This window comes from Lactonifactor sp. BIOML-A5, assembly GCF_009677585.1.
Lineage (GTDB): Bacteria > Bacillota > Clostridia > Lachnospirales > Lachnospiraceae > Lactonifactor.
The window spans coordinates 1-57671 of the sequence record NZ_WKYV01000026.1 but is presented as its reverse complement, the minus strand read 5'-3'; the positions used below and the strand labels follow the sequence as shown (position 1 = coordinate 57671).

Here is a 57671-nt window from a genome sequence, read left to right as displayed (position 1 = left end):
GGAGGGCAGGGGCAGTCCCGGGAGGTAAAGGATATGATAAAAATTGGTGTAGCCGGATGCGGGAAGATCGCTCAGGTGCGTCATCTTCCGGAATATGCAGACCGGAAAGAGGTAGTGATCGCAGGGGTTTATGACCTGAACTATGAAAGGGCCTGTGAAGTGGCATCCCGGTATGAAGCCACAGCGTACAAAGATTTTCAGGACTTGCTGAGGGATCCGTCTATTGATGCAGTAAGTATCTGCGTGGCAAATGCATTTCACTGCGATATGACGGTGGAGGCACTCAGGGCGGGAAAGCATGTGCTTTGTGAGAAGCCTATGGCAATTACCCTGGAGCAATGTGAAAAAATGGTACAGACGGCCAGGGAGACCGGCAAATTTCTCATGATTGGCCATAATCAGAGACTGGCCAGGGCTCATGCAAAAGCCAGGGAACTGGTACAGGCAGGGGAGATTGGAAGCATTATTACGTTCCAGACAAATTTTCAGCACAGCGGTCCGGAGACCTGGACCATTGACAGCAGCCAGATTTGGTTTTTTGATAAAAAGAAAGCGGCTTTCGGTGCAATGGCAGATTTGGGGATTCATAAGACGGATCTGATCCAGTTTCTTACGGGACAGAGGGTACATGAGGTGATGGCTTATGTGGGAACTCTAGACAAACGGGACAAGGAGGGCAATTTCATCGGTGTGGATGACAATGCCGTTTGTATCTATCAGATGGATGGAGGCTGTGTGGGGATTATGAAGGCCAGCTGGACCTGTTACGGACAGGAGGATAATCACACCGTGCTGTACGGGACTGAGGGAGTGATGCATATTTACGAGGATCCCCGGTATTCCATAGTCATAGAATATAAGGACGGGACTCGTACCCTGTACGAGGCAGATGAAATTCAGACCAATGATCATCAGACCAAATCAGGAATTATAGATCTCTGGGTAGATTGTCTAGTTAACAATCAGGAACCTGCCATATCCGGGGAGGAGGCACTTTCTGCTATGAAAGCAGTTTTTGCGGCAATGGAGTCAGCCCGGACAGGAAAAAAGGTTACCGTAGAATAGGAGGTAAATAGTATGAGTCGTCCAATTACGCTGGCTTCCGGGCAGTTTGGAGATATGTCATTAGAAGCCTTATGCAGTTTGGCAGAATCTATTGGCTATGAAGGGTTAGAATTAGCCACTCATGCGCATTTTAATGTACAGAGAGCCCTGGAAGAAAAGGGTTATGTAGAGTATGTACAGGCAACCCTAAAAGAGCATCATCTTTCTTGTTATGCAATCTCTGCTCATCTGACAGGGCAGTGTGTGGGAGATGTGTGGGATCCGCGGCTGGATAATTTTGCGCCCTCCAGTATCTCAGGACAGCCGGATAAGATCAGGGAATGGGCAGTAGAGGAAATGAAACGCACGGTAAAAGCTGCCCATCTTATGGGGGTTCAGGTAATTACCTGCTTTACAGGATCCCCTTTGTGGGCCTGGTGGTATTCATATCCTCAGACAACAAAAGAAATGATAGAGCAGGGGTATCAGAGGATTTATGATCTCTGGTCTCCTATATTTGACGTCTTTGATGAATACGGAATTAAGTTTGCACTTGAGGTACACCCCACAGAAATTGCCTTTGATTATTATACAACAGAAGCACTCCTTGATACATTCAGACGCAGACCGACCCTGGGGATTAACTATGATCCCAGCCATCTGGTGTGGCAGGGAGTGAACGAGCTGACTTATCTGCGGGATTTTTCCGACAGAATCTATCATGTGCACATCAAAGATGTAAAGCTGAACCAGAACGAGAGGGCCGGAATCCTGGGATCTCATCTGGAGTTTGGAGATACCAGAAGAAAGTGGAACTTTGTATCCGTAGGACACGGGGATGTGGACTTTGACGGAATTATCAGGGAACTGAATCAAATGGGGTATGAGGGACCGCTGTCTGTGGAATGGGAGGACTCCGGAATGGAACGGGAAACAGGAGCCAGGGAATCCTATGCATATATCCGGAAGATGAATTTTTCACCCTCCGGCATTGCCTTTGACGCGGCGCTGAAAACAGAATAAGGAGGATGCTATGTACCGGTATAGTATGACCCAGTGGATTGTGGGAAACGAAAAGATAGAATATAGTTTTGAGAGACTGAAAAAATACGGTTATGACGGCATAGAATTTGCCGCAGAGCCATATACCACGGATCAGGATAAGATGGTTGATTTACTGGAAGAGTATGGTTTAATTTGTACCTCCCTGTGCGGAATCTTTCCGGAAGACAGGGATTTAACCTCAGGGGAACCCGGGGAGGCAGAAAAGGCGGTCCAGTATATAAAAGATAATGTGGATTTTGCAAAAAAGGTGGGAGCCCCGTATATGATTGTGGTGCCCTCTCCGGTGGGAAGAACGGAACCACTCCCCGGACGCTCCTATGAGACGGCCTGGGCCAATGCTGTGTCTAATGTACGAAAAGCGGCAGATTATGCACAGACCCAGGGAATACGCCTGGCTGTCGAGGCCATTAACAGATATGAAACGTATCTGGTAAATACACTTTCCAAGGCGTTGGCATTTGTCCGTGAGGTGAATCATCCCGCAGTGGGGATTATGGCCGACATGTTTCATATGAGTCTGGAAGAAAATAATATAGGAGCCAGCCTTCGGATGATAGCTCCGTATCTTATGCATGTGCATATTGCGGATAATACCCGGGAGGCGGCAGGTCTGGGGAGCACGGACTTTAAGGAGATGTTTTATGTTCTGAAGGATATCGGTTACGAGGGGCCTATAACTATGGAGTTTATGCCCAGGCTGGCGAACCCTTATGCCTCCGGTGATATGGAAACGCAGTCGAAATTAATGGATCAGTATGCAAAGCAGGCAATCTGCTATATGAAAACATTGGAAACAAGCATAAGATAAAAAAATCGGGAGTCTGCAGAGTGTTTGCAGTTCTCCCGGTTTTTTCTTAATCTACAGGGGATCCTTAGCAATGGACTGCAGTACTTTCAGAGCCGCCCGATCATCGTCTGTGAATGCAAAATGTTCATTAATTGCTTTTTGGGCCAGTTCCAGATCCCTGGTTTTTATTGCCTCATACAATTCGTTGTGTTCCTGCTGCAGCAGATCCTTAGGATAGGCATCTTCTATTATCTTAGATACAAGAGATATATTCTGGTAGTAGAGTTTAGACAGAGCGTTTAAAAGAAATACAAACATGCTGTTTCCGGAAGCCTCTATAATTTTGGAATGAAACTGCCGATCCCAGCCAGTCCGTTCCTTTGATGTGGCACTGGAATTGTAATGCTCAATAATTTCTCCAAGCTCATGGATAATATCGTCATTGCCCTGTTCAATAATATTTCTGATGGATTCAGACTCTATGCACCTTCTTAACTGAATCAAATCTTCGATTTTTCCATTATTAAGTGTGTACAGGAGTGAAAGGTTATTGGTCGTCCGTTCCTGTACCTTATTTACAATAAAATTGCCTCCCCCCTGCCGGCTTTCACAGATGCCGATCACCTCCAGGGCTTTTAGCGCCTCCCGCACAGAGGTGCGGCTTACACCAAATTTTTCAGAGAGTTCTTTTTCTGTGGGCAGCCGTTCTCCCACGGTAAGCTCACCGTTTATAATCATATCCTTAATCTGTTCTACAATGTATTCATAATTCTTTTTATTTCCAATGTGATTAAACATGACATCCTCCAATTTGTGCATCTCTTACATGATACCGGGTAAAAAGTAAAAGATAGTGTGTCGTATTTTGTATAATTGTTATAATTTTACCATATTATACAGAATTAATAAAGCATTAGTGCTAAAGGAGTTAAAAAGTTAACGATGAAAAATGCACAATAAATATTGACATGCAAAAGTTTCTGTGGTAGTTTATAACCATAATAAATTTGTATGACAATATTACAATAACATAATATTAACAATAAAGAAAGGGAGAAAGTAATAAATATATACAAAAGCATCAATTGTAATTTGGCATGCAAATAAACGGTGGAACCAGGCGGTAAAAAGAAAGGAGTTATGGGATGAATAGCAGAGCAAAACGTTACATTGCAATTACTGCGTTGGGGTTGGTATATGGCACTATGTTTAACCTGCCTTATATCAAGTATGTATTCTATGATGCCATGATTGATGGAATGGGGGTAAGCAATACAAAGCTAGGACTTCTTTTAACTGTTTACACCATAGTCAGCACGGCAGGACTGCTTCCGGGAGGGTGGATTGCCGATCGGTTTAAGACAAAAGGGATTATTGTAGGAAGCGCATTTTTAAACGGAATTATCTGTATTTTCTTTATGTTTACCATGAAAAACTATGCATGTGCCATGATTACTTGGATCGTATCTGCCATAGCAGGGGTTACTGCTTTCTGGGCGGCTATATTAAAGGCGGTACGCCTGATATCACCAGAGGATGAACAGGGAAGAGCCTACGGTTTCTGGGAAGGGGTCTGCGGCCTGTCGGCAACAATCGGCAATTTTGTAGCCTTGTATGTATTTTCCAGATTTGACAATTCTACAGCAGCCCTGAAAGGGGCAGTGGCAAGTATGGGTGTGATGTGCATCATAGGGGGACTTCTGGTATGGTGGCTCTACGATGAGAATATGACATCTACAGATGAAAGAGGAGAGGAGAGAAAGACAGTAAGTATTAAAGAAACATTTGCTGTCTTTAAACTGCCGAAGCTTTATCTGAGCTGTATCATTGTCTTCTGCAGTTACGGATTCTTCAGCAGCCAGTCCTTTTTAACTCCTTACTTCACCAATGTTTTAGGTGCCGCAGTGACCTTCAGCGGCGTACTTGCAATCTTCAGAAGCTACGGGCTGAAGATACTGGGAGGTCCTGTAGGAGGTGTGATAGCGGATAAGCTGCACTCTCCGTCGAAGCTGGCAATCGGCTGCTACATTATTATGGCAGCAGTGGTAATCTACATAGCGAACGCGTCGGGGGGAAGTGAACTCATCACTATACTTACCGTATTATCCCTCATACTTGCAACTGTATGTTTTATGGCAAGGGGGACTATGTGGGCAACCATTGCAGAGGCAGAGATTCCTCCGGAGATATCAGGGACGGCCATTTCCGTTGCCTCTATCATCGGATTTAATATACCCGATACTTTCCTGCCTCCGCTGCTGGGCAGCTGGCTGGACAAATACGGGAACACGGGATATCAGTACATCTTTTACTTTTTGATTGGATTGTGTGTAATTGGGGTCATTGCCGCATTGTCACTGATATTTGCCAATAAAAGGACAGCTGCAAAAAGAATTTCAGCAAATTAATCTATAGAGTTTACCGGAAAGGGAGGATATTATGCAAAAACTGAAACTGAACATTGAACGCTGCAAAGGATGCGGGTACTGCGTAGATGCCTGCAAACAAAAAGCCTTGTCACAGCCGGGACAGCTGAACAAAAAGGGCTACAGTATTGTAGTGGCAGACGAGGAGAAATGTATTCAATGCGGAATGTGCTACCGTATGTGTCCGGACTGTGTGTTTGAGATTTTGGAATAAGGAGGGGAAAAAATGGCAGCAGAAAAAGTCATGATGAAAGGAAACGAAGCATTGGCAGAAGCCGCGCTTAGGGCGGGCTGCAGATTTTACAGCGGATATCCCATAACTCCCCAGACAGAGATCCTGGAATATCTGTCCTGGAGAATGGAAGAGGTCGGCGGTGAATTTGTGCAGACAGAATCAGAACTGGCAGGAATTAATATGCTCTACGGGGCAACGGCAGCCGGGGCCAGAGTACTTACCAGCTCAGCTGGTCCGGGATTTGCGCTGAAGCAGGAGGGGATCTCCTATCTGTGCGCTGCGGATTTGCCCGCTGTCCTGATCGATGTTATGAGAATAGGAAACGGGCTGGGTGATATTGCACAGGGGCAGGGAGATTACTGGCAGCTTACCAGGGGCGGAGGAAACGGAGACTACAGAACCATAGTCCTTGCGCCCAACAGCGTGCAGGAGAGTGCGGACCTGATTTATGAAGCCTTTGATCTGGCGGAAAAATATCTGCATCCGGTTATTATTGGATCCGATGCGGCCATTGGCCAGATGATGGAGGCAGTGACCTTTCCGGAGATGAAGGAACACAACATTGATAAGTTTGACTGGACTGTGAAAGGGTGCAAACCCGGGGATACCCAGAGAATTATATCTAATGTCTGCTTCTATGGACATCCGGACTATGAGGAATATCTGAGAGAAAAATACAGGAAAATTGAGGAGAATGAACAGCGCTGGGAGAGCATGCAGACGGAAGACGCGGAGATTATCCTGGTAGCCTACGGCATCTCCTCCAGAGTTGCCAAGGAAGCAGTCCGCAACGGAAGAAAACAGGGGTTAAAGCTGGGTCTTATCCGTCCCATTACTTTATGGCCCTATCCGGTTCAGGCATTCCAGAATTTATCGGATCACTTTAAAGGATTTATCAGTGTGGAGATGAATATTCTGGGCCAGATGGTGGATGACATTAAGCTGGCCACAGACGCAAAATATCCAATTGAATTCTATGGTACTTTCTTTGATGTACCTGAGAGTGAACGAATCATTGAAATCGCAAAGACAATGGCAGAAAGATAGGGGGTTATGTCAGTGAAATTAAAAGCACCGGAAACAGTTACTTTTAGACCAACCTCATTCTGTCCCGGATGCGGTCATGGGATCGCAGCCAGGCTGATAGGGGATATTATAGATGAGATGGGACTGCAGCAGGATTTTATTCCCACCGTGGATGTGGCGTGCGGAGCGCTGAATATGGATACCTGGCGTTTTGATACCGTTATGGCTGCACACGGCAGACCCGTTGTGGTGGCGATCGGAGTGAAAAAAGTCCGCAAGGATAAACTTTCAGTGGCTTATATCGGGGATGGGGCAGCCTATGCCATAGGTATGGCTGAGACGATGCACGCCGCATTGAGAAATGACAATGTCGTTGTAATTGTTATGAATAACGGAGTATTTGGAATGACAGGCGGTCAGATGGCGCCTACTACCTTGATTGGACAGAAGACAACATCTTCCCCGAAGGGAAGAGATCCCAAAAAGCAGGGGGAACCTTTTGATGTCGTAAAAGCCCTGGGAGAGTTTGATATTGCATATTTGGCGAGGGCGTCCCTGGACTGTCCGGCATCGGTCAATAAGGCCAAAAAATACATAAAGAAGGCATTTGAAAAACAGATGAATAACGAGGGATTCTGTCTGGTTGAAATTCTTGCCCCATGCCCCACAAACTGGGGGCTGTCACCGGTAGACAGCCTGAAGCATATCCGTGAAAAGACGCTTTCCTACTATAAGCTGGGAGAATTCGTAGATAAGAAAGGAGAAGAAAAATGACAGAAATTATTTGTGCGGGATTCGGCGGTCAGGGTGTGCTGATCACCGGGATGATTCTGGCCTACTGCGGTATGCAGGAGGGAAAATATTTTACCTGGTATCCTTCTTATGGCTCGGAGATGCGGGGAGGAACAGCCAACTGCAATGTGAAGATAAGTGAGGAAGAGATTGCCAGCCCATATGCAAAACATTTGGATATTCTTGTATCTATGAATGATGTGGCGATTAATAAGTTTGAACCTACTATGAAGCCGGGGGCGGTTTTGATGGCCAATAGTTCTCTTCTGGCAGAGGACAGAGTGTTCAGAGATGATATCAGGGTTGTAAAAGTCCCGGCTACGGAGATCGCTGCCAGGCTGGATAATCCAAAGGGAACCAATATTGTAATGCTTGGTGCACTTTGCAAGGCTACGGGGCTGTTTGAGGAAGAATTTATGAAACGTTCAATAGATGAATATTTTGCTAAAAAAGGCAAAGTTAATCCTAAGAATGCTCTGTGCTTTGATGAAGGATTCAAGGCAGTTTCATAGAAAGTAGGTGCTGAGATGGATTTGAATAAGCTGCTGAAAGCCAAATCACTTGCGGTGGTAGGCGCCAGTGAAAAGCCGGGGTTCGGGGGAGATACCTGCAGGAATATCCTGGAGTACAGGAAGGATTTGAGCAGAGTGTATTTTGTAAACCCTGGCAGAGAAATGGTGCTGGGAAGAAAATGCTACAAAAGTCTTTCGGAGATTGACGATGAGGTAGAACTGGTAATTATCTGCACCTCACAGGCCACAGTATGCGGCCTGCTGAGGGAGGCGAAAACCAAAGGCTGCGGGGGAGCGGTCGTCTTTGCCAGCGGCTACAGTGAAACCGGAGATGAAAAAGGAAAGGCTGCGGAAGAAGAGCTGAAGTCTCTGGCAAAGGAGCTGGACATTGCTGTTTTGGGTCCAAATTGTGGAGGATTTAACAATTATGTGGATGACGTAATTTCTTTTGCATTTCCTGTGGAAAAGAGAGACAGAAAAGGAAGCATCGGGTTCATATCCCAGAGCGGACAGTTTTGCATTAACCTTATGGACAGCAGTGAGATGAGATTTTCTTATGCAATTTCTATAGGAAATGGAAAGATTGTAACCTTGGAAGACTATCTGGACTTTTTGGTTGAGGATGAACATACTAAGGTCATCGCAGTCTATATGGAAGGCGTCCAGGATGCGGAACGTTTCGCTTCCTGTCTGCGTAAGGCGGCCCAAAAGAAAAAGCCCGTCATTATTCAAAAAGGCGGAAAAAGCGAAAAGGGCGGCAAGATTGCGGCATCTCATACAGGAGCTCTTGCAGGATCCGACAGGGCCTATGATGCGGTATTTGACAAGTTTGGCGTAATCAGGGCAGATGATATGCAGGAGATGATGTCAACGGCCCTGCTGTTATCCACCTTAAAAAATCTTCCGGAAAAGGCTGCATTTGCATCCATGAATATATCCGGGGGGGAGACCGCCATCTGTGCGGACATGGGCAGTACTTTTGGAATCAACTATCCGGATTTTGAGGAAAGTACCCTTACAAAGTTAAAATCCATGCTTCCCTCCTTCTGTACACCGGGAAATCCTCTGGATATGACGGCAGCCCTCTGTTATGACAGTGACTTATATGCAGAGGGGCTGAAGGTGGTCATGGACGATCCCAATATTGAGATGGTCCTCATAGGAATTACCATACAGTTAGTAGTGGCAGATCCAACCATATACAATATTTATCACGGGGTAAAGAAGGTTGTGGATCAGGGGTATAAAAAACCCATTGCTATACTGCCCTTTATTGAGGGAACGCGAAACCGGGATGTTGCGGAGAAATTCAGAGAGATTGGAGTCCCCATTCTTCCCAGCCCAAAGTATGCTTTTTCGGCTCTGAGTCATCTTTCTAACTATATAGGGTATGACAGCAGCAAACGGGAGCTTTCTCTGGCTGTGCCCAAAAAAGCAACTGCAGGGAAGAAACGGGCATTAAGTGAGGTAAAAAGTAAACAGATGCTTAAAGAAAATGGGATATCTCTGGATCTCGGAGTAATCGTTACAAGCAGAGAGGATGCCCTGGAAAAGGCAAAGCACTTCACCTATCCGGTGGTCATGAAGATAGAATCTGACGATATTCTCCACAAATCTGATGTTGGAGGCGTGATCCTGAATATTAAAAGTGAAGACGAGATAGGGAAGGCATATGATACGATTTTGGAAAATGTAAAGAGCAGGATGCCGGAAGCTAAGATTAACGGAATTCTGATGCAGAACATGATGCCTCAGGGGACTGAGCTGATTCTTGGGGTAAAAAGAGATGCACAATTCGGACCTATGCTGCTGGCCGGCCTGGGAGGCGTATTCGTGGAAGTGTTCGGTGACAGCTCTCTGTACCCCATACCTCTGAATAAAAACGAAGCATATGAGATGCTGAAGTCCCTGAAATCGTATAAAATGCTCACCGGATACAGAGGCACACCGCCCAGAGATATAGATGCCGTAGTGGAAATGATGGTTGCCATATCAGAATTTGCCCGGAAGAACAAAGACAGACTCTGCGAGCTGGATATAAATCCTCTGTTCGTGTACGGGGAAGGTGCCGGAGTTGGTGTGGCAGATGCATTAGTAGTGCTGGAAGAGTAAAGCTTCCTGCGGATGGAGGTGCTGGCCTTTGAAGGGGATTGATATCTGTTTTGTAGTAATTTATATGGCAATGATGCTGGGTATTGGGATTTATACGTCACGGAAGCAAAGCAGCATGGAGACATATTATGTGGCAGGCAGGAAGCTGGGCACGTTTTCCATCGCCTGTCTCTGGATCTCCTGCTGGATAGGGGGCGCCTCGGTAATAGGAACCTCTACAAAGGCTTATGATATGGGGATTACTGCCATATGGTATGTGGGAATACTGGCTGTGGGCTGCGGCTTGTTTTCTCTGGTATTTTCAAAAAAAGTAAAGCAAATAGGGGATCATCTTGAAAATCTGACCTATCCGGACTTTATTGAGAGCAGGTATGATCACAGGTGCAGATTCGTATCTACCATCTGTACCCTGATTGGGATGATTGGAGTAACAGCATCACAGCTTGTGGCCAGCGGAGTGATCCTGAACACAATTACAGGGTGGGGAAATGGGATTTCTTTTACAGTGGCAGCTATAGTTCTGATCTTATACACTGCATTGGGTGGATATCTTGCGGTAACCTATACGGACTGGGTTCAGGTAGGGCTCTTAATGCTGGGAGTTATCTTAGCAGTCCCCTTTGCTGCAAACGCAATTGGCGGAGCAGGTGAGATCCGGACCCTGCCGGAAAGCTATTTTGATGTTGGGGCCTGGGGATGGCCTACTATTATAGCCTTTGCCCTCTCCACCCTGCTTTCCTTTTTTACCACTATGGACAGCTATACCAGATGTATGGCTGCCAAGGATGCTAATACAGCAAGAAAAGGCGGCTTTATCGCTGCCTTGTGTATCCTCCCTATTGCACTCTGTGCTACGTATGAAGGTCTGGCAGCTAAAGTTTTAATTCCGGATCTTCCCGCAGGAAGTAACTCTCTGATTCAATTAATATTGATGACATTTCCCAGCGGAATCAAGGGGCTGGTGATTACGGGAATATTTGCTGCTATTATGTCCTCTGCGGATATTGCAATCTTAACAGCGTCGGCAAATGTGACCAGGGATATCTACCAAAGATACATCAACCCAAAGGCTTCCGATAAAAGAATTGTACGTCTCGGAACCATTAGTTCTCTCATTATAGGATGCATCAGTCTGTTATTTGCATGGCTGAATCCTGATATTATGGATATACTGCTGATTACGTTTACTTTTTTATCGGCGGGACTCTTTATTCCTACATTCTTTGGGTTTTTCTGGAAGCGCGGAAGTATCAGTGCAGCCTTTTACAGCATGACCTTCTCTCTGTTAACCGTAATCGTATGGTATATGGGACGGTCAATGGGATGGGGTTCTATTTTTAATATAGATGCTTTATGGCCGGGCCTGGGAGTATCAGCCGTTTTGTTTTTTGCCATATCTGTGCTGAGAGGCCAGAAAGCAGAGGAAAGGGAAAAGATTCAACATTTTTTATCTTAATAAATGACGGAAAGGAAGGAAGTCTATGAAAATCATAATTGCAGAATATCCGGAATCCGCGGACCGGGATCTCAGTATAGAGAAAGAGGTATTTCCTGAGGATGCAGTGCTGGAGCTGGCTGTGTATACTCCGGAGACAGAGGACGCCTTTATTGAACAGTGCAGGGATGCGGATGCCATCCTGGTTGGATATGTAGGAATTAACAGGAGAATTATTGACGGACTGGAAAAATGTAAGGTTATCTCTGTTCAGGCGACCGGATGGAACTATGTGGACTGGGAATACGCCAGGGAGAAGGGAATTGCAGTCTGCGCTATAGGGGAGTACTGTACACAGGAAGTTGCGGATCACGCCATTATGCTTATGCTGGCACTGCTGAAAGGCCTGAAAACGTATGAGAGAAGTGTTCAGACAGACAGACAATGGATTTATAACGCGAAGCCCGGAGTAAAACGCATCGAAGGGCTTAAGCTGGGAATTGCAGGATACGGGAAGATTGGAAGGGCTGTTGCAAAAAGGGCACAAAGTTTTGGAATGGAGATACTGGCTTACGATCCCTATATACCTGATGAGGCCATCCGGGAGATGGGAGCAGAGCCTGTGACAATGGATGAGCTGCTGGAACAAAGTGATGTAATCACTATTCATATGAATCTGACCGGAGAAAATCAGGGAATGTTTGACCTGGAAAAGTTCAAGAAGATGAAGCGCAGCCCAATCCTCCTGAATGTGGCCAGAGGAGGTGCGGTAAAAGAAGAGGATCTGGTGTATGCGCTGGATCACGGACTGGTGAGCGGTGCGGGGCTGGATGTACTCTCTTCTGAGACTCCGGATATGAATACGTGTCCCCTGGCGGGAAGGGAAAATGTCATTATCACCCCCCACAGTGCGTTTTATTCTACTACCACAGAATATCTGTTGTATAAGATTCCTGCGGAAAATGTACTTCGTTGTCTGGAGGGAAAATATAAAGAGGCGAACAGAGTAGTAAATGGGGTTGGATTAGAGTAAGGAACGTTGGAAGGGATGCCTGTTTTCCGGAGAGATCTCCGATGTGAGCGGGTATCCTTTTTATTGCCCCAAAATGAGGTTTACAGTAAATGCCCAGTTGAATAATATCTGACGGAAGGATATAATAATTCTAGCAAATAATTTAATATGATGAAGGGAATATTCTGTTATGGAAGCAGTACAAAAAGGGAAAAAGGAACAGTTTGCCTCAGACACTTCAGCAAGGACGGCAAAGGATTGGGCCAAGGCATTGCTGATTCTCCTCATTGGCCTTACAGTGGCCCATCTGGGGGTGACACTCTTTCTTCTGTCGGAGCTGGGAACGGACACATTCACTGTATTTATCCAGGGGCTTGCCAGGAATGTCCATCTGACGGTGGGAACGGTACATGTAATTGTTCTGTGCATTTTAATGATCTTCATGGCGGTGACAACCAAAGGGTACATAAAGCCCGGCACAATTCTGTGTGCCTTCTGCGGGGGGCCTATTATTGATTTGTTCATGTGGGTATTTCAGGATTTTATTAATGGGAATGCATCTATGGGAATCCGTGTGGTCAGTATGGTTGCAGGATGTATTATTCTATCCGCGGGAATGTCCATTGTCATCAACAGCAATGCGGGTACGGGACCAAATGATCTGGTGGCTATCATTTTATCGGATAAGATTGCGTCCGTACAGTTCCGTTGGGTTCGGGTTGGATGTGACTTGTTTTTTGTAACATTGGGGTATATTCTGGGGGGAACCGTGGGAGTCGGAACCATAGCGGCAGTTTTCCTGACAGGACCCCTTGTGCAGTTCTGGCTGCCCAGAACGAAAAAGCTTCTGCCTGTATGCTGATGAAAAGGAGGCGCTCCTATTAGAACCGGTGATTTACGTATATGGAAGAAACTTACACCTATCTTTATCTCAGAATTTGCATCTATCTTTTACTGTATCGTATTTACCCCTCTGGGGTATATTCTGAAGGATTTTCCGGGACAGGAAAAAACGGTATATTTAATGGTTACTCTCCCCGGGATTGCAGCTATGATTGGGGGATTTGCTTCTGCCGGCCTTATACAGAGAATGAGCAGCAAATCTTTAGTTGTGGGTTCTATTATTATGACAATTGTGGGAGGATTCCTCATACGATTTACCGGGATCCGCAGTTTGCCTGTCTGTATTGCAGGCTCTGCTCTGACAGGCTTTGCGTCAGGGGTAATCCCTTCCGCAAATTTAGCAGCTCTGGCGGAGATTGCCCCCGGGAATCTGAGAGATAAGGTGTGCGGCTGGACCTGCGTATGCAGTAATCTGGGATTTATTGTGTGCAATACCATAGCCGGTTACAGTGCAGCAGGTGGGAACTGGGCGAGGGCATTCAATGCTACTTTTGTGCTTCTTCCTGTATTGTTTGCCGCTATTATCTGGTATCCCTCAGGAAAAAGGAGTATCCCCAAAGCAGAGGCGGACAGAGACGCCAGGAAACGTACTGTCATCCAAAATGGGGAGAGGATGCCAAAATGTATTATCGGCCTGATTGTTGTTAAGTTTCTGTCTGCTATGTTTTACATGTCACTGGGACTGAATGCATCAAGCTACATTATCAATGAACTGGGTACAGGAACCTCTGCTCTTGTGGGCAATGTAACTACCGTGAATAAAGTGGTAGGACTCCTTGTCACTATGTTTTTGTTTTTGTGGCTGAAAGCTTTTAAAGGTGCAAGTACAGCGGCAGCAGGCATAGTGATGGGAGTCTGTACACTTACCGTTGCTCTGGTTCCCGGTACCGTTGGATTTGTAGCAGGTTATAGTTTGTTAAATTTGGGGGTAAATGCGTACCATGCAGCCCAGGGAACTGTAGTGGCTATGACACCTAAAGGTAAGTACGTGGGCATTGCCTCGGGAATGTTTATCGGCGCTACTTACTGCGGGGAGGCGTTGTGCGCCTATGTGGCGCCGTGGACGGGTAAACTTCTCTTTGGGTCAGATCTGCCCTCGGCGGCTATAAAAGCCGGAGGGATTTTCTGTATTCTGTTTGGTTTGATTAGCTATCCGTTTTTTAGGGAAGCATATAAAAAGGCTTTTCCCGGAAGGTAAAGTGAAAGGATGCCGCACCATATGAAAATGGGGGCATCCTTTCGTTAACTGAGGGATCCGATTATGTGAAAAATAAGGTTACAGTTTTGCAAGTGTCTCCATGGCATGCTCCGCAATGATGCAGTCGTGATGCTCTTCCATGTAAGCCTTCTGTGCCCGGGAGATTGCTTTCAGGGGGGCGAATTCTGTCCACACAATGCCGCAGGTATTCATCTGCTGTTCATTGTCTGTGTCAGGATCCGCCAAAATATAGTATTGGTTATCTACCTGATAAAGGGAATTGACTACCTGAACCCTTCCATTGAGTATCCTGGAAGCATGAATGACGTCGTCTAAGCTCTCAAATCGGTACAGCAGGAAGAGATCCTGCCCGGGTTCAATTATATTTTCCGGAAGCTGCTGATTCTCGGCAAGCTGTTTCTTCTTTGTTATCGCAAAGGAAACCTTTTCTTCTGACATCTCAGTCAGCTGACAATACAGGAGATAACCTTCAACCTGAAACTGAAAATCCTCTTCTGCCATCTCCAGAGCTCTTTGAAAAAGTGTCTGAACTTTTGTTGTTCCCAACAGGAAATCCTGGAGCTTCAGCTGATTCTCAACAAAATCGTTCTTGTCTAAAGACCACAGGAACTGGGAATCATTAATTTTTTCAACTTTCATGGTTATCCTCCTCTCTAATCTATGAAAACTAAGTGATAGTTACCGCAGTATAATAATTAATCTATTGTTATATATATAATATAATAAATAGAACATGAAAGGTCAAGTACTATTTTAATATTTCATAGAAAATTAATTTTTCTTCTAATTTCTGTTAAATATCTTGAGATAATGTATAATATGAGTATATCACCTTAACGGAGAGGAGTATAAGATGACAGAGGATGTAAAAAGAGCATTGAGTGTAATTGCCCAGGTAAAAAAGGCAGTTATGGGTAAAGATGCCTGTATTATAAAAACAATGACGGCTATTTTGGCGGGAGGTCATGTGTTGATAGAAGACATTCCGGGAGTTGGAAAGACAACCCTTGCCCTTGCGTTCTCCAAAGCTATGGGCCTGGAACAAAACAGAATGCAGTTTACCCCGGATGTGCTTCCGGCGGATATCACCGGATTTTCCATTTACAAAAAAGAGACAAATTCTTTTGTTTATCAGCCGGGAGCGGTAATGTGCAATCTCTTTCTGGCGGACGAGATTAACCGTACTTCACCTAAGACACAATCTGCCCTTCTGGAGGTTATGGAGGAGGGGAAGGTAACTGTGGACGGTGTGCAGCAGGAGATCCCCCGTCCGTTTATCGTGATAGCCACTCAGAATCCGGTGGGGAGTGCCGGAACACAGATGCTTCCGGAGTCACAGATCGACAGGTTTATGATCTGCATCAGTATGGGATATCCCAGCATGAAGGATGAAATAGAGATCGCAAAGGGTAATACTTCCGGTACGCCTATTGAGGATGTAAAAACTGTAATTTCAAGAGAAGATCTGCTTCATCTTCAGAAGGAGGCGGGAAAGATTTTCATTCACGATGAGGTTTACGAATATATCGGAAAGCTGATACAGGCAACCAGAGAGGAGCCTCTTATTGCGCTGGGAATTAGCCCCCGGGGAACGATTGCACTTACCAAAATGGCTAAAGCGTATGCATTTCTCCATAAGAGAGAGTATGTGATACCGGAGGATGTATCATATGTATTCCCTGATATAGCCGTACACCGGATCTGCATGAATTCCAAGGCCAGAATCAACCATGTGACAGAGGAGAAGATTATTGGACAGATTCTGGAACGGGTGAGACGTCCATCTGTGCGGAGAGGTTACTAAGGATGGGGAAGATTATTAGTTATCTGATAGGGGTTCTGCTGACACTGTTCTTCTCTTTAATGTATAACAGCAGGGAACTGATTATGCTGTTTTTGGCAGAGATTCTAATCCCTTTTTTTATGCTGATATTTATCAGCTATCCAGCAGGCAGAATGAAGGTGAAGATGACGGTGCTGGATTCCGTAATTACAAGAGGGGAAGGCACAAAGGTGGCATTGGAGCTGGACAATCCTACTAGCTGGATACTCCCAAAAGTAGCTGCACGGATACGTTATAAAAATATGCTTTTGGGTACAGAGGGAGTATTTGTAATGGAAGGGCTTGTAGGAGGGAAGAGCCGGGTAAGGCTGACCTGCCCCGTCAAAAGCGATTTCTGCGGAAAAATCCTTTTGACTTTGGACGGAATCCGGGTATACGATTATATGCACTTTTTTTCTGTCAGGAAACGAAAAACCGGGTCAGAGGAGCTTGCCGTACTTCCAAAAGGATATGAAACCTTTGTAAATGTCAGCAGAGCCACCAGGGAATTTCCGGTGGAAGGGGAGGAATATGATAAGGAAAGAAAAGGGGACGATCCTTCCGAGATCTTTCAGATAAGAGAATACAGAGCAGGGGACAGGCCTCAGAGGATCCATTGGAAACTGAGTGCGCGTTCAGAGGAACTTTTGGTAAAGGAGTACAGCAGGCCTTTAGGCTGCGCAGTAGTGCTGTTTCTGGATTTCCGGCGGTACCGGAATGGAGGAGATGTGAATGGACTGCTTGAAATTGCACTTTCTGTCTCACTGGCTCTTTTGGCCGGACATTGTATGCATTTTCTATGCTGGTTTGACAGGGAAGCACAGAAACTCATTCGGGCCAGGATAGAGAATACTGACGATATCTATGAGATGCTGGAGCCTCTCATTCAGATTCAGCTCTATCAAGAGGAGGTAGAACTGGAACACCTGTATAGGGATCAATATCCCGGGGAGAATTACAGTACGGGGATTCGTCTGAACCTATTGCTGGAGCTGTATCTTAAGGAAAGCTTATGGGTAAGGTTTCGAGGCGAAGGGCTGGAGGATGAACTTCAGGGAATGGAGCTGACAGTATAGGGGGTATAGGAGACAGAATTTATGTTTAGAAGAAAAAAAGGGAAGACGGAGGGGATTACCGTTTCCCCGTATACCAGTATTGAGATTATTGACGGAAATAAAAAAAGGGGCGGCGGTACAGGGACATTCTTGTTAACGGCGTATCTTTTTCTGTTTTTTACTGGTGTGGCTTATGCTTGTATCAGCTTGGCAGAACTGCCGGTCTCCAGGGCGGGGATCCTGCCGTTCTGCCTGGCCTCTTCGTTGGTGTTCGGCATAGCCGCCTTTGGAACTTATCCCAAAGGTATATTCTATGGTCTTGTTTTTTTGGTGACAGGAGGCATAGGATTTATAGGCCGGGATACCCTCGCCTATGGGTTTTGCGTGATTGCCAACAGGGTTATTGCTGAGATTAACCGGTACTACAGCGGCAATATGGGAATGTTTCCTGTAAATGACAATGACACCGGAGCCTGTACCTTAAGTTTCTGTTTTGGAATGTTTGTGCTTATGTGGGGAATCTCCGCAGTTCTGGGTTATTGGGCCAGGAAATGGATATTGGGTGTTCTGATCGTGTATATCCTGTGGGCGGGCCTGTTAATGGGCAGGGTTCCCTCGGCGGTGTCCCTGGGTATGCTGGTGATATCTTACTGCGGGATGTCAGCAGTTATCTCTGCAAGAAATATGCCTCTGGAAGGGGACAAAAAGTCTGTGGGAGTTGGCAGCCCGGGGCTTTTTATGGGGATTCTTGCCGGGATTCTGCTATTGATTGCCGGTGTTGTACTGACACCAGCGGCATCCCCGGGAATTTTAAAAAATCAGAAGAAGGTGTACCAGACAGTAAATCGAATCGAGCAGCGGATTATGTCCGGACAATTTGAAGATTGGAATATTTTTTCCAATGTTTCCCTTCCCTTTTATACATCCAGCGGTATGCTGGACAACAGAGAGATTAAGTACAAAGGGGAGGAAGAGCTGTATGTCACGTTAGAGGAAAGACCGGAGCGTGATATTTATCTCAGAGGGTTTGTGGGAGATGAATATATGGGAAACCGATGGAATCCTGTTTCAGGCAACAGCAATCTCCGTTCCCATGAGATACAGAATATATCCTATGATTTTTTGTTATTTAATGCCCCAACAGACCGGAGGCTGTCCAGACAAACTATGGGGATACAGATTGTGAATGCAGATTCCTCTGTGGGATATATTCCTTACTATTCTTATATCCCCGAAAGTGCGGTGACAGAGGGAGACGGTGCCGTCAGGATCAGCTCAGGAAATATGCAGGAATACGAGGGGTATTTCAGCAATTTTGAGTGTCTGGAGTGGCCTTCTGTGACGGATAACGGGACCGTGGAGCCGGAGTACCGGGCATTTGTTTATGAACAGTATACACTGTTGCCCCGGGAAGGTCTGGACCGTCTGCGCAGCCAATGTCTGGAACAGAATCTGGCAGGAATCAGTGATATTACACAATATATACAGAATACCCTGCACCAGAATACTTCCTACAGCTTAAAGATAGACAAGCTTCCCAGAGGGGAGGATTTTGCGGAATACTTTCTATACCAGCAGAAAAGGGGATACTGCATTCACTATGCAACTACAGCTGTTCTAATGTACCGGATGTTCGGTATTCCCGCCCGCTATGCTACTGGTTTTATTGTCCCGCAGAATGAATTTCAGGAACAGGAAGGGACGTATAGGGCAGTAGTAAAAGATGAAAAATCCCATGCCTGGGTGGAGATTTACCTGGACGGCAGGGGATGGATGCCTGTGGAGGTGACTCCAGGATACCTGCCCGGAGAGGACGGACAGGAAATCCCGGAATTACAGGAGAATATCTCACAGGAGGGGCAGGATGATGCCACGGATCCTCCTGAGGAGGAAACAGAGGATATCCAGGGGGAGAAGGAAAGCCTGTCTGGGGAAACAGAAGATAAGGAAAAAGAAAGTGGCAGCAATTCAGATAAGAAGGCGGGAATTGGGGACAGGTTCTGGAATAGGATCACTGGGAATATGAGCAGCAGTGCAGGAAGAGCGGTGCGCTATGGGGGTACTGCAGCCGCAGCTGTGATTTTGTTATTGTTCTTGGTGATGTTTAGAAGGTGGTTCTTAGTGTCCAGGCGCCTCAGGCTTTTTGGAAACCGTAATCCGAATCTGGCAATTGTAAAAATATCTCACAGCATATACCAGATCCTGACAGAAGCGGGATATGATCAGGGAGACAAAATGTGGGATATACAGTGGGCATCCTATGTGCAGGAGAACCTTCCCTGCCTGAGAAAGGAAGAGTTTCTGGAATTTATGACGGCTGCGCAGCGGGCGGCATTCGGAAAGGAAAGGTGCTCCAGACAGGATGTAATTGATGGAAGAAAGCTTTACAGGAGAATTAGCAGGTATCTCTATAAAAGCTTGGGCGGATGGAAAAAGCTTCAGTGGAAATATATAAAGTGCAGATAAATTAAGTATTGCATATAAGCATAAAAGGCTTCATACTATTCAGTGGAATATACTAGTATGCTGACACGTTGACATTTAGTCTAACAGCACACTAGGCCGGAGGAGGACGAAAGAGATGTTAAATTGTCTGTATGTAGGACTGGGAGGGGCTCTTGGGGCAGTGGGAAGATATCTTATGGGACAAATCCCTCTGCCCAGGATGTCATTTCCGGTAATGACCCTTGTCATTAATTTTCTGGGTGCATTTCTGATTGGAATAATCAGCGCAGCCGCAGTCAGACACGGGGCGGGAAGCACCCCTTTGATCCTGTTTCTGAAAGTGGGGGTATGCGGCGGGTTTACTACCTTTTCTACCTTTGCTCTGGAGACAACAAATCTGCTGGGGGAGGGCAAAATGCTTGCAGGTATGCTTTATATTATCCTAAGCGTGTGTCTGTGCATGGGAGCTGTAATGGCAGGGGGCATGCTGGTAAAGTAGCTCCCGGTTATATTTGTATTTTACAGGAATTATGGTATAATTTGTACAATCAGTCAAATATCCTTTCCGGGCAGGCAAGGTATCTGACCCTTGCGGGGCGGTACGCAAGAATAAAATTATCAGGAAATGAGGGACAATACATATGAGCAAGGGATATGAAATTGAAACGAAATGTATACAATCGGGCTGGAAACCCAAGAAAGGGGAGCCCAGGGTTCTTCCTATCTATCAGAGTACTACTTTTAAATATGATACCACAGATGAGATGGGTAAATTATTTGATCTTGAGGAGGACGGATATTTTTATACCAGGCTGCAGAATCCAACCAATGATGCAGTGGCTGCCAAGATAGCAGATCTGGAGGGCGGAGTAGCCGCTATGCTGACCTCGTCCGGACAGGCGGCCAACTTCTATGCGATATTTAATATCTGTGAGGCAGGAGACCACATCGTGTGTGCCAATGCAGTCTATGGAGGTACCTTTAACCTGTTTGGCGTGACGATGAAAAAGCTTGGCATTGCGTGTACTTTTGTGAATCCCGATGACAGCTACGAAGAGCTCTGCAAGGCCTTCCGGCCAAACACAAAAGCAGTATTTGCCGAGACCATTGCCAATCCGGCGCTGGTTGTACTGGATATAGAGAAGTTTGCGAAGCTGGCCCATGAGCACGAGGTGCCTCTGATTGTGGACAACACCTTTGCTACCCCTGTAAACTGCCGTCCTTTTGAGTGGGGAGCAGACATTGTAACCCATTCAACCACGAAATATATGGATGGACATGCCATGCAGGTAGGGGGAGCAATTGTAGACAGCGGGAACTTTGACTGGGCGGCCTATGGAGATAAGTATCACGGTCTGACAAAACCCGATGAATCCTATCATGGGGTAGTCTACACAGAGAGGTTTGGAAAGGCTGCCTATATTACTAAGGCTACGGCACAGCTTATGAGAGATCTGGGCTCTATTCCGTCCCCTCAGAATTGTTTTCTGCTGAATGTGGGACTGGAGACGCTGTTCCTCCGTGTGGAAAGGCACTGCTACAATGCACAGAAGGTGGCTGAATTCTTAAATGCCCATGACAAGGTAGCCCATGTAAACTATGCAGGACTGCCGGGAGATAAGTATTATGAAGTGGCGAAGAAATACATGCCCAAGGGTACCTGCGGTGTCATATCTTTTGAATTAAAGGGAGGAAGAGAAGAAGCTGTGAAGTTTATGGACGGCCTGAAGCTGGCAGCTATTGTTACTCATGTTGCAGATGCCAGAACCAGCGTTCTTCACCCTGCAAGCCACACCCACCGGCAGATGAACGACCAGCAGCTGAAGGAAGCCGGAGTTTCCCCGGGAATGATTCGCTTATCCGTTGGAATTGAGAACGTAAATGATATTATCGAAGATTTAAAGCAGGCTTTGGAACAGGCAGAATAAATAGAACAGACAAAAAAGGAAGAGCAGCGGTTTTCTGTGCTGCTCTTTCTTTCTATAAATGCACAAATATATTAGTTAGTAGTCGATGTAATATCCCGAAACTCTACGGTTACCATAAAAAGGTCTGCATTGATGTCTATACGGAAGCTTCCCCGGCATGCCTCCACAAAGCTTTTGGCAATGGAGAGTCCCAGTCCGCTTCCCCCATCCGAACGGCTCTCATCCCCACGGACAAACCGTTCTGTGTAATCGATCCGCTCCGGAAGCTCATACCGGGAGATATTCTTCACACTCACCGCGGCCAGCGTGCCGTCTGTTTCCAGAGTGATAAAGATTCTGGAGTGTTCCATGGAATACTGGAGGGCATTCTGAAGAAGATTTTGAAATACCCGGTAAAGTCTCTGCCCGTCTGCTTTTATCAATACAGGTTCCTCCGGAATCCTTGTCTTTATAGATAAGGTGCTGCGCTCTATACTCTCAGACATATCGGCAAGGGTCTGCCGGATAAGTTTTCCCAGATCCAGTGTATCTATGTTTACAGGGAGCTGTCTGGAAGCAGCTTTGCTGATCTCAAATACGTCCTGTACCATACTTTTCAGTCTCTGAGATTTACTTTCCAGGATCTTCACATAATCTTTGACATGTTCCGGAAGATCCGGCTCCTGATTCATAAGATCCACATAACTGATAATGGAAGTAAGGGGGGTCTTAATGTCATGGGAGACGTTAGAGACAAGCTCAACCTTCATACGCTCACTTTTAATCTGTTCCTGAACGGCAATGTCAAGCCCGTTGCGGATATCATTCAGGTTTTTTGCCGCCTCTGCCAGATCCGGATCTTTAAGCGTGGGAACCTCTGCTGCGATGTTGCCCTCTTTAATTCTGCAAATCTGCTGTGTAAGCGCTTCTATATCCTCAGCTGCCGCCCGGTTTGTCCAGATATACCAAAACTGTGCGGCCAGAGTCAGCCCCGCTGCCGTAAGTGCTAAAAGATATAAGCAAATGTTTGCACCGTAGAAAGTGCCGCTATAGTACAGCCGAAATCCCAAAAGCAGAAGTAAACTCACAACCATTCCCTCACCCAGAAATGCAGGCAGATAACGGAAGACAATCTTTTTCTGCACCGGCATGCCGGCCCCTTTGGAGCGGAACATTCGGCAGATGTAATCCCACAAACTCCGAAGCAGACTGGAAGACAAAGGGTTTTTGTTATAGCGGATATCGTTTCCCAAAAAGAAAAGGATCCAGACACATACCAATATAACAGAAAGATAGGAAAGCCAGGTCCATATAGAACCGGTAATTCTGAATACGTAATAGTCATATTCATAGACTACATCGTAGCTGTTATGCAGGCTCCAGTAAAGTTCTCTCAGAACTTCTGTGCAGGCAATTATCAGGAGCAGGAGGGAGCCCAGACAGAGAACTGCTTTTACCTCAACCCATATTTTTTTTGTCTTAGCAGCTATAAGCTGATTCACACTTTTTATCTGTTTTCTCCATCGGACAGCAAGGATCAGGGATGCGGCAAACAGAGCAGTCAATACACCAAAAAACAGAATCAGGCTGCGCAGGTTGTAAAGATCCTGATTCAGCCGATAGAGCCGGTTGCTCACAGACTCTTCTCCATAGCTGGAATAATCCGCCTTCATATAAATCCTGGGAGTCTTTGCGGCTGCTATGGTTACCGAAGCCTTTTTTGATTTATTATCTGTGGTAAAGTTATGATACCCAGGTACTTTCCAGTCGCTGTTTTCCCTGTAGTACCCATCCCCGTAGACATCAATAGTTTTTCCGTCTTTTTGCAGATAGACTTTTGAACCATCAAAATATAGTAAGAAGTTATATCCCTTGGGCATTTTGCCTGCAGATCCGTCTAAGGTACCTTCTTCTGCATTAGAGTATAGAGTGTCTCCGTCATAGGAGATGGTATACAGCATGTTTTTATCATCCTTCAGTGCATTGTGAAGCTCCCGTCTCCCCTGTGTGGTGGTAAGCTCACCGGCGGTTTCCTCCCACACTTCTGCTGCTGTTTCCTCAGATACTCCAGTGTCTGAAGCATATGCAGTTCCTACGGATGCACCGGGGCTGCCTCCGGCTGCCATCATAATAAAGTCCTCCAGGCGATAACTGATATACTGCCGAAATGCCTTTGTATCCTGATAATCTCCCTGGAATGCGTCAGCAGGACTTATAGCAATGCTCTTCATTGCAGCCAAGAGGCCGGATCCCATGAGAAGCACAGCCAGCAGCAGACATAATGCCGCAACAAAGGACGCATAGCTTATAACTAATTTACATTTTTTCCATTTTGTATCCAATTCCCCACACCACCTTTAAATATTCTGGCTCTTTCGGATTCAGTTCAATTTTTTCCCGGATACGGCGGATATGAACCATTACAGTATTCTCAGGGGCAAAGGAAGCCTCCTCCCATACTCTCTGGTAGATCTCCTCTGCCGGAAAGATTCGTCCCGGATTGCGCATCAGCAGATCAATAATTTTAGTCTCAGTAGCAGTCAGCCTTACCGGATCCCCGTCTGCATACAGAACTCTTTCCTCTGCGTTATACAGAAGGCGCCCATTTTCATAGCGATTGGAAATCTGAGTGGCATGTACGTCTCCAAGTCTGGTGTAACGCCGCAGATGACTTTTTACTCTTGCCGTAAGTTCCTGGGGATTATAAGGTTTTGTCACATAGTCATCTGCTCCCATGGAGAGTCCTAGCACTTTGTCTGTCTCTTCACTTTTTGCACTCAGTACTATAATGGGCAGATTACGTCTTTCCCGGATCCTCAAAATCGCTGACAAGCCGTCCAGCTTAGGCATCATAACGTCTATGAGAATAATCTGTATGGGATATTGTGCAATTTTTTCCAGGGCTTCTAGACCGTCGTAGGCCTTAATTACCTGAAAGCCTTCTTTTTCCAAAAGAATGGATATAGCCTTTACAATTTCTCTGTCATCGTCAACCACGAGTACGCATTCCCTCATGTTCTCTCCTCCTTTGAGCCTACGTTTAGTTTATGGTATAGGCCTTACGAATTTATGAATAAATTTCTTACGGATTTCTTACAGATTCTAATCAGGGTACTGTTCAGGCGCCCCAGTTGTGCGAGGGGGGTGCACAGTATCCTAATTATAACATAGAGTTCAAACAATAGTATCACTACTATAAAAAGAATAGTGCCTGTGCTATACTGAGGCAGGCAGCAAATTTATAGCAGGAAGGGAGAGGCAGCACTATGATGAAGTCGTACCAGATAACCGAATGGTGCCATGAGATAATAAAAAGCCAGGTGCAAAGAGAAGGTATTTATATAGACGCCACTATGGGAAATGGCTATGATACGGCCTTTTTCTGTGAACTGGCAGGAGAAAAGGGGAAAGTTTATGCTTTTGACATTCAGGAGCTGGCAGCCGAAAGGACAGGGAAGCTTCTGGAACAGCGCGGGCTGACAGCCAGGGCGCAGCTTATCCTTGACAGCCATGCAAATATGGAGCAGTACATTGGGAAAGAAAAGGCGGACTGCATCTGTTTTAACTTTGGATATTTACCGGGGGGTAATCACGCCATGGCCACAAAACCGGATACCAGCGTAAGAGCCATACGCACAGGACTGGACATACTAAAGGAGGGCGGATTGATGAGCCTTTGCATATATAGCGGAGGGGATACAGGCTTTGAGGAGAGAGATGCAATCTTAGAAGAATTGAGGCGGCTGGACAGCCGGAGGTATCTTGTGATAGTGAATACCTATTATAACCGGGGCAACCATCCGCCTATTCCAGTTTTTATATTTAAAAAATAGAAGCATAAAATATATGCCCCCGCCTGTATAACCGCGAACTTCACATACACAAAACTATCATTTAAGACAAACATTCTCTCATATAGTATGTAAGAACACATCTTTGGATATGATATGAAAGAAAATATCAAGCTTATCATAAGTTTACTGCTGATCATTCTCCTTCTCCCCTTATTAATTACCGCTCTCATATCGGGGAGAGAAGCATGTCCTATTATAAAAGAAGTGGAGGTGGAAGACTACCTCCCGGCTATTGTGGCTATGGAAATCCCATGGAACTATTCGAAAGAGGCGATCAAGGCGCAGGCCATAGTATCCCGGAGCAACCTCTATACACAATTAGAGGAGGGAGCTGTTTCCGGAGAAATAAAACATGCGGTGGATCAGTTAAAAGAAAATAAAATGGATGATGATTTTCTGGAACGTTTTCAAAACTATCAGGAGGCGGTACAGGAGACGGAAGGAAAAATCCTCTGTAATCAGGGGAAACTTACAGATATTCCCTACTGCAGACTGAGCGGGGGAAAGACCAGGGACGGAAAAGAGGTTCTGGGTGATACTTATGCGTATGTGCCCTCTGTAGATACCGGCGCTGACATTGACAGTGAAGACTATTTAAAAGGTTTTTACTTTACCTCTGAGGAAATAGAAGAGAAGCTGAAAACGAAATACCCAGGGTTTGCATGGGGGGATTCGGAAGAGGAACCCGTAAAAATCATAAAAACAGACAGCACAGATTATGTCCTGGAGATTCAGGTGGGAAACCAGGAATTCCAGGGTGAGGAGCTGAGAGATGCCCTGGGCCTTACATCCTCTTGTTTTACCGTGCAGGATCTGGGGGAGAAGATTCGCTTTCTGTGCAAGGGAATCGGCCATGGAATGGGAATGAGTCAGTATACCGCAGATCAGATGGGAAAAGAGGGAAAGAATTACGAGGAAATTATTACATATTTTTTCCCGGATTTGGAAATTCAGGATGTAAAAACAGTAATTGGTCAGAATTAAGAAAATAATGAATACTTTCACATATTCTGGAAACCCTATAGTTACAACAATTGACTATAAGTTGAGGTGAAGAATATGATGAACAGTAAAAAAATGATTCGTATTGTTGTTAGCAGTGTACTGTTGGTAGCTATTGTTGCCACCTGTGTGGGTGTTTATAAGACAGGGAGTACCAATACGAAGAAGGAACAGAGTTTAGCGGAAGAAACAAAAGACACAGACGGAGAAGAACTGGCGGCTAATGACAGCCAGGATATGCAGGAAGAGGAAAGCCAGGAATCCGGGACAGAGAATGTAGAAGGAACAAAAGAAGTAGAGGACCAGCCGGACCAGAATACACCAGAAGCAGAGGATGCGCAGGCAGAACAGAATACACAGGAAAATCCGGAAGCACAGGACAATGCAGCAAATGAAAGTGCAGCCACAGAGAATGTAGAGGCAGAAGCTCCGGAAATTAATTTCTCTGAGTCTTCTCTTATGGAGTGGCCGTTAAACGGGGATGTATTATTGGATTACAGCATGGACAAAACTGTTTATTTCCCAACATTAAACGAGTATAAATACAATCCTGCAATTGTTATTTCCTCAGATGTAAATGCACCGGTTTTGGCAGCAGCCAACGGCCAGGTATTGTCAATCACAACCAATGAAGAGACAGGTACTACCCTTACCATGGATATGGGTAATGGTTACCAGGCTGTCTATGGACAGTTAAAGGAAGTTCCGTATGAAGAGGGGGATACCGTGGCAAGCGGTTCCGTTATCGGATACATCAGTGAACCAACGAAGTACTACAGCGTAGAAGGAAGCAATCTTTACTTTGAGATGTCAAAAGACGGAACACCAATTGATCCTGTAATGTATTTGCCTTAGGATTTGCACAGGATTGGATAAATAGAGTATAATATACTATGTGAGCAATCATATACCAATATTAGCAGCCGGTTTTTCACAGCTTTACTATTTGTTGTTTGTTTTTTGGGTAGAGTACCTTTTTCTCCTCCGGTTGCTTTATATAAATCTGATAGATTTTGCAGACAGTTTGTTTGCAAAATCTTACATATACATAGTACAGGAGCAGTACCATGAATTATACTTATATACTTAGGTGTGAAGACGGAACCCTATACACGGGTTGGACAAACAATCTGGAAAAAAGAGTGGCGGATCACAATGCGGGAAAGGGTGCCAAATATACCAGGACCAGGCGTCCGGTAGAACTTGTTTACGTGGAAGAGTTCCCTACAAAAGAGGAAGCAATGAGCAGGGAATACGCCATAAAGCGGCTGAAACGGACGGACAAGCTAAAATTGCTGCAGGCAAGAAATACATAAGAAAACACACTTATTCCATAAGATATCCAACAAAGTTCATAAAAGCAATACAAAAAATAAAAGAGCGAAAAATATCCAACAAAGTGGATATAAAACATCATTTAATCACCCTCCATACAACTTTTATAATATAAATATTATAAAGAAAAAGGAGGAAATTAAATGAAGAAGAGTAAAGTCAAACGTATCATTGCATTGTTGCTGACCTTCGCTCTGGTGCTGGGCAGTATACCGGCAGATATGCTGGGAACTGTTCTGGAAGTAAAAGCGGAGCCTGAAAAGACTCCGCTTTTGCATTATGACTTCTCGGGAACATCGGCCGAAGACGGCCAGCTGATCGAGGATGTCACAGGGAACGGCAACGATGGTGTCATCAGGGGAAATCGTGCACAGATTTCTAACGGTACTCTAACCCTTCCGGGCGGCGATAACGGGAGTGATGCCGCATATGTAGAACTGCCGGAAGGAATGTTTGACGGAAAGGATACCCTGACCATTTCTCTGTGGCTGAAAAACGATACCGGCAAGGGAAATTATGCAGCTATGTTTTTCGGCAGCAAGGAACTTGTAAATGGCATGCCCCTTCACTACTGGATCTTAAATCCGTGTAATCTAGAGCAGGGGGCCTTAAAGACTGCGCTTACAGACGAGGTAGCACAGGATGGAATGCCTTATCTCCATGAAGCTGGTTTTACCACAAACAAAGACTCAACCGGAGAAAGAATAGTAGGACCCACTACTGACAACAACTGGGGTCTTTACACCACGGTTATTACTGCAGATACACTTACCGGATACTATAACGGAGAAAATATAGGTACGGTAAGTTTAAGAAGAAGCGCCAGTGACTTTGGCAGCGATCTGGTATCTTACATCGGAAAATCTCTGTATCCGGACAAACTTTACAAAGGCGGAGTCAGAGATGTCAAAGTATATACCGATGAGCTTACAGACGAAGAGGTACAGGCAGAGTACGATCAGGGTATCGTAAACCTGGATGCCTCTGAGCTGACCATGGGAGGACTGGACGCTGTTGTGGAGGATCTGGTGCTTCAGGATGCAGGGAATTATGGTTCTTCCATCACATGGGAGACCAGTGATGCATCTGTGGTAGAGGCAGACGGTACCATCCACAGGGCTCCTTCCGAGGAAGGGGATAAATCTGCGGTACTTACTGCTACCATTGCATATGGAACTCTCGGCGCAAGTACGACAAAAGAATTTCCTGTTACCGTAAAGGCACAGGCTGAGCTTACAAAAGAGGAAAGCCTTCTCCTTCACTATGAATTTGCCGACGGGACAGCGACAGACGGAAGTACTGTTGCGGATACCTCAGGAAATGGAAACGATGGTACAATTCATGGAAAAAATGCCGGCATAACCGATGGAACATTAACTCTTCCCGGCGGTGCCAATGGATCAGGAGCAGCATATGTACAGATGCCAACCGGGATGTTTGACGGGCGGAATACCCTGACAATCTCCTTCTGGCTTAAAAACGAGACAAAAAATGGGGATTACGCAGCTATGTTCTTCGGAACTACAGAAAACTACCCCAGACAGTACTGGCTGTTTAATCCATGCAACCCGTCAGGACTTATGAAATCAGTTGTTACAAACGGCAACAGCAGTTCACCCTGGACCACGGAGTACGGGATATCGCCCACAAATGCCTCTCAGGGAATTGCAGGACCCGCTACAGGTGAAAACTGGACCTATTATTCCACAGTTATTACAAAGGATTCTATCACAGGATATTACAATGGTGTAAAGGTCGGCACGGTAGAGACTAACAGGCCTGTTTCCCAATTCGGAAGCAATCTGGCAGGATACATTGGAAGATCTTCCTATCCGGATAAGTACTATAAGGGCGGCGTTAAGGATGTTAGAGTATATACAAAGGCCTTAACAGAGGATGAAATTATAGAAGACTACAGTGAAACAGCGGATGAATCGATTATCCTGGAAATGCTCAATAAGGATAAGGAAGCATTAACCCTTCCCACAACGGAAATCAGAGGGGATATCAGTCTTCCAAATGCTGGATCTGTGTATAAGTCTTCTATTACATGGGAATCTGATAAAACAGAGTATATTACGAATGACGGAAAGGTAAACAGACCGTCAGACCAGGATGTTAATGTAACGCTGACAGCTACCCTGACATTAAAGGGGCAATCCGTAACAAAAGAGTTTCCGCTTACCGTGAAGTACAACAATCCTGAGGGAGATCTGGTGGCAGCAGTAAAAGATCTCTCTATTGGAACGTACTACGTGACCAAGGATCTCACTCTGCCTGCCGCTGCTGCCAATGGTGCCACGGTTACATGGACATCGGACAGCCCAGACTATATCGGAGATGACGGTAAGGTTACAAGACCGGAAGACGGTGATAAGAATGTTACTCTGAAGGCGGAAATTACCCTGGGTGACGTAACTGCACATAAAGATTTTCCGGCCGTAGTCCTTCAGAAACCTTACGGATACCTGCTTTCTTACACTGGATCGAAGGACAAAAAAGGATTTTCCGATACCAGCAGTGAGAATAAAGCGGCCCTTGCAAACAGCCTGCATATGGGATACAGCCAGGACGGCAGTACCTACAGTGCTCTGAATTACGATTCCGGTATCTGCTTTACGGATAATAAAGATGCTTTGAATGGAATTTTATCACCGTATCTTTTCAGAAAGGCAGACGGAAGCTATGCATTTGCGGCGACCAATAATAATAACTACAGCTACATATATGTATTTGACTCAGAAGACCTGCTTCTTTTTAACAACGAATCGAAATTAGATCTGAATACGGATAAGAAGGTTTTGGAACCGGTATGTGAGTGGGATGGTGAGAAATATATCATTACCTGGACAGATGGAGAGAAAACCTATCAGAACACATCCGCAGATCTGAAAACAGCCTCTGCTCCCGTTGAAATACAGGGAAGAGATAAGGAGCGTGTTGAGGCTGCCATACCGGACGGAGCAAATGCCGGCAACGTGCTGGAGGTAAACCAGGAAGAATATGATAGAGTAGTTAAGAAACTGGCCCCCGTTGTAAACACAGGAGTCAGCAGTCTTCCATCTTCAGTAACCGTTCAGGCAGAAGAGGGTAAATTACCGGATACCGTTCAGTCTGTGGACGCATCCTACAGTGACGGGTCCAATGCAGAGATCCCTGTTACCTGGGATGATTCCAGTGTAAACTATAAACAGGATGGTTCCTATACTGTAACTGGTAAGGTGGGGTACCCTGAATATGACAATCCGTTTATTGAGTCTAAGGCAGATCCATGGATTACCAAGGGAGATGACGGGTATTACTATTTTACGGCATCTTATCCAATGAACGGCGGGGGTGACTCCAACGGGTACAGCCGTGTGACACTGCGAAGAGCTAAAACCATCAAAGGCCTGCAGACAGCGGAAGAAGTCTCTATCTGGAACTGGAGCGCTGCAGAGGGCGTATACCGCTATATATGGGCGCCGGAAATTCACCAGATAAACGGCAGATGGTATGTATTCTTCACAGGAAGCGTAGAAAAGAATAACGCATTTGGCATTCGTCCCCATATCCTTGTATGTAAAGAAGGCGGCAATCCAATGGATCCTGCATCCTGGAGTGTGCAGAGAATGGAAGCGTCCAGTGGAGATGCATTGTCATTTACAAACTTCTCCTTGGATATGACACACTTTGAGGCGGGCGGACAGCACTATGTAATCTGGGCACAATCCGTTGGAAATTCCAGTCTGCTGATCGCAACCATCGACCCGGATGAACCGTGGAAGCTGACTTCGGAGCCGCAGGTGCTTACTGTTCCGGAGTACGCCTGGGAGCGTATCCGTTTTAACGTGGACGAGGGTCCCTCTGTATTAAAACGGGACGGAAAAGTGTATATGTGCTTCTCAGCCGCAGGTACCGGAGCAGAATACTGCATCGGTATGATGACAGCAGATGAAAATGCAGATCTTCTGGATCTGGATAACTGGACAAAGACCCCGTATCCCGTACTGAATTCAGCAGATGTGACAGGAGAATACGGACCAGGACACAACTCATTTACTACAGATGAGTATGGCAATGATATCTTTGTGTACCATGCCAGATCTACAACAACCGTAAACGGAGATCCTCTGTATGATCCCGGCCGACATGCCAGAATCAAGACGGTACACTGGGCAGCAGACGGTACTCCAATTCTGAAAATGACTGCAGATCAGGCTGTGGATCCTCAGTATCAGGAAGTAACCATGACCGTTAAGGTTGAGGGAAATAAGGAAGAGCCGGATCCGGACATTATTGCCAAATACGATTTCAGCGATGGGGTGAAGGATGTATCCGGACACGGCAATAATGGTAAGGTAGTAGGAAATGTTACCGTCCAGGATGGTGTTCTCACCCTTCCGGGAGCTACTGCCAGCCAGAATACAAATTATGTGGAACTTCCGGGCAGTATGTTTGCAGGCCAGAATACCCTGACCGTGGACCTGTGGGTAAAGAATGAATTAGACCCGAATAATTACGCGGCTATGTTCTTCGGAACAAAGGAAGAACTGCCGGTCAGCTACTGGCTGCTCAATCCGTCCAACCCGGCCGGGAATATGAAAACGGTATTTACCAATACGGTAGATGAAGAGAAACCTTATTTGACAGAGGTGGGAATCTCACCCTCAGACAGTACAAAAGGGATTGCAGGACCATCCACAAAGTCTCTGAAGGGACAGTGGGTAAAATATACTACGGTAATTACAGAAGATGGAATCACTGGCTATATGAATGGAGAAAAGGTAGGAACTGTACCGTTAGACCGAAAAGTAAGTGATTTTGGTTCAGATCTGGCAGCATATCTGGGCAAGTCATCCTACCCCGATCCTATTTTTAAGGGTTCATTTAAAGATATTACGATTTACAATAAGGCACTGACAGATGAAGAAATTGAGAAGAGCTACCTTGAAGGGCTGTCCGACGAGGAATCTGTCCGCCGTGCAGCAGAAGAGTATGTAGTAGAAGGTATTGACAATGGAATTATTACCGGAGATCTGGGACTTCTTACAAGAGATGACAAATATAATGTAGGAATCAAATGGGTCAGCGGTAATCCTATCTATGTTACCAATGCAGGTAAAGTAGTAGGAAATGTAAAAGAAAAGACGCAAATAAAGGTTACAGCTACATTCAGCAAGGGAGAGGCCAGCCTGGAAAAAGTATATGAGGCTTATCTGCTTCCAGCAGGGACAACCGATTATTCTATGGACATTGACGGAAATAATATCGGGGTTGATATCAACGATCGGCTGGTGGGATTATTCTTTGAAGATATTAATAATTCCGCAGACGGCGGCCTGAATCCTGAAATGGTTAAGAATAACTCCTTTGAGAATTACCGCTATGACAGGGGCAGCAGAGTCAATGATTACAAGAATATGTGGAACTGCGACGCAGAAGATAAGTTTGCAGTTGCCTCTGAGAATCCTCTGAACGGGAATAACCCGAACTATGCGGTTCTCACAGGAGATTTGACACTTACAAACAATGGCTATACTCCTATTAACTCTCTGGGAACACCTTCTATGGCGGTAAAAGAAGGGGTGGATATGAACTTCTCTGTATTTACAAAGGCGGATCCATCCTACACCGGAGTAATGAAGGTGAAGCTCCAGAACGCCGCAGGCGAGGCGCTGACAGATGAAATCACAGTTCAGCCCGCTAAGACAGGCGAGTGGGCAAAGGTAACAGGAAAACTTACCGGAAAAGCAACAGAAAAAGGTCAGCTGGTATTCAAAGTAGAGGGAGCAGGAGCAGGAGAACTCAGTGTGGACATGATCTCCGTCAGCCCTCAGGATACGTTTGGATACGGGGACACCAATTATGGACACGGCGCTGGTCTGAGAGCTGACCTGGTGCAGAAGATTGCGGACATCAATCCTGGATTCATCCGTTTCCCGGGCGGCTGTATCATTGAGGGCGCTTATGAGTGGGATACTTACTATGACTGGGAAAACACCATTGGACCTCTGGAGGAAAGAAAACAGATTCCTAACCTTTGGGGCAATGATGCTACCTACGGTTACATGCAGTCCTATGGATTCGGATACCATGAGATCCTGTCCCTCTGTGAGGAGATTGGCGCAGAAGCGTATCCGATCCTCAACGCAGGTGTGCTCTGCCAGGCAAGAAGCAATAATATACCGGCAGCAACCGGAGAACTGCTAGATCAGTTTGTAAAGGATGCAACGGATCTGCTGGATTACTGCTGGGGAGATCCTTCCACAAATGAAATGGCAGCCAAACGTGCACAGAATGGACACGAGGAAACCTTTGATCTGAAATACGTAGGCATTGGAAATGAGAACTGGGATGACAAATACTTTAAAAACTTTGACATTATCTATGACAGAGTCATGGAATACAAAGAGGCCAATTATCCGGATCGGGAACTGACCGTAATTGCAGCTTCCGGTACGGCCGCCGATGACGGAAACAATCAGAAGGCATGGAATTGGCTGAAGCAAAACCATGCAGGCGATAACATTCTGGTGGATGAACATTACTATGTAGGTACTAATTTCTCACAGAGACAGGACGATCGTTATGACTACTTCTTAAGAGAAGAGGAAGGCGGACTTCCCGTATTTCTGGGTGAATATGCTACCCATGTTGGGGTACCCAACAGCATGGAATCAGCATTGTCAGATGCTGCTTATATGACCGGTATTGAGAGAAACAGCGATATTGTAAAGAATGTTTCCTATGCACCTCTGTTTAACAAAATGGGCAGTACCAACTGGCAGACTGACCTTATCTGGTTTGATGAGTATAACAGCATTGGATCTATTAACTACTATGTGCAGCAGATGTTCTCCAGGTACACAGGGGATCAGACGATAAAGGCGCTTCTTGACAGACAGGGAGAACGGTATACGGTGAATACAGGAAGCCCGGTACTGGCTACCTATGCAACGAAAGGGTATGTGGAAAGCGTTAAGGTTACCAGAGAAGACGGAACAGTACTTTTGGACGAAACCTTTGAGGATGACAGCGAAACACTGGATCTCTGGGAGAAATTCCCTGGTTCAGGCGGCAGCTTTGAGATCAGGGACGGAAAACTGTACCTGTCTCAGGCATCTGCCACAAATGGGGTATGGATTCCCAGTGTAGTAAACGATCCTGAATGGTATAACTATAAGGTAGAGGCCGTTGTAGTAAAAGAATCCGGCAATGAAGGATTTATGGTAGGCGCAGGAGCCACCAGCGGCAGTGACTACTATTGGTATAACATGGGCGGATGGTCGGACAGCAGAAACTGTGTCCAGAGGTCACGTACCAATTCAGACGGCAATGTAATCTCCAACGATCATGAATGGTACAATTCCAGTTACTATTCATCTCCTGGATATACGAAATTCCCAGTAAATGAAGCGGTAACTGTAAGCTTTAACTATGGAATTAACGAACGTCTGGAAGCTGGCTATACCTCAGCAAGTGTGACACGCTATGCAGAGGATTACAGTATGAACTTAAGGCCATACCATAACGACATCTACAACACTGTCTCCAAAGACGATGACTATGTATATGTAAAATTAGTAAACACAGAGAGCGGCAATAAGCAGATTACCTTAAATCTGTCTAACCTGAATATCACCGGCAGTGAGGCATCTGTTATATCTCTGAAGGGTGACAGTCTGAATGCAGTAAATACTATGGACAATGAAGGAATTACACCTCAGAAATCTTCAGTTTCTATTGCTGGAAGTAAAGTGGTTTATAAGGTACCTGGATATTCAGTAAATGTAATTATGATTCCGCTGAGCGGTCAGGGACCTGTGGATCCGGTAGAAATCAAGGTGAATCCTTCTCAGGCAGAAGTGGCTGAGGGCGGCAGTGTTGCTCTTACCGCAACCGGAAATTATGAGGGAAGTCTGACATGGAGTTCCTCTGATGATGCTATTGCCGTTGTCGATCAGAGCGGCAAGGTGACAGGAGTGAAAGAAGGAACCGTGACCATTACAGCTGCTGACAGCAAGGGGAACAAGGGAACCGCAGAGGTTACCGTTACAAGAGAGCCGGAGGAGCCTGTGGAAATCAAACTGGATCCTGCTAAGGCAATTGTACCTGCCGGAAGCAGTCTCACGATCACCGCAGCCGGAAATTATGAAGGAAGCCTGACATGGAGCTCTTCGAATGAAAAAGTTGCGGCTGTGGATCAAAATGGCAAGGTAACAGGAATCAAAGAGGGCAAAGCAATTATCACTGCAGCTGACAGCAAGGGCAATGAGGGTTCAGCTGAAGTAACGGTTACGAAAAAGCTGCAGCCTCATTGGGTAGCAGAGAACGGAAAATGGAAGTATGACAACGGAGACGGAACCTTTGCTGTGAATTGCTGGAAACAGATACGCGGCCAGTGGTATTATTTTGACGGAGACGGCTACATGAAGACCGGGTGGATCTTTACCGGAGGCCAGTGGTATTATCTGAACAGAGACGGTATCATGGAAACCGGATGGGTATATGCGGGAAGCGCCTGGTACTATCTGAAAGATAACGGAGCGATGGCAACGGGCTGGCTGCTGGACGGCAGCACTTGGTATTATCTGAAGAGCAGCGGAGCGATGGCGACGGGCTGGCTGCTGGACGGAAAGACCTGGTATTATCTGAAGAGCAATGGAGCGATGGCAACAGGCTGGCTGTTGGACGGAAAGACCTGGTATTATCTGAAGGGCAGCGGAGCGATGGCGACAGGCTGGCTGCTGGACGGAAAGACCTGGTATTATCTGAAGGGCAGCGGAGCGATGGCGACAGGCTGGCTGCTGGACGGAAAGACCTGGTATTACCTGAAAGATAACGGAGCAATGGCAACGGGCTGGATACAGGTAGGCAAAAAATGGTATTACCTGAGAAGCAATGGGGCTATGGCCTCTAGTACATGGATAGGAAAGTACTATGTAAATGGTTCCGGAGTTTGGACGAAAACAAGATAATAGGTAAATTGCAGGGCAGTGCCGGGGGAATCTTCCTCCGGCACTGCTTTTATGTTTCGCTTTGGTATGGGCTTTTTAAGAAAAGGTAAGTATATTAACCGTAAGGTATCCTTTCTTTGACAGACCGGGGATGCAAGATTTTTATGCAAAAATATGATAAAGTGATAGAAATGGGAGATTCATTACGAAATAACAAGTAAGAGAACGTTATCTTACTATGACAATGCCATGGCAATATCCAAACACGGGGGCAGACACTATGAAAATCAATGAGAACAATTTTATTTCCCGGCTGAAAGCCAAAGATGAAAAGGCGCTGGTATATGTAATTGATGCATATGGATGGGTTATAAAAAGTGTGATCCGAAAGCATCTGTACCATATGAAGCCCTGCCAGGAGGAATGTATGAATGATGTCCTTATGGCGATATGGGATAATATCCAATATTATGACCCGGACAAAAGCAGCTTTCAAAACTGGATTGCGGGGATCGCCCGGTACAAATCAGTAGATTATCTCCGCAGGTATTTAAAAGATCTGAACAACCAGAGCTGGGAAGAAGGAATGGTGAAAGAGGAAGCAGGGGAGCAGATGGAACTTCTGGAAGAGGAACTTTCTGAGGAGACAGAATCCATGCTGAACTGTCTAAAGCCCAGGGACCGGGAGTTATTTCAACGGCTTTTTCTGGAGGAACAGGATATAGATACGGTAAGCAGTGAGACTGGCATGAAGAAGGAAGTCATCTATAACCGGGTATCCAGAGGAAAAAAGAAGCTGCGGAAGCTGTTTAGTATATCGTGAACGGAGGAGAAGAGCTATGGAAAAAAATATTTATGCTTTACTAAATGAAATAGAAACCAATATGGATCATTACAAAAGAGAGGATTTGTCAGAGTTTGAGAAGAAAAGGCTGAAGGTATTTACCGGTAAATTAAGAAAGAAAAAACACAGAGTCAGAAGAACCGCGGCAGCAGCAGCCTGTGCGGCAGTAGTACTGGGCGCTGTGGGTATAACAATGTTCAGCGATCAGGTATATGCCCAGATTAAGGCAGTTTCCTATGACATTGCGTCTTTTTTAGGAATTAAAAAGGATTTGGATCCATACAAAACAGTGGTTAGCAAGTCTGTTACCAAGGAAGGCTTGACAGTGACATTAAACGAGGTGATCCTGGACAAGGATGAACTGGTAATTTCGGTCACGCAGACCTCTGAGGATGGCTACCCAACAGAAAAAAGCCAGGCAGAAGCTTCGCTGGACGCGTTTCTTTATATTAACGGCAGGGAAGCGTCTGGTTCAGCCAGCGGGGGCGCAAGGAAAATAAGCGAGGACACAATCGAAAGTGTCATAAACTGTGATGTAAAAAATCTGAATATGGATGAAAAGTACGATATTGAACTGAAGTTTTACCGGCAGGGAGACTTTGACACTGCCTGGGAGTTTGCCTTTTCCACCAGCGGAGAGGAACTGGCAGAACATACCCGGGAGATACCTTTGGATGATTCCTTTGAACTCCCTGACGGCTCTGCCATTTCCCTGAACACTTATACCAGCAACGACCTGGGCCAAAAAATCTATTTTTCCTCAGACCGGAAGAGAATTGAGTACGATATTATGCTGAAGGGGGAAGATAACCTGGGGAATCCGGTAAGTTTCTACTTATCCAGATTAGAAGGAAATAAAGGAAAGCTTAAAATAGACGATTTGACAGGTGAGATTTCGGAGGAAGCCACCAGTCTGCAGCTGACGCCGTATGCAGTTGCCTTTCCTAAGGAAAGCGGTAAGATGAGCAGTGATTATGAGCAGGTGGGGGATGCGGTTGAAATTCCTCTGTCATAGGAGTGAAGAAAAGATAGACATAAATACAGGCATCACAGGCTTTTAAGCTCTGTGGTGCCTGTATTTTATCTAGAAAACTTAGATTTACTGTAATCATACGGGATGCTGGTCCCAACGACCACATCGTCAATTTTTTCAAGAATCAGCCAATCATCCATATTCCCCTGATGCTCAAAGGTAAGGGGCGGTATCTTTTGGACTGATTCAAATTCTACCAGGCAAAGGCATTTTTTCTGCCAGCGGGTTTTCTGCTTTTCCGATAGGTTTAACTTACCCTGGTTTTTTTCTAATATAGCAGTAATTTCATCTTCTGTGAGCTTTACATGATTCTCCACATTACAGACAACGGCTTTGGCCGAGATTAACAGGCTTCCCTTTTCCATAAAGTAGAGAGTTTCTCCTGGGAATACCCTGCTGTGGGGTATTTTTCTGCCAGCGGCACCCCTGACCACCATGGTTTTTGTTCCGTTTATAATTTTATCCAGTACCTTCTCTCCCTTTTTCCCTGTATTATCGCAATATACTAAATGTACCATTTTTAATCCTCCTTAATTATAATAGGTATCCATATTTGACTGAGATATTCACTGCTGTAAGAATTTCCGTCACTGTACCACTCCAGTTCCGGACATGAGGCGTGCTGAAAAGGATATTTCACCAGCCACTCTTTCCGCAAATAATCCCATCCCTCCTGAATGGACTGGGGGACCGGCCCCCTGCAGTCAAAGACTGCCCAGGACGTTTCCGGTATCTGCATTTCACAAAATCCTTCCGGCAGGATATAATCCGAAATTGCCATGATTGCGTATGAAAGCTGGTCTGATGCCTCGTCATACTTTTCTGATATGCCGAATAATCCCTTGGGTTTACCAGTATCTAAAGAAATTAACCGGGAATAAATGCCGTTTTTCTGGCATTCATTCCAGAAACCAGGTATTTCTGTCTGGGGAGATCCTGCTATGCATGAAATACTGACCCGTTTCCCAATAAGCCGGAAAGATGGCTTATGCTCAATCCTCCAGGAGTACTTATTCCTTGTATATACCTGCATTCGTGGCAGTACCTGCAGCTTGGCAGATGCGCCTCTTGCCTCTTTGGGTGAAATTCCATGAAACTGCTGAAATGCCTTTGTAAAAGATGTTGGTGAGTCATACCCGTATTTATAACTCAAATCCACTACCTTAATAGGGCTGCTTTTCAGATCATATCCGGCCAGTGTTAGTTTGCGGTGACGCACGTATTCGGCATAACTGATCCCGTTCATATAAGAGAAGACCTTCAGAAAAAAATGGTAAGAACAGCCGGATATTCTCGTGATTTCATCCATGTCTACAGGCTCCTCTTTCCGCTGCAGATGCTCCTCTGTATAATCAATAATCCTTTGAAGCTTGTCGTTCCAATCCATTTGCGATCCTCATTCTTTATATGATTTACTATTGTATCATTTGCGGAGGGATTTTACCTCTCTTTTTGTGTACGAGGGGGATAGTAAATAAAGGAAATTGGGGGAACTTTCCTGGGCAATAAAAACGGCGTGTTCCTGAAATAGAACACGCCGCAGCTAATTATACAGGCATACCCACAACAAAGAAGTACATAACAATAAAGTGGCAGACACTACCGCCCATAACAAAGAGATGAAAAATCTCATGTGACCCAAAATTTTTATGCTTAGAATTGAAAATCGGCAGCTTCAGGGCATAGATGATCCCGCCTACGGTATAGATAATCCCGCCGGCCAAAAGCCAGCCAAATGCAGCGGGAGACAGTGTATTCATAATGGGACGGAAGGCCAGAACACAAAGCCACCCCATAGCAATGTACAGTACGGAAGAAAACCATTTGGGACAGGTGATCCAGCAAGCCTTAATCAGGATACCGGCAATGGCCACAGCCCATACTACTGCACAGAGCATTGCACCAGTCCTGCCGTGCAGAACAATTAGACAGATGGGGGTATAGCTGCCGGCAATCAGGATAAAGATCATCATATGGTCCATTTTCCGGAGCCGTCTGTTAATAGTATCAGATGCATCCACTGTGTGGTATATTGTGCTTGCAGCGTACAGTAAAACCATACTTAAGATAAAAATACTCATGGCAATCATGTGTATATTTCCTGGTTCACGGGCCGCTTTCAGAAGCAGAGGCAGGGCCGCAAGAGCAGCCATGAGGCATCCGATAAAATGGGTAATGGCACTTCCAGGTTCCTTTGGTTTAAAATTCATAATAATTCCTCCTTTAATACTGTTGCTTAACTGCTATATAATTGCACTATTAATATATGGTAAAATAAGAAAAACCATTACATGTAGTTATTAAAACTACATGTTGATATAAGTATATTACACCTTTGTATTTAAAAAATCAAGGGTATATTTAAATTATTTGATAGACAAAGGATATGAAAGAGGGACGTGTTCCTTTTAAAAAGAACACGTCCCAAATTAAGAACGGCCTGTCCCAAATTGGATGAGACCTGTCCCTTTTACTTAAAAATTAAACTCTTCTTCCCATGGGAACTGTTCGGATTCCTCCAGACTTTTTGGCCAATGGCTGCACCATTCCGGTACCCTGGGGTTTTCTACCCGGTCTAGACTGGGAGTGTATGGCTTTATGTCCAGGACTGGAGTATTGTGGTCGGCATCGATGTAAGGGATATGAATGATTCCCTGCTCATAATTGATATGCGTAACTTCTACAGTGGACAGGGCGATGGGATTGGGACGCACAGGGGATCTTGTGGCAAAGATACCCATGGTCTCCGGGGCTTTTTTGTAGGGCTGTTCTGCGGTGAGGACTGATCGGGCCTCGTGGTCATCAAAGTGGCTGAACCACCAGATAATGTTAATGTGGCTGAACCCGTCTAATGCCTGGAGGGCAGGGATTACCCGGGGATCCAGCTGAACATAAGCACCGTTTTCATTGTTGCAGATGGTTCCGATAGAATGTACTTGATAGGTTGACATAAATTATCCTCCGTTTTTCCTGAATGTTTGTTTACGATCTCACGTTAGACCCTCACACCATGTGAGAGTCAAGGAAAAACGCCATGCAATAAGTAATTGCACGGCGCGGCGTTAGTTTTTTTCTAAAGGTATCTGTATTTCTGTCAAATAATTCTGGGGAGAGGTCTCATTCCAAGGACCGCGGTGGACGATTTGGCGGGTTGGGTTCCCCATTCTGTATTCGCTGTTCTTCTGCAGCCACCGGGCAAATGACAGGTATGCTCCGGCGATGTTGGAAAATGGTCCGTAAACCATGGTACTGGCCATAGCAGGTACAGGTTCGGTTATGCGGTATGCGAACTCCCCGCAACTGTTACCGAGAGTTTTTACCAGAGCACACAGCTCCACATCAACATTTTGCTCTTTATACCCCTCGTCGTAATATATAGAAAAGGTTTCTTCTGTTACAGGTACTCTCTGCTCTAAGGCAAACGCAGATAATTCACTCCACAGCTCTCCTTCGGCATAATAATCTGGTATCACCCTTCGCAGGGAGAGAACCTGATAAGCGGGAATAGATTTAACGGTAACATGGTAATGTATCTCACTTTTTCCGGTTAAAAGTTCTTTTTTGGCAAGTTGAATTTTCTTGAGTTTTTCTTTTTCCAGAAGAATAGATCGCTCAATTTCTGAATATTTCCTGTCCAGCTCTTCGATTATTGCTGCACTGTCACAGCTTTCAAGCACCTTTGCTATCTCAGACACCTGGAAACCGCTGTCTCTCAGGTATATAATTTTGTTAAGAATGGGTATTTGCTCTATGGAATACAGACGGTAACCGGTCTGGGGATCAATCCTGGCGGGTTTTAACAGCCCTGCTTCATCATAATATCTCAGCATGCGGATAGTTACCTGTGTGAGTTTTGAAAATTCTCCGATTCTGAACATAGGTGCCTCCATTTATAGAAAGATACTAAGGACTTTCTTGTGTATAAGCCCTTGCATAGTATTATATATAGTTCATACTGGTTCTTCAAGGTAAGAAAAGAGAGGGCACCGCATTTTAAACAATGCGATGCTCCTTGTTTTACTATCTACTGGAAATAACAGAATCTATCAGTCCATATTTTAATGCTTCTTCGGCACTCATAAAGTAATCCCTATCGGTATCTTTTTCAATTTCTTCCATGGTGCGCCCTGTATTTTCGGATAATATTCTATTTAATTTTTGTTTGCTTTTTTGCATATAATCAGACATTATTTTTATATCGCTGGCTGGTCCTTGGATACCGTTCCCATGCATAGCCGGCTGGTGTATCATGATTTCAGCATTAGGTAACGCCATACGCTTGCCATGTGTACCTCCGGCTAATAAAAATGCTCCAAAACTTGCAGCCATGCCAATACATATAGTAGCGACATCACACTTGATGTATTTCATGGTGTCATAAATTGCTAACCCGGCAGTTACAGAACCTCCCGGACTATTAATGTATATATGAATATCTTTGTCTGGATCTTGGGCTTCCAAAAAAAGTAATTGTGCCACAATTAAACTGGCAGAGGTGTCACTTACTTCTTCTCCCAGAAATATAACTCTGTCTGACAGCAAACGTGAAAAAATATCATAGCTGCGTTCCCCCCGGCTCGTTTGCTCAATGACATAAGGAATTGTACTCATGCTGCGTTCTCCTTGCACATACTGATAAATAGACTATATTTTGTTTTATAGAAATTCTTACACAGGGAGATTCTGCTTTGCTTTGGTACAAACACCCCGATATTCCTATAAGTTTTGGGGGGATATACATATAATTGCTTAAAAGCAAGTGAAAATGCCTGTTGAGATTCATATCCAGCTTCATAAGCAATTCTTGTGATTGGATCGTTCGTTTTTATCAATTTTTCCGCAGCGATTGTAAGTCTGCGGCTTTGAAGGTATTTATAAATGGTAATTCCAGTACATTCCGAAAATAACCGGTTAAGATAAAATTTTGAATATCCAACGCTTCTGGCAATCTTATCTACGTTAATTTCTTTCTCAATATTATCCTCAATATAATTCAAGACTTTTTTTACAATCTCGTTTTGCTGTTTCATAGTTTTGCCTCCTTTTTATTATTATAACAAGCCTGAGCTTGTGTGTCTTAATAAAAAGTGCTGTATTGCTTCTAACTTATTTTCAAATAGAGTTATGTAGTGTGATTTTTATAAGACATACAGGATCGCCTATCTTTATGCTTGCAGTGCTTGTCATTAGTTCCTTAACAAGCGCAAGCTTTTCATCAATTCCGTAACCACATTGGCAGTTCATTCGTATTTTCTTAATGCCCTCAATTTCAAATTTAGTTTCCAGGCGCCGCATGACAGCCTCCTTCCTATTGAAGCATTTCTAAATACTTCTTAATTTATAGAAAGATAGCCTTGTATTCATCTAAAAACTTATACCAGTTTTTCTCTAGGTCCACAAAGTTACCAATAAATCGTTCCTATAACACGGACATATCGTCCGGTTTTTTGTCTTCAATTTGCCCTGCATATTCCGCTGCTGTTTTGAAGTTAACAATCCGCTCTGGAGTACGAAGCTATAATTGGACGGACTATATCCACAATCCGGATCTATGTCTTTGATTGCTTATGTGGGGTTTAGCTTCATGTAAATTGCACTTTGATCGACTTTACAAATAGACACTCCCGCTGGTTTCTTCTTTAAATATCCGGATGAATTGGTATTTTGATATAAAAAAATGAGCGGCTACGGTATTAAGGGACCAATTTTCATTCAGATGCAGCATAATATAATCAATGCTTTGATTAACAAGTTTTTTCTTATCCATATACCGTTCTTCAATGCCTTTATTGCTCTTCTTTTTACAAGTATTCACCGTCAAGTATAGCATCTTGTAATTTCAGCTTCAAGGATGGCTTCTTAACGGCAAAACGCCGCCCCGTTTTTACAGGGCGGCGTTTTGCGTAAAGTGATAGGATTATATATTTTAATAGTTCTCAGCTTTTCTTTCAAAGTAAGCTCTCGGATGAGCACATACCGGACAAACCTCAGGAGCCTCGTCAGCTTCGTGTACATAACCGCAGTTTCTGCATTTCCATCCTAAAGGAGCATCCCCTTTAAAGGTTTCTTCTGCTTTCATATGCTCCAGTAACTTTAAGTAGCGTTTTTCGTGAGCTGCCTCTACTCTGGCAACACCCTCGAATTTCTGAGCCAGTTCCTCAAAGCCCTCTTCCCTGGCTTCCCTGGCCATGCGTGCATACATGTCAGTCCACTCATAATTCTCACCGCTGGCTGCGTCTTCCAGATTAGCCACCGGATCCAGAATTCCGTGGAACTCCTTAAACCACATTTTAGCATGTTCCTTTTCCTGGTCTGCTGTTTCCAGATATAAAGCAGCTAATTGTTCGTAACCAGCTTTCTTTGCGGCGGAAGCGTAGTATGTATATTTATTTCTTGCCTGTGATTCACCTGCAAAAGCGTCCATCAAGTTCTGTTCGGTTTTAGTTCCTGCGTATTTAGACATTGTAAAATCCTCCTTTGGTTTGGTTAATGACTACACCTTTATATCATATATGCGGGCTTCGATTCCGTCAACCTCTGCCCGCATATACTGTATGAATATGAAATTTATGAGACAAATTAGTTAGAATAGTTAATGAATTAACCGAAGTATCTCTTTAACAGGCCTTCGAAAGCTTTGCCGTGGCGTGCCTCGTCTCTGGCCATCTCATGAACAGTATCATGGATAGCGTCCAGGTTAGCTGCTTTTGCACGCTTAGCCAGGTCAAACTTACCGGCAGTAGCGCCGTTTTCAGCCTCTACTCTCATTTCAAGGTTTTTCTTGGTACTGTCTGTTACAACTTCTCCAAGTAACTCAGCAAATTTAGCTGCGTGCTCTGCTTCTTCATAAGCAGCTTTTTCCCAGTATAAACCTATTTCAGGATATCCTTCTCTATGGGCAACTCTTGCCATGGCAAGGTACATACCAACTTCTGAACATTCACCTTCAAAGTTTGCTCTCAGGTCGGCAAGGATGTCTTCGCTAACGCCCTTTGCTACGCCTACAACGTGCTCAGCAGCCCAAGTCTTTTCTCCGCCCTGCTCGATGAATTTTTCAGCGGGAACTCCACATACCGGACATTTTTCAGGTGCTGCATCTCCCTCGTGAACATAACCACATACACTACATACGAATTTTTTCATTGTGAATTCTCCTTTTCTTTGTTTAAAAATTGTTTTTTGGGTTTTAAATGCTTAACTCATAGTTTTTGGAGGGACTATGATGTTGCGTGCTAATAATAGTAATTGTTACTGATATTAACTTAACATATTGGGTTAAAATTGTCAAGTATATTTTGGAAAAATTTTCTATATTTACAGGTTCTTTATGCATTCTTCACAAATGCCGTAAAAATTTGTAATATGACCGTCGATCTTTCCGTTAAAATTTTTACTGGCCACATCTTTTATATAACCGATGTCTTCCATGTCCAGGTCGATGACACTGTGGCAGCTGCGGCAGATAAAGTGATAATGTGGTGCTACATTGCCGTCAAAACGGTCAGGGCCGTCGCCGGTAGAGATCTTGTTAATTTCACCGATACTGGCCAAAAGGGAAAGATTGCGGTATACAGTACCCAGGCTGATATTCGGATAAATAGTACGTATACTGTCGTAGATAGTATCAGCAGTGGGATGATCATATCGATTTTGCAGAAACTCTTTAATAGATTCCCGCTGTCGACTGTATTTTAATGCCGCCATATTTCCTCCTTTCAATAATAGTAATTGTTACTGATATTACTATACTATACTTGATTAAAAAAGTCAAGTATAAAATAAAAAAATGAAAGGGTAAAAAGGGACAGGCCGGTCTTATTTTGGGACGTGTTCTTTTTAGAAAGAACACGTCCCCCATTAAAGTTTAGCCGAAGTATCTCTTTAACAGGCCTTCGAAAGCTTTGCCGTGGCGTGCCTCGTCTCTGGCCATCTCATGAACGGTATCATGGATAGCGTCCAGGTTAGCTGCTTTTGCACGCTTAGCCAGGTCAAACTTACCGGCAGTAGCGCCGTTTTCAGCTTCTACTCTCATTTCAAGGTTTTTCTTGGTGCTGTCTGTTACAACTTCCCCGAGTAACTCAGCAAATTTAGCTGCGTGCTCTGCTTCTTCATAAGCAGCCTTTTCCCAGTATAAACCAATTTCAGGATATCCTTCTCTATGAGCAACTCTTGCCATTGCAAGGTACATACCGACTTCTGAACATTCACCTTCAAAGTTTGCTCTCAGGTCAGCAAGGATGTCTTCGCTAACGCCCTTTGCCACGCCTACAACGTGCTCTGCAGCCCAAGTTTTTTCTCCGCCCTGCTCGATGAATTTCTCAGCGGGAACTCCGCAAACCGGACATTTTTCAGGTGCTGCATCTCCCTCGTGAACATAACCACATACACTGCATACGAATTTTTTCATTATGATCTCTCCTTTTTTGTTTGAAATTTAATGGTAAAGTTGCTTGTTACTTTATGTAACATGTATGATTTATTAATAATAGTAATTGTTACTGATATCAATATAACCCATTAGATTAAAAAAGTCAAGTATAAAATACAAAAATTAGAAAAATGTGGATCAGATATTTAAAAAAGGATATGCGTCAGACTGCATGGCAGGGATAACGCGCCCCAACCTCTGAAAAACGAGGTAACTTTTGGGAGCAATGTTTACGTTGTAGCAGATACTGGTTAAAGGGCAATATAACTGGGTGATAATTCTCTGAATACTGAGGTTTGAGAGCTTAGCAGGTGGTCATGCATTTTTTGTGCGGCTGCCTCCCAGTCTTTTTTTAAACAGGGAATAAGAATCTCCAAGTGTTCTTTTTTGGAATCTTTCAGCCGTATATCTGTAATCTGTGCCGCTAAAATACGTGCCCTGTGAGTCTGGAGATGGATTTGTTCATACATATGAATGAAATACGGGTTTTCAGTTGCCTGAATGATCGACATATGATAACTGTCATCTATAGAATAGTGGGCGGCGGCTGGCCCATGATCTGTAATATGAGAAAACTTCTCATAATATTCCATATAAAAAGACTCAGGCAGGGTATTCCCATAATGTAAAACGGCATAAGGCTCCAACTGCAGGCGTGTCTCGTATACAGCCTGCAAATCTCTTACGGAGAGGCCTGCCACTAATATGCCTTTTTTGGGAAGTATGGTCACTAACTTCTCTTGTTCTAAACGCCCCAAAGCATCTCTAATAGGCGTGCGGCTGCCGGGGACGGCGTTCAGAAGCATATTTTCATTCAAAAGTATACCGGGGGGATATTCGCAGTTCATTATTTTTTCGCGAATCATCTGGTACGCTTGTTGTTTTAAATTATTTTTGCTCATTGCGGTTCCTTTCAAAGATATTCGGACCTGATAAATAAGATGAAAATGTAAAATCTCTATAAGTATCCAATATATGTTCCAATGAACTTTCTCCCTGTTTCCAGTTTTCTTCTAAACATAAAGTTAGTAGCTCCATATAGAGTTCTCTCAGCTGACAGATACACTCAGGGTCCAGAGGGATTAATTTCCGTATCCGGAATTCCTGGGCATTCAGTTGATCGTATGTTTGTATAAAGTATGGGTTTGCGGATTCTTCTATAAAGATATTGTGCAGGGAAGAAGCAATGCGATAAAAATCTTCAGGAGTAGGAAAACAAACTGTTTCATTGAAGAACTTAAAAAATATTTCCAGCTCGTGTTTATCAATATTTCTTCCGTATTCTTTTATTGTATACAACTCTAGAAAGTAACGGGTCTCAAAGTATGCATTCAAATCTTTCAAAGTAATCTCTTTAATGATGAAACCCTTGGGAGGTGTGATTTGTACCAGGCTTTCGTGTTCCAGACGACTGATGGCGTCCCGTACCGGTGTGCGGCTGATAGACAAAAGCTGACACAGAGAATTTTCATTCATCAAAGTCCCCGGCGGGAATTCACAGTTCAGGATTTTTTGCTTTATTATCTGGTAAGCTTGTGTTTTCAAACTTTCTTTACTCATACGTAAGGCTCTCCTTTGAAAAATATCATAGCATATCTTACGGGACGGTGCAATGAAAAAGCCCATATTCAATATTATAATATATAATGATGTATACAATGAAATAAAAAGAGAGGATTCAACAGGATGAGTTAGGATAAAAAGTGCACAAAAATGAACCCATTAATTAGTGAAATAACAATAAAAATAACAAAAAATGTTGACAGTATCTACAAGATTGTATAGTATAATAAATATATAACGTTGTATACATTAATGAATACAAAGAATGGCAGAAGGGAGGAGAAATCAGGAAAACATAAGGAAATGCAGACAAAATCAGATGTTTGACAAGAAGAAAATAAGAAAGGCGAATGAAGATGAGGGTTATATCTCAATTATGCAATAGTGTAGAGCTTCCTAAGATGATTAAGATTAAGCAGACATTCGAGAGAGAGGAGATTGCTCCGGACGCAATACCGGATGTTGTTAGAAATGAACTTAATAAAAACAGAGATCAGTTCAGACCGGGAATGAGTATTGCCGTGACCTGCGGCAGCAGGGGCATTGCAAACATCAGCATCATTATAAAAGCGGTTATTGATTGCCTGAAGAAATATCAGACAAGGCCCTTTGTCACAGCCGCTATGGGCAGTCACGGGGGAGCTACGGACGAGGGACAGAGGAGAGTACTTGCAGATTTCGGTATAACGGAAGAGTATCTGGACTGTCCGGTACGATCTTCCATGGAGACTGTATACGTGGGCAATACGGAGGAGGGGGAACCGGTTTATATTGACAAGTATGCCGCGGAAGCAGACGGAATACTTGTATGCGGAAGAATCAAAGCACATACATCGTTTCGGGGAGAATATGAAAGCGGCCTGATGAAGATGATGACTGTAGGTCTGGGAAAACAGCAGGGCGCAGATGCCTTTCATTCTATGGGAATAGAGCATATGGCAGAAAGGCTTCCCCAATTTGGAAATGCCATTTTGAAAAACTGCAGCATAGTTTATGGCTTGGGGATTATAGAAAATGCTTACGAAAAAACGTACCGGTTAATAGGGATGCTTCCGGAGGAGATACCTGTGAGGGAACCGGAGCTTCTAATGGAAGCGAAAAAGATGATGGGAAAACTGTATTTTGATCATGCGGATGTTATTGTAGTGGACGAGATGGGAAAAAATATCAGCGGTGACGGTATGGATCCGAATATCACAGGCAAGTATCCCTCTCCGTATCTGACAGGAAGCATCAGTACACAGCATCTTGTAGTTTTAGATCTGACAGAGGAGAGCCATGGGAATGCCAATGGGCTGGGATGTGCAAATGTGACCACGAGGCGGCTGTACGGTAAGCTTGACATGGATGCCACTTATCCCAATGCAATAACTTCAACGGCTCTGTGGGCAGTAAAGATACCAATTGTTGCAGCTTCTGATAAGGAGGCAATACAGATTGCAGTAAAGGCCTGTACAGGCGCCGGCCGAAAAAATCCTCGTATTATCAGGATAAAAAATACATTAGATATCGGGGAAATATATATATCGGAAGCGCTGCTGGAGGAAGCAAAGAGGCATCCCAAGATTGAAATTATAAGTGAATTACAAAAGTGGGATTTTAATGAACAGGGAAATTTATTCTAAGGAGGAAAGTTATGTCGTCGACGCTGTTAGTAATTAACCTTATTATAACAATAGCAATTATTCTGATTTTGATCCTGGCTTTAAAACAGAGTCCGGTGATTGCCCTGATTATGGGCTCCCTTTATATGGGGATTGCATCGGGGGTAGGTGCGGTGACAACCATTGAAACGATAGCTACAGGCTTTGGCAATTCTATGACCAGTATCGGTATCAGCATAGGACTTGGAGTGATCCTTGGAAAAATCGTGGCGGACAGCGGTGCAGTGCAGTCCATTGCCAATGGAATCACAAAATTATGCGGAAAGAAAAAAGCGGACATTGGTTTGGGCCTTACAGGATTCCTGGTATCAATTCCAGTATTTTTTGATGTAGCGTTTGTTATCTTAATGCCCCTTGCCAGGTTCATGTCAAAACACGGTAAAAAAATACCATATTATGCAGGTGCCCTGGTGGGAGGCCTTGTAATTGCCCATACCTTTATTCCTCCCACGCCCGGTCCCTTGGCCGGAAGCGAGATGCTGGGCCTTGAGGTGGGAACTACTATTATGTGGGGTATTATTATCGGGCTGCCCAGTTTTGCGATTGCCCTTTTTATTTACAACAAACTATTCTTATCCCGTCCGGGTTTCTGGGATCCGGAGAGAGATGAAGAGATCGATTTAGAGGAGGAAAAGAAAGAAGAGGAAAAAGCGCAGAAGCTTGTGGAAGCAAAGAACCTTCCCTCTTTCAAGCTTGCCGTCCTTCCAATCCTGCTCCCTATTGTTTTCATCTTAAGCGGAACAATATCAAATGCTATTGTAGGGGAGGATCGCGTACCGGAGATTATAAAATTTCTTTCAAATAAAAACATAGCTATGTTAGTGGGTGTATTTGGAGCTTATCTGGTCACTATTGGCCGTCTGCCTATAAAAGAGGTTAATAAAACAGTAAACCATGCACTCTCAGATGCGGGTTCTGTATTGCTGATCACAGGTATGGGCGGGGCGCTGGGCGCTGTATTGGCGGCAGCGGGAATTGGTGATGTACTGGTGGGAGTTATTGAAACCATACATATCCATCCCGTACTGTTTGCATGGCTGGTAGCAGTCGTACTTAAGGCTGCCCAGGGCTCAGGCACCTTATCCATGATTACAGCTATATCGCTGCTGGCGCCCACAGTCGGGGAACTTAACGTACAGCCAATCTTTATTGCGCTTGCAGCTTTCTCCGGCTCCATGTGTATATCCATTGTTAATGACAGCGGATTCTGGATTACTACAAAAATAGCCAGATTATCCACACTTGGAGGGTTTAAAACCTGTTCTTTAATGTGTTTTATTATATCCATTATCAGCTTAATTTTAATTATGGGAGCCAGCTTTATTTTTTAATAAAACTGGAACCTCCCATGCATAAATTCTAACTATACGGAGGTTATTATGAATTCTAGAGATAAACTTACAGCGGCTGTTAACCATAAGGACTGCGGAAGGATAGCATTTGATCTGGGCGGGACAAAGGCCACGGGGATCAGTGCTTCCCTCCTTTACCGCCTCAGAAAGTTAAATGGAAGAGATGAGCCAGTAAAGATTTATGACACCTATCAGATGCTTGGTCTCATAGACGCCAAAGATGCAGAGATGTTTGGGATCGATGTACTGCCTTTGTGGAGCGACATGACTGTATTCGGCTACCGCAACGACAAATGGAAGGCCTGGACAACCCCTGATGGGACGCCTGCGCTTATTGGTGAGGGGTGTGCTATGTCTTGCAGCAACGGACGCTTGTATATACATCCCCAGGGGGATCTCAGAGTTCCTCCCAGCGGCTGTATGCCAGAAGGAGGACACTATTTTGACTATATAACAAGACAGGGAGAGTTCGACGAGGATGAGCTGAATGGTCTGGAAGATTATAGAGAACAGCTTGAGGTAATGACCATTGATGATGCTACTTTGGAGTTTTACAGAGAGCAGGCGGAGGATTACTTTAATAATACTGACTGCGGAATTGTTCTGAATGCAGAATACGGCAATCTGGGGGCGCAGACTATGCTGAACGGAGGCTATGTAAAGAGTACGCCGGGAATCAGAGATTTCAGCGAATTTCTGGTGGCACACAGTCTGTACCCTGAGTATATAGAAGAAATTTTCGAGGCCTGGACTCAGCTTTGTATTCGCAATCTTAAGCTTTTGTATCAGGCAGTGGGTGAGAAGGCCCAGGCAGTGTTTTTGTGCGGGACAGATTTTGGAACACAGCACGGTGAGATTATGTCGGAGAAAATGTTTAAAGATTTATATGTACCATATTTTAAGAGAATTAACGGGTGGGTACATGAGAATACAGGATGGAAGACCGTCTACCACAGCTGCGGTTCACTGGTAAATATACTGGATGATATGGTCGAGTGCGGCATTGACTGTCTGAATCCTATACAGACATCGGCGGATCACATGGATCCTCAGGTCCTCAAGGAGAAATATAACAGGGAGCTTACCTTCTGGGGAGGGGGAGTTGACGGACAGACCACACTTGCACATGGAACCCCGGATGATGTAGAGAGGGAAATGAGAGAAAGAATCCGTATTCTGGGGAAGGACGGCGGATTTGTGTTCTCAGCAGTTCATAATCTCCAGAGCAATGTGGATATTGCCAATGTCCAGAGAATATTCGATGTGTTAAAGGAGTACAGATAATATGAAAACAATCGTCATAAACCGCCCAGGTGAGGTGGTAATTACAGAAACTGAGAGACCAAGGCCGCAAAAAGGCGAAGCACTGCTGAAAGTGCTGTATGGAGGTATCTGCGGAAGTGATCTGGGGACCTACAGGGGCACATTTGCCTATGTTTCCTATCCGAGAATACCGGGACATGAGTTCTCCGCGGAGATTGTTGAGATTGAGGAAAATGACAAAGGCCTTAAGCCAGGTATGACCGTAACCTGTAACCCTTATTTTAACTGTTCGGACTGTTACCCGTGTCAAAAGGGGAGGGTAAACTGCTGTACCACCAACGAAACAATGGGGGTTCAGCGTGAAGGTGCATTTGCAGAGTATATTACAATGCCGATTGACAGGATATATGACGGACAGGGACTTTCTCCCAAGACACTTGCCCTAATAGAGCCTTTCTGCATCAGCTATCATGGGGTTTCCAGAGCAGATATAAAACCGGGTGACCGGGTATTGGTTATTGGGGCGGGTACCATAGGTGTATTGGCATCAATTGCAGCCAAGAGCAAAGGAGCAAAGGTCTATATTGCGGATGTAGCCCGGCAGAAGGTAGACTACGCAGTAAATGAGTTTCAGCTGGAAGGAGGCATTTGGAATGACAAACCGGATACCTTTCTGGATAAAGTAAACAGTATAACAGAGGGGTGCGGTTTTGATGTGGCAATCGAGGCTGTGGGACTGCCTTCCACCTTCCAGAACTGTATTGACGCTGCAGCATTTGGAGGGACGGTAGTTCTAATTGGTGTAGGCAAGAAGAACCTGGACTTTAATTTTACTATGATTCAGAAAAAAGAGCTGAAGATCTTGGGCTCAAGAAATGCGTTAAAAAAGGATTTTTTGGAGCTGATTGGGTTGATAAAATCGGGTGCTGTTGATCTGGACAAGATTGTTACAAATACATATCCTGGGGCAGAGGCTGAAAAAGCATTTCAGGAATTTGATAAAAATGGTGCTTCCATGCTGAAAGTGCTATTAAAATTCTAGAACTTTTTCTGTAAAACCAGAAGAAAAGTGAGAGTGGACTATGCAGAAATTCATTAAAATAAACCCAAAAGACAGTGTCGCAGTTGCTCTGGAACTGTTACCGGAAGGCAGCAATGTAAAGTGGGACGGTGAGGCGATTACAGTTGCGGAAGATATCCCGCAGGGGCATAAATTTGCTTTATGCCCTATAAAAGAGGGGGAGAGGGTTATAAAATACGGAAACCCTATTGGGATTGCGGCCAAAGACATCCGCCCGGGAGAGTGGGTGCATACTCACAATATCCGGACGTCTCTGGGTGAGGTGCTTGATTACACATATAAAAAAGACGGCCCGGCACGTAATAAGGCTGGTGTATCATACGAAAACCGACAGGCGGGAATGAGCGGGGACCCAGAGGCATATTTTCAGGGATTTGTACGGGAAGACGGAAAAACCGGCGTGAGAAATGAAGTATGGATTATCCCTACTGTTGGCTGTGTAAACAGTGCCGCAGAAAAGATTGCCCGTTTGGCAGGGAAATATATAAAAGGAACGGTAGATGATGTGACAGCATTTCCTCACCCATACGGATGCTCTCAGATGGGGGAAGATCAGGAGAATACCAGAAGAATCCTGTCTGATCTGGTGCAGCACCCCAATGCCGGCGGTGTGCTGGTGCTGGGACTTGGCTGTGAGAACAGCGGTATTGAGGAATTGAAGCAATACATCGGTCCATACAATAAGCAAAGAGTAAGGTTTCTTGTAGCCCAGGACTGCCGGGATGAGATAGCTGAAGGTACAGAAATTGTCCGGGAATTAATTGATTATGCGTCTGGATTTACCCGGGAACCTGTAAATGTCCGGGAACTAATTATAGGTATGAAATGCGGGGGTTCTGACGGCCTGTCGGGGATTACCGCCAATCCGGCGGTGGGTGCTTTCTCCGACCTTTTGATCTCCGGAGGGGGAACTACCATTCTTACGGAGGTACCTGAGATGTTTGGGGCTGAGACGCTCCTCATGGAACGATGTGAAAACAGAGAAGTCTTTGAAAAGACCGTAGAGCTTATTAATGATTTTAAGAACTACTTTACTGAACATCATCAGACTATATATGAGAATCCCTCCCCGGGAAATAAAAAAGGGGGGATCTCCACGCTGGAGGATAAATCACTGGGCTGTACCCAGAAATCAGGTACTGCACTCGTAAAGGATGTCTTAAAGTATGGTCAGCAAGTGGAGAAAAGGGGTCTTAATCTTCTGAGCGCACCAGGAAATGATATGGTGGCAGCCACTGCCCTTGCAGCAAGCGGCGCCCATATCGTTCTCTTTACCACCGGGAGGGGAACGCCTTTTGCATCTCCGGTTCCCACGCTTAAGATTTCCTCCAACAGCAGACTGATGGAAGAAAAGAGTAACTGGATTGATTTTAACTGCGGCAGCCTTGTGGAGGGACAGAGCATGGAAGAACTGTCCCGGAAGCTCTTTGACTTTGTGCTTTCCGTGGCCTCAGGAGAAAAGGTAAAGTCTGAGCTGGAAGGGTATCATGATATGGCGATTTTTAAACAGGGAGTTACCCTATAGTATAGGGAAGAAATATGGAGGTAAAAATGAAAACACTCAGTTATAAAACCCTGGAGGAACAGGGTTATAAGGGATATTTGCTGAAAGAAGCCCCGGAACGTATGCTTCAGTTTGGAGAAGGTAACTTTTTAAGAGCATTTGTAGACTATTTTGTGGATGTTATGAATGAACGTGCAGGATTCAATACAAAAGTGGTTTTATGTCAACCAATAGCTCAGGGCCTGGCAGACCAAATCAATGAACAGGAGGGCCTTTACACTCTTTACCTGCGGGGCTTTGAAAATGGTCAGAAGGTCAATGAAAAGAGAGTAATCTCCTGTGTCAGCCGATGTCTGAATCCATACCGGGACTACAGTGCTCTTGCAGACTGTGCCGGGAACCCGGAGCTTCGATTTATTGCCTGCAATACAACTGAGGCAGGTATTGTCTATGACCCTGCCTGCAGCTTTGAGGATAAGCCTGCAGCCAGCTATCCAGGCAAACTGACACAATTTTTATATAAAAGATATCTAAAATACGGGCAGGAAAAAGGCAGGGGATTTATCATTCTATCCTGTGAGCTGATAGACGACAACGGAAAAGAACTAAAGCGGTGTGTCAAAAAGTATGCGGCACAGTGGAAACTGGGACAGGATTTTGAAGACTGGATTGAGAGAGAGAACATATTCTGCTCCACATTGGTAGACCGTATTGTAACTGGTTACCCTAGAGGAGAGGCTTTAGAACTGAATAAGTTAAATGAATATGAGGATAGCCTTTTGGATACCGGGGAAATCTTTGGTGTCTGGGTAATTGAAGGGCCGGAGTGTGTGAAAAAGGAGATTCCCTTTGAACAAGCAGGGCTCCCCATCCTGGTTACAGAGAATCATAAGCCATATAAACAGAGAAAGGTCAGAATCCTTAACGGAGCGCACACGAGTATGGTGCTGGGGGCATATCTGGCGGGCCGGGACATTGTGCGTGACTGCATGCATGATGAAGTGATCCGAAGGTTTATGAACCACATCATCTACCATGAAATTATTCCTACACTAACCCTGCCAAAAGCAGAGCTGGAGGAATTTGCTGCTTCAGTGACAGAGCGTTTTCAAAATCCCTTTATTGACCATTCTCTTTTAGCGATAGCCCTGAATTCTACCTCAAAATGGAAGGCAAGAGTCATGCCCAGTCTGAAGGGCTATGTAGAAAAGTTTCATAAAATACCTGAGGGACTTGCTGCGTCCCTGGCGTTTTATATTGCTTTTTACAGGGGCAAAAGATTAGACGACTCTGGTTTATACGCTGAGAGAAACGGAGAGGAGTACTTGATTCAGGATGACAGAACGGTTCTTGAATTCTTCTGGAGGCATCAGGGGGATTCTGCGGAGCAATTGACAGCAGCTGTGCTGAAAAACGAAGAACTGTGGGGTGAGGATCTTACTCAAATCCAGGGATTAGAGGAGATGGTAACCAGTAGTGTGAGAGTGATAGAAGAGTTTGGGGCTTATGAGCTTATGAGGCGGTGTTAACTTGGGATTTAGGGGTGTAGCGCTTGGACTTCAGCTTAAAGTGATTCAAGTCGGAAAGTGTGAGGTGGCGGGGGGACGGTGAGAGGAATCCCGCGGCAGCGGGCTGGCTGGTTCGGACGGGAGGGAGGCTTAAGTTCCGGGGACACCTCCGTCGCGAAGAGAGTCTAAGACAAAACCGGAATCCCCGCCGGAGCACCGTTCGTATGTGCAAAGAATGCTTGATGTGCATTCTCTGCCCATGCTCACTTTTTTTCGGCCCTGACTGCCGAAAAAATCTCCAGCGTGAATCCCGGTTTTGTCTAAGACTCTCTACTCACTCCTGCGGAATCGTCCCCGGAACTTAAGCCCTCCCTCCCGCCCGAACCAGCCAGCCCGCCGCCGCAGGATTCCTCTCACCTGGGTATAGGGAAGTTCAAGGGAGTTGGCTATTTATCCAAAACATCGAGTTATCAATAGTGGGAAACCAGAGGAAAAGTGTACAAC

General features: G+C 44.9%; 49 protein-coding genes. 31 read left to right on the top strand and 18 right to left on the bottom strand.

The genetic code is table 11. The annotated features are described in order from the left end of the window. The first annotated feature begins 33 nt into the window (after positions 1–33). From GKG41_RS18070 to GKG41_RS18060, 3 genes are read left to right on the top strand one after another with little or no spacing between them, the layout of a single operon-like run. Complete coding sequence (locus GKG41_RS18070) at positions 34–1065, top strand: Gfo/Idh/MocA family oxidoreductase (protein WP_154261216.1); 1032 nt, start codon at positions 34–36, stop codon at positions 1063–1065. A 12-nt stretch (positions 1066–1077) separates the two neighbouring features. After that, positions 1078–2067: a sugar phosphate isomerase/epimerase family protein gene (locus GKG41_RS18065; protein ID WP_154261214.1), complete on the top strand. Its 990-nt coding sequence runs from the start codon at positions 1078–1080 to the stop codon at positions 2065–2067. 10 nt (positions 2068–2077) lie between these two features. Then, entirely contained in the window at positions 2078–2917 is an 840-nt protein-coding gene (locus GKG41_RS18060; protein WP_154261212.1) for a sugar phosphate isomerase/epimerase family protein, read from the top strand. 51 nt (positions 2918–2968) lie between these two features. Here GKG41_RS18060 and GKG41_RS18055 read toward each other — a convergent pair whose 3' ends face one another. Next, entirely contained in the window at positions 2969–3694 is a 726-nt protein-coding gene (locus tag GKG41_RS18055) for a FadR/GntR family transcriptional regulator (protein ID WP_173015641.1), read from the bottom strand. Positions 3695–4041: 347 nt separating this feature from the next. Here GKG41_RS18055 and GKG41_RS18050 point away from each other — a divergent pair, with 347 nt between their 5' ends. The 10 genes from GKG41_RS18050 to GKG41_RS18005 all read left to right on the top strand — a co-directional run bounded on the left by GKG41_RS18050 (position 4042) and on the right by GKG41_RS18005 (position 14547). Next, positions 4042–5304, top strand: coding sequence for an MFS transporter (locus GKG41_RS18050; protein ID WP_154261208.1), 1263 nt, complete (start codon positions 4042–4044; stop codon positions 5302–5304). 31 nt (positions 5305–5335) lie between these two features. Beyond that, entirely contained in the window at positions 5336–5536 is a 201-nt protein-coding gene (locus GKG41_RS18045; protein ID WP_072853180.1) for a 4Fe-4S binding protein, read from the top strand. 12 nt (positions 5537–5548) lie between these two features. Then, positions 5549–6604 carry a 3-methyl-2-oxobutanoate dehydrogenase subunit VorB gene (gene vorB, locus GKG41_RS18040; protein ID WP_154261206.1) on the top strand — a complete coding sequence of 352 codons (1056 nt, stop codon included), beginning with the start codon at positions 5549–5551 and terminating at the stop codon, positions 6602–6604. Positions 6605–6616: 12 nt separating this feature from the next. Further along, positions 6617–7357 (top strand): thiamine pyrophosphate-dependent enzyme, encoded by a 741-nt coding sequence (locus GKG41_RS18035; RefSeq protein WP_347563359.1) that lies wholly within the window; start codon positions 6617–6619, stop codon positions 7355–7357. Further along, positions 7354–7887: a 2-oxoacid:acceptor oxidoreductase family protein gene (locus GKG41_RS18030; protein WP_072853186.1), complete on the top strand. Its 534-nt coding sequence runs from the start codon at positions 7354–7356 to the stop codon at positions 7885–7887. The genes GKG41_RS18035 and GKG41_RS18030 overlap by 4 nt, the downstream gene beginning before the upstream one ends. A 15-nt stretch (positions 7888–7902) precedes the next feature. Continuing rightward, complete coding sequence (locus tag GKG41_RS18025) at positions 7903–9999, top strand: acetate--CoA ligase family protein (RefSeq protein ID WP_154261202.1); 2097 nt, start codon at positions 7903–7905, stop codon at positions 9997–9999. Positions 10000–10027: 28 nt separating this feature from the next. Next, positions 10028–11455, top strand: coding sequence for a sodium:solute symporter family protein (locus GKG41_RS18020; RefSeq protein ID WP_154261200.1), 1428 nt, complete (start codon positions 10028–10030; stop codon positions 11453–11455). A gap of 25 nt (positions 11456–11480) precedes the next feature. Next, entirely contained in the window at positions 11481–12467 is a 987-nt protein-coding gene (locus tag GKG41_RS18015; protein WP_154261198.1) for a C-terminal binding protein, read from the top strand. A gap of 169 nt (positions 12468–12636) precedes the next feature. Beyond that, positions 12637–13308 carry a hypothetical protein gene (locus tag GKG41_RS18010; protein ID WP_154261196.1) on the top strand — a complete coding sequence of 224 codons (672 nt, stop codon included), beginning with the start codon at positions 12637–12639 and terminating at the stop codon, positions 13306–13308. Between the two features lie 18 nt (positions 13309–13326). Next, positions 13327–14547 (top strand): MFS transporter, encoded by a 1221-nt coding sequence (locus tag GKG41_RS18005; RefSeq protein WP_347563360.1) that lies wholly within the window; start codon positions 13327–13329, stop codon positions 14545–14547. A gap of 78 nt (positions 14548–14625) precedes the next feature. Here GKG41_RS18005 and GKG41_RS18000 read toward each other — a convergent pair whose 3' ends face one another. Next, positions 14626–15207 carry an adaptor protein MecA gene (locus tag GKG41_RS18000; RefSeq protein WP_154261192.1) on the bottom strand — a complete coding sequence of 194 codons (582 nt, stop codon included), beginning with the start codon at positions 15205–15207 and terminating at the stop codon, positions 14626–14628. Positions 15208–15421: 214 nt separating this feature from the next. On the opposite strand from GKG41_RS18000, the gene GKG41_RS17995 reads away from it, so the two are divergent. From GKG41_RS17995 to GKG41_RS17975, 5 genes are all read left to right on the top strand, one after another. Then, a complete protein-coding gene (locus GKG41_RS17995) occupies positions 15422–16372 on the top strand; it encodes a MoxR family ATPase (RefSeq protein WP_154261190.1) in 951 nt (316 codons plus the stop codon). A 2-nt stretch (positions 16373–16374) separates the two neighbouring features. After that, the gene (locus GKG41_RS17990) at positions 16375–17466 is read left to right on the top strand and encodes a DUF58 domain-containing protein (protein WP_154261188.1); all 1092 of its coding nucleotides are present in this window, start codon (positions 16375–16377) and stop codon (positions 17464–17466) included. A gap of 21 nt (positions 17467–17487) precedes the next feature. After that, positions 17488–19911, top strand: coding sequence for a transglutaminase domain-containing protein (locus GKG41_RS17985; protein WP_154261186.1), 2424 nt, complete (start codon positions 17488–17490; stop codon positions 19909–19911). Between the two features lie 115 nt (positions 19912–20026). Continuing rightward, a complete protein-coding gene (gene crcB, locus GKG41_RS17980; protein WP_154261184.1) occupies positions 20027–20389 on the top strand; it encodes a fluoride efflux transporter CrcB in 363 nt (120 codons plus the stop codon). Positions 20390–20531: 142 nt separating this feature from the next. Then, a complete protein-coding gene (locus GKG41_RS17975) occupies positions 20532–21818 on the top strand; it encodes an O-acetylhomoserine aminocarboxypropyltransferase/cysteine synthase family protein (protein ID WP_154261182.1) in 1287 nt (428 codons plus the stop codon). Positions 21819–21889: 71 nt separating this feature from the next. Here GKG41_RS17975 and GKG41_RS17970 read toward each other — a convergent pair whose 3' ends face one another. Together GKG41_RS17970 and GKG41_RS17965 are read right to left on the bottom strand one after the other, a co-directional pair. Then, the gene (locus tag GKG41_RS17970) at positions 21890–24139 is read right to left on the bottom strand and encodes a HAMP domain-containing sensor histidine kinase (RefSeq protein ID WP_154261180.1); all 2250 of its coding nucleotides are present in this window, start codon (positions 24137–24139) and stop codon (positions 21890–21892) included. Beyond that, positions 24114–24812 carry a response regulator transcription factor gene (locus GKG41_RS17965; protein ID WP_154261178.1) on the bottom strand — a complete coding sequence of 233 codons (699 nt, stop codon included), beginning with the start codon at positions 24810–24812 and terminating at the stop codon, positions 24114–24116. The genes GKG41_RS17970 and GKG41_RS17965 overlap by 26 nt, the downstream gene beginning before the upstream one ends. Before the next feature lie 251 nt (positions 24813–25063). Between GKG41_RS17965 and GKG41_RS17960 the strand changes: the two genes are divergently transcribed. The 7 genes from GKG41_RS17960 to GKG41_RS17930 all read left to right on the top strand — a co-directional run bounded on the left by GKG41_RS17960 (position 25064) and on the right by GKG41_RS17930 (position 38786). Next, positions 25064–25630: a class I SAM-dependent methyltransferase gene (locus tag GKG41_RS17960; protein ID WP_347563358.1), complete on the top strand. Its 567-nt coding sequence runs from the start codon at positions 25064–25066 to the stop codon at positions 25628–25630. Between the two features lie 114 nt (positions 25631–25744). Then, positions 25745–26635 carry a SpoIID/LytB domain-containing protein gene (locus GKG41_RS17955; protein ID WP_154261176.1) on the top strand — a complete coding sequence of 297 codons (891 nt, stop codon included), beginning with the start codon at positions 25745–25747 and terminating at the stop codon, positions 26633–26635. 75 nt (positions 26636–26710) lie between these two features. Next, entirely contained in the window at positions 26711–27508 is a 798-nt protein-coding gene (locus GKG41_RS17950) for a M23 family metallopeptidase (protein ID WP_226904252.1), read from the top strand. Positions 27509–27720: 212 nt separating this feature from the next. Further along, positions 27721–27969 (top strand): GIY-YIG nuclease family protein, encoded by a 249-nt coding sequence (locus tag GKG41_RS17945; protein WP_154261174.1) that lies wholly within the window; start codon positions 27721–27723, stop codon positions 27967–27969. 162 nt (positions 27970–28131) lie between these two features. Beyond that, positions 28132–36948: an immunoglobulin-like domain-containing protein gene (locus tag GKG41_RS17940; protein ID WP_154261172.1), complete on the top strand. Its 8817-nt coding sequence runs from the start codon at positions 28132–28134 to the stop codon at positions 36946–36948. Between the two features lie 259 nt (positions 36949–37207). Continuing rightward, positions 37208–37750, top strand: a complete 543-nt coding sequence (locus GKG41_RS17935; RefSeq protein WP_154261170.1) for a sigma-70 family RNA polymerase sigma factor — start codon at positions 37208–37210, stop codon at positions 37748–37750. 16 nt (positions 37751–37766) lie between these two features. Then, on the top strand, positions 37767–38786 hold the full coding sequence (locus GKG41_RS17930; RefSeq protein WP_154261168.1) for a DUF4179 domain-containing protein: 1020 nt from the start codon (positions 37767–37769) through the stop codon (positions 38784–38786). 65 nt (positions 38787–38851) lie between these two features. Here GKG41_RS17930 and GKG41_RS17925 read toward each other — a convergent pair whose 3' ends face one another. The 14 genes from GKG41_RS17925 to GKG41_RS17860 all read right to left on the bottom strand — a co-directional run bounded on the left by GKG41_RS17925 (position 38852) and on the right by GKG41_RS17860 (position 48792). Then, the gene (locus GKG41_RS17925) at positions 38852–39322 is read right to left on the bottom strand and encodes a hypothetical protein (protein WP_154261166.1); all 471 of its coding nucleotides are present in this window, start codon (positions 39320–39322) and stop codon (positions 38852–38854) included. A gap of 2 nt (positions 39323–39324) precedes the next feature. After that, positions 39325–40191, bottom strand: a complete 867-nt coding sequence (locus GKG41_RS17920; RefSeq protein WP_154261164.1) for an AraC family transcriptional regulator — start codon at positions 40189–40191, stop codon at positions 39325–39327. 160 nt (positions 40192–40351) lie between these two features. Beyond that, positions 40352–41014: a hemolysin III family protein gene (locus GKG41_RS17915; protein ID WP_154261162.1), complete on the bottom strand. Its 663-nt coding sequence runs from the start codon at positions 41012–41014 to the stop codon at positions 40352–40354. 264 nt (positions 41015–41278) lie between these two features. Beyond that, the gene (locus tag GKG41_RS17910) at positions 41279–41755 is read right to left on the bottom strand and encodes an SAM-dependent methyltransferase (protein ID WP_154261160.1); all 477 of its coding nucleotides are present in this window, start codon (positions 41753–41755) and stop codon (positions 41279–41281) included. Between the two features lie 111 nt (positions 41756–41866). After that, positions 41867–42682: a MerR family transcriptional regulator gene (locus GKG41_RS17905; RefSeq protein ID WP_154261158.1), complete on the bottom strand. Its 816-nt coding sequence runs from the start codon at positions 42680–42682 to the stop codon at positions 41867–41869. Between the two features lie 142 nt (positions 42683–42824). Then, positions 42825–43415: an ATP-dependent Clp protease proteolytic subunit gene (locus GKG41_RS17900; RefSeq protein WP_154261156.1), complete on the bottom strand. Its 591-nt coding sequence runs from the start codon at positions 43413–43415 to the stop codon at positions 42825–42827. Continuing rightward, positions 43412–43834, bottom strand: a complete 423-nt coding sequence (locus GKG41_RS17895; protein ID WP_154261154.1) for an AraC family transcriptional regulator — start codon at positions 43832–43834, stop codon at positions 43412–43414. Before GKG41_RS17895 ends, GKG41_RS17900 begins: the two co-directional genes overlap by 4 nt. Positions 43835–43916: 82 nt before the next feature. After that, complete coding sequence (locus tag GKG41_RS17890; RefSeq protein WP_194167093.1) at positions 43917–44099, bottom strand: DUF6144 family protein; 183 nt, start codon at positions 44097–44099, stop codon at positions 43917–43919. Positions 44100–44730: 631 nt separating this feature from the next. Then, complete coding sequence (gene rbr, locus GKG41_RS17885; RefSeq protein WP_072853314.1) at positions 44731–45267, bottom strand: rubrerythrin; 537 nt, start codon at positions 45265–45267, stop codon at positions 44731–44733. A 137-nt stretch (positions 45268–45404) separates the two neighbouring features. Then, on the bottom strand, positions 45405–45947 hold the full coding sequence (locus GKG41_RS17880; protein WP_103710964.1) for an NADH peroxidase: 543 nt from the start codon (positions 45945–45947) through the stop codon (positions 45405–45407). A gap of 171 nt (positions 45948–46118) precedes the next feature. After that, positions 46119–46508, bottom strand: a complete 390-nt coding sequence (locus GKG41_RS17875; RefSeq protein ID WP_154261152.1) for a transcriptional repressor — start codon at positions 46506–46508, stop codon at positions 46119–46121. 160 nt (positions 46509–46668) lie between these two features. Continuing rightward, complete coding sequence (locus GKG41_RS17870) at positions 46669–47211, bottom strand: NADH peroxidase (RefSeq protein WP_103710964.1); 543 nt, start codon at positions 47209–47211, stop codon at positions 46669–46671. 272 nt (positions 47212–47483) lie between these two features. Further along, entirely contained in the window at positions 47484–48134 is a 651-nt protein-coding gene (locus GKG41_RS17865; RefSeq protein ID WP_154261150.1) for a GntR family transcriptional regulator, read from the bottom strand. After that, entirely contained in the window at positions 48121–48792 is a 672-nt protein-coding gene (locus tag GKG41_RS17860) for a GntR family transcriptional regulator (protein WP_173015642.1), read from the bottom strand. Before GKG41_RS17860 ends, GKG41_RS17865 begins: the two co-directional genes overlap by 14 nt. Positions 48793–49151: 359 nt before the next feature. On the opposite strand from GKG41_RS17860, the gene GKG41_RS17855 reads away from it, so the two are divergent. The 6 genes from GKG41_RS17855 to GKG41_RS17830 are packed head-to-tail and all read left to right on the top strand — an operon-like array spanning position 49152 to position 57188. Beyond that, positions 49152–50420 (top strand): lactate racemase domain-containing protein, encoded by a 1269-nt coding sequence (locus tag GKG41_RS17855; RefSeq protein WP_154261146.1) that lies wholly within the window; start codon positions 49152–49154, stop codon positions 50418–50420. Between the two features lie 11 nt (positions 50421–50431). Next, a complete protein-coding gene (locus tag GKG41_RS17850) occupies positions 50432–51790 on the top strand; it encodes a gluconate:H+ symporter (RefSeq protein WP_154261144.1) in 1359 nt (452 codons plus the stop codon). Between the two features lie 48 nt (positions 51791–51838). Continuing rightward, complete coding sequence (locus tag GKG41_RS17845) at positions 51839–53095, top strand: uroporphyrinogen decarboxylase family protein (protein ID WP_154261142.1); 1257 nt, start codon at positions 51839–51841, stop codon at positions 53093–53095. Position 53096: 1 nt separating this feature from the next. After that, entirely contained in the window at positions 53097–54116 is a 1020-nt protein-coding gene (locus GKG41_RS17840) for a zinc-binding alcohol dehydrogenase family protein (RefSeq protein ID WP_154261140.1), read from the top strand. 40 nt (positions 54117–54156) lie between these two features. Further along, a complete protein-coding gene (locus tag GKG41_RS17835) occupies positions 54157–55680 on the top strand; it encodes an altronate dehydratase family protein (protein WP_154261138.1) in 1524 nt (507 codons plus the stop codon). 26 nt (positions 55681–55706) lie between these two features. Further along, a complete protein-coding gene (locus GKG41_RS17830; protein ID WP_154261136.1) occupies positions 55707–57188 on the top strand; it encodes a tagaturonate reductase in 1482 nt (493 codons plus the stop codon). Positions 57189–57671 lie beyond the last annotated feature (483 nt).

Excerpts from the sequence above, each read along its gene's own strand:
- GKG41_RS18070 (WP_154261216.1), top strand. The coding sequence starts at position 34 with ATGATAAAAATTGGTGTAGCCGGATGCGGGAAGATCGCTCAGGTGCGT.
- GKG41_RS18065 (WP_154261214.1), top strand. The coding sequence starts at position 1,078 with ATGAGTCGTCCAATTACGCTGGCTTCCGGGCAGTTTGGAGATATGTCA.
- GKG41_RS18060 (WP_154261212.1), top strand. The coding sequence starts at position 2,078 with ATGTACCGGTATAGTATGACCCAGTGGATTGTGGGAAACGAAAAGATA.
- GKG41_RS18055 (WP_173015641.1), bottom strand. The coding sequence starts at position 3,694 with ATGTTTAATCACATTGGAAATAAAAAGAATTATGAATACATTGTAGAA.
- GKG41_RS18050 (WP_154261208.1), top strand. The coding sequence starts at position 4,042 with ATGAATAGCAGAGCAAAACGTTACATTGCAATTACTGCGTTGGGGTTG.
- GKG41_RS18045 (WP_072853180.1), top strand. The coding sequence starts at position 5,336 with ATGCAAAAACTGAAACTGAACATTGAACGCTGCAAAGGATGCGGGTAC.
- vorB (WP_154261206.1), top strand. The coding sequence starts at position 5,549 with ATGGCAGCAGAAAAAGTCATGATGAAAGGAAACGAAGCATTGGCAGAA.
- GKG41_RS18030 (WP_072853186.1), top strand. The coding sequence starts at position 7,354 with ATGACAGAAATTATTTGTGCGGGATTCGGCGGTCAGGGTGTGCTGATC.
- GKG41_RS18025 (WP_154261202.1), top strand. The coding sequence starts at position 7,903 with ATGGATTTGAATAAGCTGCTGAAAGCCAAATCACTTGCGGTGGTAGGC.
- GKG41_RS18015 (WP_154261198.1), top strand. The coding sequence starts at position 11,481 with ATGAAAATCATAATTGCAGAATATCCGGAATCCGCGGACCGGGATCTC.
- GKG41_RS18010 (WP_154261196.1), top strand. The coding sequence starts at position 12,637 with ATGGAAGCAGTACAAAAAGGGAAAAAGGAACAGTTTGCCTCAGACACT.
- GKG41_RS18000 (WP_154261192.1), bottom strand. The coding sequence starts at position 15,207 with ATGAAAGTTGAAAAAATTAATGATTCCCAGTTCCTGTGGTCTTTAGAC.
- GKG41_RS17995 (WP_154261190.1), top strand. The coding sequence starts at position 15,422 with ATGACAGAGGATGTAAAAAGAGCATTGAGTGTAATTGCCCAGGTAAAA.
- GKG41_RS17990 (WP_154261188.1), top strand. The coding sequence starts at position 16,375 with ATGGGGAAGATTATTAGTTATCTGATAGGGGTTCTGCTGACACTGTTC.
- GKG41_RS17985 (WP_154261186.1), top strand. The coding sequence starts at position 17,488 with ATGTTTAGAAGAAAAAAAGGGAAGACGGAGGGGATTACCGTTTCCCCG.
- crcB (WP_154261184.1), top strand. The coding sequence starts at position 20,027 with ATGTTAAATTGTCTGTATGTAGGACTGGGAGGGGCTCTTGGGGCAGTG.
- GKG41_RS17975 (WP_154261182.1), top strand. The coding sequence starts at position 20,532 with ATGAGCAAGGGATATGAAATTGAAACGAAATGTATACAATCGGGCTGG.
- GKG41_RS17965 (WP_154261178.1), bottom strand. The coding sequence starts at position 24,812 with ATGAGGGAATGCGTACTCGTGGTTGACGATGACAGAGAAATTGTAAAG.
- GKG41_RS17960 (WP_347563358.1), top strand. The coding sequence starts at position 25,064 with ATGATGAAGTCGTACCAGATAACCGAATGGTGCCATGAGATAATAAAA.
- GKG41_RS17955 (WP_154261176.1), top strand. The coding sequence starts at position 25,745 with ATGAAAGAAAATATCAAGCTTATCATAAGTTTACTGCTGATCATTCTC.
- GKG41_RS17950 (WP_226904252.1), top strand. The coding sequence starts at position 26,711 with ATGATGAACAGTAAAAAAATGATTCGTATTGTTGTTAGCAGTGTACTG.
- GKG41_RS17945 (WP_154261174.1), top strand. The coding sequence starts at position 27,721 with ATGAATTATACTTATATACTTAGGTGTGAAGACGGAACCCTATACACG.
- GKG41_RS17940 (WP_154261172.1), top strand. The coding sequence starts at position 28,132 with ATGAAGAAGAGTAAAGTCAAACGTATCATTGCATTGTTGCTGACCTTC.
- GKG41_RS17935 (WP_154261170.1), top strand. The coding sequence starts at position 37,208 with ATGAAAATCAATGAGAACAATTTTATTTCCCGGCTGAAAGCCAAAGAT.
- GKG41_RS17930 (WP_154261168.1), top strand. The coding sequence starts at position 37,767 with ATGGAAAAAAATATTTATGCTTTACTAAATGAAATAGAAACCAATATG.
- GKG41_RS17925 (WP_154261166.1), bottom strand. The coding sequence starts at position 39,322 with ATGGTACATTTAGTATATTGCGATAATACAGGGAAAAAGGGAGAGAAG.
- GKG41_RS17920 (WP_154261164.1), bottom strand. The coding sequence starts at position 40,191 with ATGGATTGGAACGACAAGCTTCAAAGGATTATTGATTATACAGAGGAG.
- GKG41_RS17915 (WP_154261162.1), bottom strand. The coding sequence starts at position 41,014 with ATGAATTTTAAACCAAAGGAACCTGGAAGTGCCATTACCCATTTTATC.
- GKG41_RS17910 (WP_154261160.1), bottom strand. The coding sequence starts at position 41,755 with ATGTCAACCTATCAAGTACATTCTATCGGAACCATCTGCAACAATGAA.
- GKG41_RS17905 (WP_154261158.1), bottom strand. The coding sequence starts at position 42,682 with ATGTTCAGAATCGGAGAATTTTCAAAACTCACACAGGTAACTATCCGC.
- GKG41_RS17900 (WP_154261156.1), bottom strand. The coding sequence starts at position 43,415 with ATGAGTACAATTCCTTATGTCATTGAGCAAACGAGCCGGGGGGAACGC.
- GKG41_RS17895 (WP_154261154.1), bottom strand. The coding sequence starts at position 43,834 with ATGAAACAGCAAAACGAGATTGTAAAAAAAGTCTTGAATTATATTGAG.
- GKG41_RS17890 (WP_194167093.1), bottom strand. The coding sequence starts at position 44,099 with ATGCGGCGCCTGGAAACTAAATTTGAAATTGAGGGCATTAAGAAAATA.
- rbr (WP_072853314.1), bottom strand. The coding sequence starts at position 45,267 with ATGTCTAAATACGCAGGAACTAAAACCGAACAGAACTTGATGGACGCT.
- GKG41_RS17880 (WP_103710964.1), bottom strand. The coding sequence starts at position 45,947 with ATGAAAAAATTCGTATGTAGTGTATGTGGTTATGTTCACGAGGGAGAT.
- GKG41_RS17875 (WP_154261152.1), bottom strand. The coding sequence starts at position 46,508 with ATGGCGGCATTAAAATACAGTCGACAGCGGGAATCTATTAAAGAGTTT.
- GKG41_RS17870 (WP_103710964.1), bottom strand. The coding sequence starts at position 47,211 with ATGAAAAAATTCGTATGCAGTGTATGTGGTTATGTTCACGAGGGAGAT.
- GKG41_RS17865 (WP_154261150.1), bottom strand. The coding sequence starts at position 48,134 with ATGAGCAAAAATAATTTAAAACAACAAGCGTACCAGATGATTCGCGAA.
- GKG41_RS17860 (WP_173015642.1), bottom strand. The coding sequence starts at position 48,792 with ATGAGTAAAGAAAGTTTGAAAACACAAGCTTACCAGATAATAAAGCAA.
- GKG41_RS17855 (WP_154261146.1), top strand. The coding sequence starts at position 49,152 with ATGAGGGTTATATCTCAATTATGCAATAGTGTAGAGCTTCCTAAGATG.
- GKG41_RS17850 (WP_154261144.1), top strand. The coding sequence starts at position 50,432 with ATGTCGTCGACGCTGTTAGTAATTAACCTTATTATAACAATAGCAATT.
- GKG41_RS17845 (WP_154261142.1), top strand. The coding sequence starts at position 51,839 with ATGAATTCTAGAGATAAACTTACAGCGGCTGTTAACCATAAGGACTGC.
- GKG41_RS17840 (WP_154261140.1), top strand. The coding sequence starts at position 53,097 with ATGAAAACAATCGTCATAAACCGCCCAGGTGAGGTGGTAATTACAGAA.
- GKG41_RS17835 (WP_154261138.1), top strand. The coding sequence starts at position 54,157 with ATGCAGAAATTCATTAAAATAAACCCAAAAGACAGTGTCGCAGTTGCT.
- GKG41_RS17830 (WP_154261136.1), top strand. The coding sequence starts at position 55,707 with ATGAAAACACTCAGTTATAAAACCCTGGAGGAACAGGGTTATAAGGGA.